57 protein-coding genes and 1 pseudogene are annotated in these 55,264 nt (G+C 68.4%); 32 read left to right on the top strand and 26 right to left on the bottom strand.

The genetic code is table 11. The features are described 5' to 3' along the window. Nucleotides 1-51 precede the first annotated feature (51 nt). Nucleotides 52-465 (top strand): FHA domain-containing protein, encoded by a 414-nt coding sequence (locus tag BLW84_RS34660; RefSeq protein ID WP_093274314.1) that lies wholly within the window; start codon nt 52-54, stop codon nt 463-465. Between the two features lie 341 nt (nt 466-806). Further along, nucleotides 807-1,574, top strand: coding sequence for an SDR family NAD(P)-dependent oxidoreductase (locus BLW84_RS34655; protein ID WP_093274311.1), 768 nt, complete (start codon nt 807-809; stop codon nt 1,572-1,574). Between the two features lie 206 nt (nt 1,575-1,780). On the opposite strand, the gene BLW84_RS34650 is transcribed toward BLW84_RS34655, so the two are convergent. The 3 genes from BLW84_RS34650 to BLW84_RS34640 are packed head-to-tail and all read right to left on the bottom strand — an operon-like array spanning nt 1,781 to nt 4,000. After that, a complete protein-coding gene (locus tag BLW84_RS34650; RefSeq protein WP_093274310.1) occupies nt 1,781-2,341 on the bottom strand; it encodes a thiamine pyrophosphate-dependent enzyme in 561 nt (186 codons plus the stop codon). After that, on the bottom strand, nt 2,338-2,880 hold the full coding sequence (locus BLW84_RS34645; RefSeq protein ID WP_093274307.1) for a thiamine pyrophosphate-binding protein: 543 nt from the start codon (nt 2,878-2,880) through the stop codon (nt 2,338-2,340). Before BLW84_RS34645 ends, BLW84_RS34650 begins: the two co-directional genes overlap by 4 nt. A 19-nt stretch (nt 2,881-2,899) precedes the next feature. Continuing rightward, nucleotides 2,900-4,000 carry an aminotransferase class V-fold PLP-dependent enzyme gene (locus BLW84_RS34640; RefSeq protein WP_093274305.1) on the bottom strand — a complete coding sequence of 367 codons (1,101 nt, stop codon included), beginning with the start codon at nt 3,998-4,000 and terminating at the stop codon, nt 2,900-2,902. Between the two features lie 91 nt (nt 4,001-4,091). Here BLW84_RS34640 and BLW84_RS34635 point away from each other — a divergent pair, with 91 nt between their 5' ends. The 14 genes from BLW84_RS34635 to BLW84_RS34585 all read left to right on the top strand — a co-directional run bounded on the left by BLW84_RS34635 (nt 4,092) and on the right by BLW84_RS34585 (nt 15,125). After that, complete coding sequence (locus tag BLW84_RS34635) at nt 4,092-4,979, top strand: LysR family transcriptional regulator (RefSeq protein WP_093274303.1); 888 nt, start codon at nt 4,092-4,094, stop codon at nt 4,977-4,979. Nucleotides 4,980-5,259: 280 nt separating this feature from the next. Then, nucleotides 5,260-6,792, top strand: coding sequence for a recombinase family protein (locus BLW84_RS34630; RefSeq protein ID WP_177226850.1), 1,533 nt, complete (start codon nt 5,260-5,262; stop codon nt 6,790-6,792). A gap of 599 nt (nt 6,793-7,391) precedes the next feature. Further along, nucleotides 7,392-7,643, top strand: coding sequence for a hypothetical protein (locus tag BLW84_RS34625; RefSeq protein WP_093274299.1), 252 nt, complete (start codon nt 7,392-7,394; stop codon nt 7,641-7,643). Next, nucleotides 7,640-7,951 carry an HNH endonuclease gene (locus BLW84_RS34620; RefSeq protein ID WP_093274296.1) on the top strand — a complete coding sequence of 104 codons (312 nt, stop codon included), beginning with the start codon at nt 7,640-7,642 and terminating at the stop codon, nt 7,949-7,951. Before BLW84_RS34625 ends, BLW84_RS34620 begins: the two co-directional genes overlap by 4 nt. Before the next feature lie 155 nt (nt 7,952-8,106). Then, a complete protein-coding gene (locus BLW84_RS34615) occupies nt 8,107-8,529 on the top strand; it encodes a helix-turn-helix domain-containing protein (RefSeq protein WP_093274295.1) in 423 nt (140 codons plus the stop codon). Nucleotides 8,530-9,652: 1,123 nt separating this feature from the next. Further along, nucleotides 9,653-9,811: a hypothetical protein gene (locus BLW84_RS47935; protein ID WP_177226847.1), complete on the top strand. Its 159-nt coding sequence runs from the start codon at nt 9,653-9,655 to the stop codon at nt 9,809-9,811. After that, a complete protein-coding gene (locus BLW84_RS46670) occupies nt 9,808-10,287 on the top strand; it encodes a hypothetical protein (RefSeq protein ID WP_143061200.1) in 480 nt (159 codons plus the stop codon). Before BLW84_RS47935 ends, BLW84_RS46670 begins: the two co-directional genes overlap by 4 nt. Before the next feature lie 227 nt (nt 10,288-10,514). Next, nucleotides 10,515-11,339 carry a phage major capsid protein gene (locus BLW84_RS34610; protein ID WP_093274291.1) on the top strand — a complete coding sequence of 275 codons (825 nt, stop codon included), beginning with the start codon at nt 10,515-10,517 and terminating at the stop codon, nt 11,337-11,339. A 98-nt stretch (nt 11,340-11,437) separates the two neighbouring features. After that, nucleotides 11,438-11,671 carry a helix-turn-helix domain-containing protein gene (locus BLW84_RS50500; protein WP_093274289.1) on the top strand — a complete coding sequence of 78 codons (234 nt, stop codon included), beginning with the start codon at nt 11,438-11,440 and terminating at the stop codon, nt 11,669-11,671. Between the two features lie 82 nt (nt 11,672-11,753). Then, complete coding sequence (locus BLW84_RS34600; RefSeq protein ID WP_093274287.1) at nt 11,754-12,137, top strand: Gp19/Gp15/Gp42 family protein; 384 nt, start codon at nt 11,754-11,756, stop codon at nt 12,135-12,137. Between the two features lie 3 nt (nt 12,138-12,140). Beyond that, nucleotides 12,141-12,491, top strand: coding sequence for a hypothetical protein (locus BLW84_RS34595; protein WP_093274285.1), 351 nt, complete (start codon nt 12,141-12,143; stop codon nt 12,489-12,491). A gap of 790 nt (nt 12,492-13,281) precedes the next feature. Then, nucleotides 13,282-13,650, top strand: a complete 369-nt coding sequence (locus BLW84_RS46665; protein WP_143061199.1) for a hypothetical protein — start codon at nt 13,282-13,284, stop codon at nt 13,648-13,650. Between the two features lie 122 nt (nt 13,651-13,772). After that, nucleotides 13,773-14,363, top strand: coding sequence for a hypothetical protein (locus BLW84_RS34590; RefSeq protein WP_093274283.1), 591 nt, complete (start codon nt 13,773-13,775; stop codon nt 14,361-14,363). A 567-nt stretch (nt 14,364-14,930) separates the two neighbouring features. After that, nucleotides 14,931-15,125 (top strand): helix-turn-helix domain-containing protein, encoded by a 195-nt coding sequence (locus BLW84_RS34585; RefSeq protein ID WP_093274281.1) that lies wholly within the window; start codon nt 14,931-14,933, stop codon nt 15,123-15,125. Nucleotides 15,126-15,265: 140 nt separating this feature from the next. Here the strand turns inward: BLW84_RS34585 and BLW84_RS34580 are convergent, their stop codons facing one another. The 3 genes from BLW84_RS34580 to BLW84_RS34570 form a co-directional block, all read right to left on the bottom strand. Then, entirely contained in the window at nt 15,266-16,588 is a 1,323-nt protein-coding gene (locus BLW84_RS34580) for an MFS transporter (protein ID WP_093274380.1), read from the bottom strand. Between the two features lie 121 nt (nt 16,589-16,709). After that, nucleotides 16,710-19,460: a sensor domain-containing protein gene (locus tag BLW84_RS34575; protein ID WP_093274278.1), complete on the bottom strand. Its 2,751-nt coding sequence runs from the start codon at nt 19,458-19,460 to the stop codon at nt 16,710-16,712. A 142-nt stretch (nt 19,461-19,602) separates the two neighbouring features. Continuing rightward, nucleotides 19,603-20,187, bottom strand: coding sequence for a DinB family protein (locus BLW84_RS34570; protein WP_093274276.1), 585 nt, complete (start codon nt 20,185-20,187; stop codon nt 19,603-19,605). A 161-nt stretch (nt 20,188-20,348) separates the two neighbouring features. On the opposite strand from BLW84_RS34570, the gene BLW84_RS34565 reads away from it, so the two are divergent. Further along, on the top strand, nt 20,349-20,747 hold the full coding sequence (locus tag BLW84_RS34565; protein ID WP_245761588.1) for a DUF6292 family protein: 399 nt from the start codon (nt 20,349-20,351) through the stop codon (nt 20,745-20,747). Between the two features lie 16 nt (nt 20,748-20,763). On the opposite strand, the gene BLW84_RS34560 is transcribed toward BLW84_RS34565, so the two are convergent. Next, nucleotides 20,764-21,027, bottom strand: coding sequence for a GlsB/YeaQ/YmgE family stress response membrane protein (locus BLW84_RS34560; RefSeq protein WP_093274271.1), 264 nt, complete (start codon nt 21,025-21,027; stop codon nt 20,764-20,766). Nucleotides 21,028-21,249: 222 nt separating this feature from the next. Between BLW84_RS34560 and BLW84_RS34555 the strand changes: the two genes are divergently transcribed. Then, nucleotides 21,250-22,533 (top strand): MFS transporter, encoded by a 1,284-nt coding sequence (locus BLW84_RS34555; protein WP_218157592.1) that lies wholly within the window; start codon nt 21,250-21,252, stop codon nt 22,531-22,533. A 321-nt stretch (nt 22,534-22,854) separates the two neighbouring features. Here the strand turns inward: BLW84_RS34555 and BLW84_RS34550 are convergent, their stop codons facing one another. From BLW84_RS34550 to BLW84_RS34530, 5 genes are all read right to left on the bottom strand, one after another. Next, a complete protein-coding gene (locus BLW84_RS34550; RefSeq protein ID WP_093274260.1) occupies nt 22,855-23,412 on the bottom strand; it encodes a hypothetical protein in 558 nt (185 codons plus the stop codon). Continuing rightward, nucleotides 23,402-24,067: a phosphoribosyltransferase gene (locus tag BLW84_RS34545; protein ID WP_245761587.1), complete on the bottom strand. Its 666-nt coding sequence runs from the start codon at nt 24,065-24,067 to the stop codon at nt 23,402-23,404. The genes BLW84_RS34550 and BLW84_RS34545 overlap by 11 nt, the downstream gene beginning before the upstream one ends. A gap of 132 nt (nt 24,068-24,199) precedes the next feature. Then, on the bottom strand, nt 24,200-24,796 hold the full coding sequence (locus BLW84_RS34540; protein ID WP_093274253.1) for a class F sortase: 597 nt from the start codon (nt 24,794-24,796) through the stop codon (nt 24,200-24,202). Between the two features lie 101 nt (nt 24,797-24,897). Further along, entirely contained in the window at nt 24,898-25,383 is a 486-nt protein-coding gene (locus tag BLW84_RS34535; protein WP_093274249.1) for a hypothetical protein, read from the bottom strand. Between the two features lie 559 nt (nt 25,384-25,942). Beyond that, a complete protein-coding gene (locus BLW84_RS34530) occupies nt 25,943-26,527 on the bottom strand; it encodes a GNAT family N-acetyltransferase (protein ID WP_218157591.1) in 585 nt (194 codons plus the stop codon). 112 nt (nt 26,528-26,639) lie between these two features. On the opposite strand from BLW84_RS34530, the gene BLW84_RS34525 reads away from it, so the two are divergent. Then, a complete protein-coding gene (locus tag BLW84_RS34525; protein WP_093274246.1) occupies nt 26,640-27,335 on the top strand; it encodes a TetR/AcrR family transcriptional regulator in 696 nt (231 codons plus the stop codon). Next, nucleotides 27,332-28,207 (top strand): alpha/beta fold hydrolase, encoded by an 876-nt coding sequence (locus BLW84_RS34520; protein ID WP_093274241.1) that lies wholly within the window; start codon nt 27,332-27,334, stop codon nt 28,205-28,207. The genes BLW84_RS34525 and BLW84_RS34520 overlap by 4 nt, the downstream gene beginning before the upstream one ends. A gap of 12 nt (nt 28,208-28,219) precedes the next feature. Here the strand turns inward: BLW84_RS34520 and BLW84_RS34515 are convergent, their stop codons facing one another. Continuing rightward, the gene (locus tag BLW84_RS34515; RefSeq protein ID WP_093274238.1) at nt 28,220-29,524 is read right to left on the bottom strand and encodes an MFS transporter; all 1,305 of its coding nucleotides are present in this window, start codon (nt 29,522-29,524) and stop codon (nt 28,220-28,222) included. Nucleotides 29,525-29,644: 120 nt separating this feature from the next. Next, nucleotides 29,645-30,835, bottom strand: a complete 1,191-nt coding sequence (locus BLW84_RS34510; protein WP_093274236.1) for an RtcB family protein — start codon at nt 30,833-30,835, stop codon at nt 29,645-29,647. Nucleotides 30,836-31,062: 227 nt separating this feature from the next. Between BLW84_RS34510 and BLW84_RS34505 the strand changes: the two genes are divergently transcribed. Further along, a complete protein-coding gene (locus BLW84_RS34505) occupies nt 31,063-31,569 on the top strand; it encodes a DUF2505 domain-containing protein (protein ID WP_093274233.1) in 507 nt (168 codons plus the stop codon). A gap of 231 nt (nt 31,570-31,800) precedes the next feature. After that, the gene (gene abc-f, locus BLW84_RS34500) at nt 31,801-33,444 is read left to right on the top strand and encodes a ribosomal protection-like ABC-F family protein (RefSeq protein WP_093274231.1); all 1,644 of its coding nucleotides are present in this window, start codon (nt 31,801-31,803) and stop codon (nt 33,442-33,444) included. Between the two features lie 11 nt (nt 33,445-33,455). On the opposite strand, the gene BLW84_RS34495 is transcribed toward abc-f, so the two are convergent. The 5 genes from BLW84_RS34495 to BLW84_RS34475 form a co-directional block, all read right to left on the bottom strand. Beyond that, nucleotides 33,456-33,980 carry an AAA family ATPase gene (locus BLW84_RS34495; RefSeq protein WP_093274228.1) on the bottom strand — a complete coding sequence of 175 codons (525 nt, stop codon included), beginning with the start codon at nt 33,978-33,980 and terminating at the stop codon, nt 33,456-33,458. A gap of 22 nt (nt 33,981-34,002) precedes the next feature. Next, nucleotides 34,003-34,665, bottom strand: a complete 663-nt coding sequence (locus BLW84_RS34490) for an enoyl-CoA hydratase-related protein (RefSeq protein ID WP_093274226.1) — start codon at nt 34,663-34,665, stop codon at nt 34,003-34,005. A gap of 2 nt (nt 34,666-34,667) precedes the next feature. Beyond that, nucleotides 34,668-35,342, bottom strand: coding sequence for a TetR/AcrR family transcriptional regulator (locus tag BLW84_RS34485; RefSeq protein ID WP_093274223.1), 675 nt, complete (start codon nt 35,340-35,342; stop codon nt 34,668-34,670). Between the two features lie 369 nt (nt 35,343-35,711). Beyond that, entirely contained in the window at nt 35,712-36,563 is an 852-nt protein-coding gene (locus BLW84_RS34480; RefSeq protein WP_245761586.1) for an SAM-dependent methyltransferase, read from the bottom strand. Between the two features lie 543 nt (nt 36,564-37,106). Then, on the bottom strand, nt 37,107-37,958 hold the full coding sequence (locus BLW84_RS34475; RefSeq protein WP_093274221.1) for an NAD(P)H-binding protein: 852 nt from the start codon (nt 37,956-37,958) through the stop codon (nt 37,107-37,109). 82 nt (nt 37,959-38,040) lie between these two features. On the opposite strand from BLW84_RS34475, the gene BLW84_RS34470 reads away from it, so the two are divergent. Then, nucleotides 38,041-39,003, top strand: a complete 963-nt coding sequence (locus tag BLW84_RS34470) for an AraC family transcriptional regulator (RefSeq protein WP_093274219.1) — start codon at nt 38,041-38,043, stop codon at nt 39,001-39,003. On the opposite strand, the gene BLW84_RS34465 is transcribed toward BLW84_RS34470, so the two are convergent. Then, nucleotides 38,993-39,862, bottom strand: a complete 870-nt coding sequence (locus tag BLW84_RS34465) for a LysR family transcriptional regulator (RefSeq protein ID WP_093274216.1) — start codon at nt 39,860-39,862, stop codon at nt 38,993-38,995. The genes BLW84_RS34470 and BLW84_RS34465 overlap by 11 nt on opposite strands. 99 nt (nt 39,863-39,961) lie before the next feature. Here BLW84_RS34465 and surE point away from each other — a divergent pair, with 99 nt between their 5' ends. Then, on the top strand, nt 39,962-40,864 hold the full coding sequence (gene surE, locus BLW84_RS34460) for a 5'/3'-nucleotidase SurE (RefSeq protein WP_093274214.1): 903 nt from the start codon (nt 39,962-39,964) through the stop codon (nt 40,862-40,864). 4 nt (nt 40,865-40,868) lie between these two features. On the opposite strand, the gene BLW84_RS34455 is transcribed toward surE, so the two are convergent. After that, entirely contained in the window at nt 40,869-41,888 is a 1,020-nt protein-coding gene (locus tag BLW84_RS34455; RefSeq protein WP_093274212.1) for an Lrp/AsnC family transcriptional regulator, read from the bottom strand. A 101-nt stretch (nt 41,889-41,989) separates the two neighbouring features. On the opposite strand from BLW84_RS34455, the gene BLW84_RS34450 reads away from it, so the two are divergent. The 4 genes from BLW84_RS34450 (at nt 41,990) to BLW84_RS47930 (ending at nt 46,884) form a co-directional block, all read left to right on the top strand. Next, entirely contained in the window at nt 41,990-43,204 is a 1,215-nt protein-coding gene (locus BLW84_RS34450; protein ID WP_245761585.1) for an amidohydrolase, read from the top strand. A gap of 46 nt (nt 43,205-43,250) precedes the next feature. Beyond that, nucleotides 43,251-44,552, top strand: coding sequence for a DUF3100 domain-containing protein (locus BLW84_RS34445; protein WP_218157590.1), 1,302 nt, complete (start codon nt 43,251-43,253; stop codon nt 44,550-44,552). A gap of 121 nt (nt 44,553-44,673) precedes the next feature. After that, on the top strand, nt 44,674-46,146 hold the full coding sequence (locus tag BLW84_RS34440; RefSeq protein WP_245761595.1) for an amidase family protein: 1,473 nt from the start codon (nt 44,674-44,676) through the stop codon (nt 46,144-46,146). 327 nt (nt 46,147-46,473) lie between these two features. Then, nucleotides 46,474-46,884 carry a cupin domain-containing protein gene (locus BLW84_RS47930; protein WP_177226849.1) on the top strand — a complete coding sequence of 137 codons (411 nt, stop codon included), beginning with the start codon at nt 46,474-46,476 and terminating at the stop codon, nt 46,882-46,884. Between the two features lie 9 nt (nt 46,885-46,893). Here BLW84_RS47930 and BLW84_RS34430 read toward each other — a convergent pair whose 3' ends face one another. Further along, entirely contained in the window at nt 46,894-47,796 is a 903-nt protein-coding gene (locus BLW84_RS34430) for a phosphotransferase enzyme family protein (protein ID WP_093274368.1), read from the bottom strand. 73 nt (nt 47,797-47,869) lie between these two features. After that, nucleotides 47,870-49,054 (bottom strand): fumarylacetoacetate hydrolase family protein, encoded by a 1,185-nt coding sequence (locus BLW84_RS34425; RefSeq protein WP_143061197.1) that lies wholly within the window; start codon nt 49,052-49,054, stop codon nt 47,870-47,872. Between the two features lie 325 nt (nt 49,055-49,379). On the opposite strand from BLW84_RS34425, the gene BLW84_RS34420 reads away from it, so the two are divergent. Continuing rightward, the gene (locus BLW84_RS34420; RefSeq protein WP_245761584.1) at nt 49,380-50,132 is read left to right on the top strand and encodes an SDR family NAD(P)-dependent oxidoreductase; all 753 of its coding nucleotides are present in this window, start codon (nt 49,380-49,382) and stop codon (nt 50,130-50,132) included. Nucleotides 50,133-50,177: 45 nt separating this feature from the next. Here BLW84_RS34420 and BLW84_RS34415 read toward each other — a convergent pair whose 3' ends face one another. Beyond that, a complete protein-coding gene (locus tag BLW84_RS34415; RefSeq protein ID WP_093274201.1) occupies nt 50,178-51,254 on the bottom strand; it encodes a MerR family transcriptional regulator in 1,077 nt (358 codons plus the stop codon). A 91-nt stretch (nt 51,255-51,345) separates the two neighbouring features. Continuing rightward, nucleotides 51,346-51,810, bottom strand: coding sequence for an NUDIX hydrolase (locus tag BLW84_RS34410; RefSeq protein ID WP_093274199.1), 465 nt, complete (start codon nt 51,808-51,810; stop codon nt 51,346-51,348). A gap of 357 nt (nt 51,811-52,167) precedes the next feature. Between BLW84_RS34410 and BLW84_RS34405 the strand changes: the two genes are divergently transcribed. Beyond that, entirely contained in the window at nt 52,168-53,166 is a 999-nt protein-coding gene (locus tag BLW84_RS34405; protein ID WP_093274363.1) for a DUF418 domain-containing protein, read from the top strand. Between the two features lie 157 nt (nt 53,167-53,323). Here BLW84_RS34405 and BLW84_RS49505 read toward each other — a convergent pair whose 3' ends face one another. Further along, the gene (locus BLW84_RS49505; protein ID WP_245761594.1) at nt 53,324-53,485 is read right to left on the bottom strand and encodes a phosphodiester glycosidase family protein; all 162 of its coding nucleotides are present in this window, start codon (nt 53,483-53,485) and stop codon (nt 53,324-53,326) included. Between the two features lie 384 nt (nt 53,486-53,869). On the opposite strand from BLW84_RS49505, the pseudogene BLW84_RS50495 reads away from it, so the two are divergent. Together BLW84_RS50495 and BLW84_RS34395 are read left to right on the top strand one after the other, a co-directional pair. Next, nucleotides 53,870-54,154, top strand: a pseudogene (locus BLW84_RS50495) (NACHT N-terminal Helical domain 1-containing protein); the annotation flags it as partial. A 94-nt stretch (nt 54,155-54,248) separates the two neighbouring features. Beyond that, the gene (locus tag BLW84_RS34395; RefSeq protein WP_245761583.1) at nt 54,249-55,088 is read left to right on the top strand and encodes a TIGR04222 domain-containing membrane protein; all 840 of its coding nucleotides are present in this window, start codon (nt 54,249-54,251) and stop codon (nt 55,086-55,088) included. Nucleotides 55,089-55,264: the final 176 nt, after the last annotated feature.

Below are 55,264 nucleotides of genomic sequence, written 5' to 3'. Positions count from 1 at the left end.
CCGGCAGCCGCCGCGTGCGCGACGGCGACTCGAATCCGTCAGGAGGACGTCATGAACCAGAGTCGATGCGGTGCGGCCGCCATGTCCGTCGGAACCTTCGGCGACGAGCCGCCCGCGATCCCGGCGCAGGCCGGGGCCGCCACGCCCGCACCACGCGCCGCAGCCGATCTCGCGGGAGGCGGCGCGGCACTGGTGGTCTGCCGCGGTCCCCACGCAGGCACCGTCATCCCGGTCGCCGACGCGGTGACCGTGGGGCGCGGCCGGGATTGCGACATCACGCTCGACGCGCCCACGGTCTCGCTCCGGCACGCCCTGATCCACCGCGTCGGCGACCGGTACGCGATCACCGATTCGGGTTCGCTGAACGGCACCTACCTCAACCGCAACCCGGTCGACCGGGCGGAGCTGTCCGACGGCGACGAGCTCTGGATCGGCACCTACCGGTTCACCTTCCGCGCGGCCTGAGCATTCCCATCACGGGGCGATCATCCACATCGGATGATCGCCCCGAACCTGGTGAGCGGGCCGCTAGGCAGGGGCTGCGGTGTCGCGGCGGCCGCCGCGGTGGGCGCCGCAGCGCCGAGGTCTTCCGGCGTCGCCTCGCCGGAAGCGGAAGGTGGACGCTCCGGCGCTGAAGTGGTTGAACGACAACCAGATCCGCGGCCTATGCGCTGGGACGCCGTGGAGTGCTCCTCGATGCGCGACCTGACGCCAACGTTGCGGTGTGCCGTGGTTTCCGGCCGCAGGCCTGGTGGATCGGTCGCGTCGGCGGCAGCATGGACCGGAATCCCGAGGGACGGAGGAACATGGCTGCTGTGGCATCGGGCCGGTTGTCGGGCCAGACGGCCATCGTGACCGGCGCGGCATCGGGCATCGGAGCGGCCACCGCGCGCCGGCTCGCGGCCGAGGGCGCCGGTGTGCTGGTGGCCGACGTGGACGCCGAAGGCGGCGGCGCGGTCGCCGCCGACATCAACTCGACCGGCGGGCGGGCGCTGTTCCAGCGTTGCGACGTCGCCGACCAGGCCGACTGGACCGCGGCGGTGAACTCCGCGCGGGAAGCGTTCGGGCCGGTCTCGGCGCTGGTCGGCAACGCCTACGCGGTCCGGGTGGCGCCCGCCGACGAGACCACCCGCGAATCGTGGGACCACCAGCTGGCGGTCAGCCTCACGGGAGCGTTCCTCGGGTTCAAGGCGTGCCTGGAAGACCTGGCCGAGATGGCGGGAGCGGCGGTGCTGACCTCGTCGGTGCACGCCCTGGTCGGCCTGCCGGGCCGCCCCGCCTACGCGGCGGCCAAAGCGGGACTGACGGGCCTGACCCGGCAACTGGCGGTCGAGTACGGCCCGCGCATCAGGGTGAACAGCGTCCTCCCGGGGCCGATCCTGACCAGAGCCTGGGACGAAGTCCCGGAAGAGGACCGCAAGCGAACGGCGGAGCAGACCGCGGCGGGAAGGATCGGAAACCCCGAAGAGATCGCGGCGCCAATAGCCTTCCTCCTCAGCGAAGAAGCGTCCTTCATAACGGGAGCAAGCCTCGTCGTAGACGGAGGCTGGAGCGTCTACAAAACCTCCGCCTGAGCTTCGGCGTCGACGCCTGCCGATTCGCCTGCCGCGCGACGTGGGAAGACGGCGCCCCGGAGCTGTTCGAGGTGCTCGACACCCAGCCGGTGTTCCTGTTCCTGCGGGCCAGGCGCGGGGCCTGAGGTCCCACTCGGTAGCGATGACTCTGCGGCCAAGAGTGTCTACATTGGATGATTGTGGGCGGCCGGACGATCGATTTCGCGCTACTCGATCCGGAGACTCTGGCGGAAGCGGGTGGCGATTGCTGCCGGGTCGTCCAGGAGCCAGGGGGTGTTCGCGGCGTTTCCGCCCGCTATTCGTGCCACCACCGCGTTCGGGCCGTCGGCAGACCGGGCGTTCAGCAGCGCTTCGCGGAGCTCGTCGGGGGCCGTTGCCACTGCGGTCTTCAGCCCCGCCGCGGCCGTGAGATCCGCGAGCCGGACGTGTTCGGCTTGCGTCGGCATCTTGTCGGCCGATGCGTGCTGGTGGTTGTCGAGCACGATCAGCGTGTACGTGGCGGGCGCGTTGGCGCCGAGCGTCGGGAGCGCGTTCAGGCCCATGAGCAGCGATCCGTCGCCTTCGATCGCCCACACCCGGTGATCGCCCGCCAGGGCGATGCCGAGGCCGACCGCCGCGGACAGGCCCATCGAATCGAGCAGGTACAGGTGGCTGTCGCGGCCGTGGTGGTGGGCGAGTTCCCGCGCCGTGGCACCGCAGGTGACGACCAATGGGTCGGTGCCGACGACGTCGTCGACGACCGCGAGGGCGGTGAGCCGGTCCATCATCGGGCGGCCTCCTCGGGGCGCAGTTCGATGGCGGGGTGCAGCAGGTCCAGCAGCGCGACCATGGGGCGGCGGGTCATCGCTGCGGTGCGGCACAGGTCTCGCGTGGTGACCCGCCAAGCTTCCGGCGAGACGTGCGGGCCCAGCGGCGTGTGGTGGATGCCCGCCGCGGTCAGCAGCGCCGGGACTGCGGCGGAGAACTCGTGGATCATCGCGTTGTACTCGCCGAGCCCGCCTCGGGTGTTCGCCAGGACCGGCAGGCCGACGTGGTAGGCCTTGGCGAACGTCGTCAACGCGGTCAGGGCGTTGCCGAAACCGTTGTCCTGCATGACGATGAGCGCTCGCCTGCCCGCCAGCGCTGCGCCGCCGGCGATGCCGACGGCCTCCTCTTCGCGGTTGGCCAGCACCGACGGTGTGCCGGCCTGCTCGAAGGCGCGGATCAGCGGGGCCGCGTGCGAGGACGGGACGTGGACGAGGAGTTCGGGTTCCCAGTCGAGGACGCCGGCGACCGCGGCGTCGGTGTACGCATTGGATCCGGCCATGGATCAGCTCCGTTGGGCGTCAGGCGGTGGATTCGAGGGCGGACAGGGTGCGCGAGACGTCGTCGGCCGTGTTGAAACCGTGCAGGCCGAACCTTAGGGCACCGGCCCGCGCCGTCGCACGCACATCGCGGGCCGCCAGCCGGTGCACCGCGGCGTCGGCATCCGGGACGGCGACGGTGACGACATGGCTTGGCCATTCGGTGGAGGAGCAGCGGAAACCCCGTTCCTGGGCGCCTTCCCTGAGCAGCCCGGCCAGTTCCAGGCAATGCCGTTCGAGCTCGGCGGCATCGAGCGCCAGCAGCAGGTCGAGCGCGGCGGCAGCACCGGCCCAGGAAGGCCAGCACGGCGACATGTCGAGCCTCCGTGCGCCGGGCGCGTAGGAAAGCGGACCGCCGTAGTAATCCTGTGGTTCGGGCGAAGTCTTGACGTTGGGCGCCAGCGGAGTGAGCGCGGCAAGCCGGTCGGGGCGCACGTAGAACCATGCGGCGCCACGCGGGCACAACAACCACTTGTAGCCGTGGATCGCGATGAAGTCGGGATCCACGTCCTCGGGCAGCGACAGCACGCCGGCGCTTTGCGTCGCGTCGACGAACAGCTGCGCACCCACTTCCCGGCACCGCGCCGCGACGGCCGTCAGATCGGTGCGCCAACCGGTTGCGGACTGCACGTCGCTCAGCACCACGAGAGTCGTGTCCTCGGCTATCGCTGCCACCAGCGATTCGCTGCGAAGGCAGCCGCCCGGCATCGGCACCTGCTCCACGTGCACGCCGCGTTGTTCTGCGGTGAGCAGGGGAAAGATGTTGCTGCGGAACTCCTCGGCGCCGACGACGACCCTGCTGCCGGCGGGCAGCGCCGCGGCCACCGTCGCGACCGCCTCCGCCACCGACTGGACGAGCGCGACGTGCTCGGGATCGACGCCGAGCAGTCCGGCGACCTGGCGACGGCTGTGCTGAGCCGCCTGATCGCGCTGCGGCCAGGAGAAGTCGCCGAGATCCCAGTTCGCGAGTTCGGTGTGGAGCGCGCGCAACACCGGCTCGGCGGCGGGCGCGCTGCTCGGGGTGGACAGCCACGCGATGCGGTTCAGGACGGCGAACTGCTCTCGGAACTTCGCCAGATCCACGGTGCCTCCTCAATCAGGGTTGTACCGAGAATCGGGAAGCTGGGAGCATGAGTCAACAAAATGGTTTTCATGCCTTCCATGAAGGCGGTTGATGGTGGAGCTGCAACAGCTGAGATGCCTGGTCGCGGTGCTCGACACCGGTTCGTTCACGAAGGCCGCCGCCACCCTGCACGTCACGCAGGGCGCGGTGAGCCACGCGGTGAACGGGCTGGAGCGCGAGCTCGGCGTGGGGCTCGTGCGCCGCGGACGAGGCGGGGCGAGCGCAACCGACGCGGGAGCGCGGGTCGCGGAGCACGCACGGGCGGTCCTCGCGCGCCTGCGGGCGGCCGAGGACGAAGTCCTCGCGATGCGCGGGCTGCGAGCGGGACGCCTGCGCGTCGGGAGCTTCACCAGCGCGTCGACGCGCCTGCTGCCCGGGCTCCTCGCTGCCTATCGACGGCAGCACCCCGACGTCGAGGTCACGCTGCGGGAAGGCAACGACCTGCAGACCAGGGACCTGCTCGCCGACGGCGAAGTCGACGTCGCGTTCGTCGTGCTGCCTGCGGACGGCCACGACGTCATCGCCCTGGCCGAGGACGAGCTCGTCCTGGTCGTCCCCGAGTCCCACCGCCTCGCGCGGCACCGCGTCGTCCCGCTGGCCGAGCTCGTGCCGGAACCGTTGATCGTGTCGTCCGGGGGCTGCGCGACGCTGGTCCAGAGCACGTTCCGCGAACACGGGCTGGAACCGTGGGAATCCGGTGCCGTGCAGGAAGGTTCCACGGCCCTGGCCATGGTCGATGGCGGGCTCGGCGTGACGCTCATGCCCGAGCTGGCGGTCCCGCCACTGCCCGGAACGCTCGTGACCCGCCCGGTGCGACCGACCGGCCACCGGCGCCTCGGACTCGCGGCGCGGAGCCAGGAAGCGCACAGCCCGGCGCTGCAAGCTTTCCTCGCGCTCGCGAAGCAGCAGGCGCCCGAGCTGGCCCGCCGGACGGCCTGAGAAGGCGTTCCAGAATGGCTCCACCAAGCGCATCCCAAAAGCGCCCGGTGCCTGACACCAGCGGCGATGTCGCGCTCCCACTTACAGGTTTTACACAGACCAGCGCCGGACCACCGGGCAGCCCGTTACCAGCGGCAATACCCCCGACCCGACGCCAGTAGGCCAGGAACCGAAGGTTCCCACCACGCCCGATGATCTGTGTAAGGCCACCGTGCAGGCCAGACCGGTAACGTCGGGTCAGACGTTGCCGATCAGGCCCCTGTAAGTGAGGGAGCTGCAAGTGGCAAGGTTGTTGGGCCGTATCCGGCTGAGCCGGTTTCAGGGGCTGGAAGACGTCACCACATCGCCGGAGCGTCAGAGGCTCGCGATCGAGAAGTGGGCTGACGCGAACGGTCACGAGATCGTTGGTTGGGCTGAGGATCTGGACCTTGGCCGGTCGGTTGACCCGTTGACTGCTCCGGAGCTGTCGAAGTGGTTCACCGAGCCTGAGCGGATCGATGCGTGGGACATCGTGGCCGCGTACCGCCTTGACCGTTTGGCTACGGGTTCGATCTACTTGAGCCGAGTCATGTCCTGGTGTCAGGATCACGGCAAGTCGATCGTCTCGACTTCTGAGACCTTCGATCTCAGTTCGGGTCCTGGGCGGATGGTCGCGTTCATCCTTGCTGAGGTTGCCGCTGGTGAGCTTGAGGCGATCCGGGAACGCAACACCAACACGTTCGATTACAACTACTCTCAGGGCAAGTACAAGGGCCGCATGACGCCGTACGGCTACAAAGCCGAGGGTGACAAGTACGTGGTGGATCACGATGCGAAAGCTGTCATCCTGGAAGCGGCGGAACGGATTATCAAGCTGGAATCGATTCGGTCAGTTCTGATGGATTTGAACAAGCGTGGTGTTCCTTCCCCGCGTGATCAGAACCGGGTCAACAACGGGAAAGAATCCAAGGGCGAACGCTGGTCAAACCAGAGTCTTACGCGGATTCTGTCGTCTGAGACCTTGCTTGGTTACACGCTGCGTCGTGAGGTTATTACGGGTCCTGATGGTAAGCCGATCCGTGACGCAAAGGGTCAGAAGCAGTTCGGCAAGGAATACGTCGTCAGAGATGAAGCAGGCGCACCCGTGGTGCGTGCCGAACCGTTGATGACCCGTACCCGGCTCGAGGAACTACAGGAAGCCCTGAGCAAGAAAACGAAGTCAGCGCCGAAACGCCGGACTACGGAAACCGCGTTGCTGCTGCGGGTGCTGTTTTGCTCGTGTGGTGAGCCGATGTACCGGGTTTTCAACGGGTCCAGGGCTTACTACCGTTGTGCCAGTTCTAACAAGGGCACACCGTGCGGGAACAAGGCGGTTCGCCTGGAATCGACCGATGAGAACTTCCTCGGAATTCTCATGGAGCACTATGGTAGCCACGCTATGCAGAAGCGGGTCTACGTCCCTGCGACCAACAACGCTGATGAACTCGCGTCGATCGAAGCAGAAATCGAGAACATTGCCGAGATGGTGATGTCCCCTGCGTTCCGAGGTAAGACCAAGGACAGGATGAACAGCCGCCTGCAAGCCCTGGACACTCGCAGGACTGAGCTTGAAGGGCAACCTGTCCAACCTGCCGGGTACCGAATGGAACCGACCGGAGAAACGTTCTCCGAGCACTGGAATGGGCTGGATGCTGACCAGCGGAACGCATTCCTCCGCAACGCCAAGGTTCAGACACAGTGGCACGGAGACCACTACCGCCTAGCACTGGGCAAGAACAGCATCCTTCAACTGATCAACCCCGGTGCGTTGCCGATGACACCGATGCAAGCCTGATTACCCTGGACACAAGAAAGCCCCGTAGCGGCCATCTCAGGGCCGTTTACGGGGCTTCTCTGTTGGGGCTCAGGTTCGCTCCGGCCGTTGCGGTAGCTGGTCTGCCTGTCCGAGGTACCAAGCAATGCACTCGCGTAGGACCGTGGAACGGTCGGTTCCCTGAGCTTCTGTGGCTTCACCGAAAAAGTCCCAGTCTTGATCAGAAACACCACGTAGACCCCGGAGCTTGTGAGCGTGCCTGTTCTCCCGGTGGCGTTCTGCGTTCCGCTTGATCTTTGCTTCGTGTTCTTGCTGGTCGTTCGGCATACGCGACAGGCTACCACGTGGTTAACCACCGCCCGATTTGACCGGTGGTTAACCACCGTGCTACCTTGATCCCGGTGGTTAACCACCTGGAGGTGCCCGGCAGGAATCACCAAGGTCAGAGACCGGACACGCGCAACTACGGCGGAAGTGCAACGGAATCGACCAACCGGATACCAATCCGACTTGCAATCGCCGTTAACAGCGGGAGCCGCGTAAGTCGGTGAGGTTACCAGGTCTAGCGGGAGCCATGACGACCGAATCCGGGTTAGTCAACCAATCAGCAAAGGAGAGACATGGAAGAGATTGTGAAGTTCGAAACCCTGATCATCCGACCCCACTACGTTCAGGCATGGGTGGAGAACGACAGACTGATAGTCGAATCGTCACCGTTAGTGCCGGACAATGATCCGGTCTACCGACCGGTTACTGAGTTTCTGGCAACCCAGCAAACCGAGGTTGTCAGCAGCGAAGTAATCGAAGACGACACCGAACAATGGATGTTCGGGGAGTATCGCCGGACCGTGTATCGGTTGGTGATTAGGTGACTTGGGAATCGGGAGATCCGAAGAAATCAGGTCGAAGGTTTCTACCGAAGAATTGGCCGTCATTGCGTCGGCAAGTCCTGAAACGTGACCCAACCTGCAAGCTAGCGACTCCTGGTATCTGCACAGGAACCAGCGAGGAAGTAGACCATATTGGCTCACGAGACAACCACGAACTAACCAACCTGCAAGGCGTCTGCCGACGCTGCCACGGGAGGAAAACCAGCCAACAAGGCAATGACGCTCAGGCGGCGAGGAAAGCCGCTAGGCGTAACCCGCGTTTGGGTGGCCATCCCGGTAGGCGGAAGTGAAATCGAGGAAGGCGGTTAAGAAATGGCCTGTCTAAACGGCCACTCAGAGACGTACACAGAGACACGGCCCAACGGTGCCCGTGTCTGTAGGAAGTGCACCAACTTGTATCGAACTGAACAAGCCGTCTACGGACGCAACCGAAAGGGTAAGAAGAATGTCCGCACCAACAGCTAACCGTCCGAGTAAGGAAGCTGACTTCCGTATTACCGTGTTCCACGATGCCAGATTGAAGCCGACTACCCGATTGCTGGGTGTGGCTATCGCCTATCGGTGTTGGCGAACATGGACTCTGTATGCGAGCTTGAACAAGCTCGCTGAGTGGGCAGGCATCGGGCGTAGCAGCGTCCAGCGCGGGTTACAGGAACTTGAATCTCTGGGCTACCTGGTAGCCAACGGCCAGAAAGTAGCGGCCAACGGGAACGCGACGAACGTCTATCTGATCAGGGTTCCACAGGATGCCCCAGAAGCACCGGAGAATCATGCGCTGAGCCCGGAGGAAGAAGCAGAGCTGATCAAGCAGACCAGCGAGCCACCGGCATACACACGGCCCAGCTTCGATGACGAACCGCCGTTCTAGGTGTCCCAAAATGAACATGGGGGTGTCCCAAACTGGGACAGTGTGTGTTCAAAATGGGACAACCTGTGTTCAAAATGAACACCAATGTAAAGGACTAACTAAAAAGAGCAAGTAGAAACTAATGAAGTAAAAGGACCAAGGTCAGCCGGAAGGCTGATCGAAGGTTGGTTGAGTTGAGGCCACCCGTAGGGGTGGCACAACCAAGGTTGTACAAGCCGCCGAGAAATCGGCGGCTGTTGGTGGGGTTATCTCCCATCCAAATGAAGCACACGGAGTGTGCGTAAGAAGAGTGTTGGTGTCCCAATTTGGGACACCCCTACCGCAAGGATTAGAACCGTGATTGAGGTTAAGGAGTGGACCACCGACAACGGTGGTCACGTCATCCAGTGGAAGTACAGGGCCGGTTATCCAACCGGCCATGACGTACCCGACCTGTGGGTAACCGGTGGGTGGTCCCACCGGTTGTACGTCAACTCCTGTGGAGATCCGGACTGTATGAACCTGGTAACCGCTGAGAGACGATTTCCGCAAGGTAAGAATCACCAGGTAGGCAGATGGCCCACCTACTGCGATTCGTGCCGCAGCGAGCGTTCTAGGGCCGATTCCGGGGCAGCAGCAGAACGGATGCGCAAGCACCGTGTCAAGCAGAACGCCAGACGAGACGAGAACTACCGCAAGCTAGGCAGACCAGTACCGGAACCGGGCAAGCGAGGCAGGCCCAAGGGAAGCAGGAACTTTCGCTGAGATCAGCCGCCCTACGGGGCGGCTTTTTTCATGCCCGTATACGGAGAGAACAAGTGTGGCGTTCGCCACATGCAGTCCACAGAATACGGCAACAAACTGTTCGTAACACCTAGATATTATTGAGAGGTGTTTTTGAGAGAGACACCTTTGTTAAGGCAGGGAAGGTAAGAGAGTGAGCGCCGCCGGTCGGAAATCGGCGGCCAGACGGTCTAGCCCCACTCTCGTCTTCCCCCCTTTTAGACTTCCCGTGGTCTGTAGCCATTCCACGGGAGACTCCGAATCAGGTCCTACTCCCTGATTCGGGTCGGCTAATAGAGAACCCCGGTTACCCTTGATGGGGCCGGGGTTTTTTCGTGTTCGGATACAGGAGATCCAAACCATGAATGAAGAAACCCCGTTTGCAGACCTTCCGTTGTATTGGCAAGGAGAGATCCGCAAGCTACGCGCGGAGTGCGCCAAGCTCCGGAACGAACGCAAGGTGATCCGGGCGGCTGTTGAGATGCTGACCAACGTCACCACGGGTGGTGATTCCAAGTGACCACCCCAGAGATGCCCGTAAACGGCCCTGAGATGGCCACTGGCGGACTTTCACCCATGATGGGCACGGAGTCCAGCCCTGAAACTGAGAACGATGCTCAGGCCGATTCAGACGTTAAGAACAAGTCCGCGCAGGAAGCCAAGCGTTACCGCTTGCAGCTCCGAGAGGCTGAGAGCCGTCTAGAGGCTCTGAGCACGCAGCTTGAGGGTTTCCAACGTGAGGCGATTTACCAGGCCGCTAGCGGAACGCTCAGCGTGCCGTCCGACTTGTTCGCTCTTACGGAGACCAACGTGGCTGACTACCTGAACACCGACGGAACCGTGAACCTTGACGCGGTTCGGGAAGCATCCGAACAGCTGATCAGTGACCGTCCCGGCCTGCGGAAAAACCCGACTCGATTCACCGATCGTTCACTGAACAAGGGCACCGAAGAACCAAGTAACGGTCCGTCCTGGTCTGGTCTTTTCGAGCGTTGATTACTGTGGACTGATCATAGTCCTCTGACCAGCGGAAACGTCGCCGCCGGCCTGGATCGTGAAGATCATAACCCCAGGTCAGAGGATTACAACAAACTTCCCTCTCGGAGTACTGCCCGTGGCGGTTCCTTGAGTGGGCTTTCTAGGCCCCGTGGGCCATTCCCCAAGCAACCCGTGGTTGCTCGGTTCACCCATTAATCTTTTTCTCCCAAAGGATGTAATTCATCATGGCTGTTGCCACTAGCACCACTGCGTTTTTCCCTGAGCAGTACGGACCGTTGCTTGACAACGTGGTTGAAGCCAAGTCGATTGCGGCTCAGGTTTCCTCGCGTCTCGGTATCGCGGGTACCACCGTTGCTTTCCCGCTGTTGACTGCCGACCCTGACACTGCGTGGACTGCGGAAGGTGCGCAGATCACTGCGGATGACCCTGGTCTGTCCGAGCTTGTTGTGACTCCCCGCAAGGTCGCTGGCCTGACTCAGCTTTCGAATGAGGCTGTGAACGACTCGAACCCGGATGTTGCCAACCTGGTTGGTAACTCGCTGGGCCGGTCGATTGCCAAGAAGGTGGACGCGGCTTTCTTCAGCTTGACTGCCGTCACCAACGGCCCGACGCCGATTGGTACTCAGGCGTACAGCACCGTTGACACCGGGGCGTCTCTGACTAACCTTGACACATTCGTGGATGCCGTGTTCGTTGGTCTTGAGAACGGCTCGGAGATCAGCCACTTTGTGGTTAGCCCCGATACCGCTCAGGCCGTGAGCAAGCTCAAGGAGCAGACCGGTTCTAACCGCAACCTGGTTGAAATCGTGGAAGGCGGAATGCGTATCTACGGCCGTCCGGTGCTGGTCTCTGCCGACGTGGATGCGGCTACCGTTGCGTGGGCTCTTGACCGCACTCAGATTCACTACGTGGTCCGCCAGGGTACGAGCGTGGTTGTCTCGGATCACGCCGTGTTCGATTACGACTCGGTTCAGGTGCGCGGCACCATGCGCGTTGGTTTCGGTTTCCAGCTGCCTGCCGGAATCGTGCGGCTGTACGACGCTGCGTAAGAACTGATTGAGACTCCCCGGATGCCCGTTCCCCAACGCGCGGATATCCGGGGTTTTTCTTTGTGCTTTCCCAACACACAAGGAGTGAAAATCACGCAATGTGGAATTCGTTTGGTCCGGGTGATCCGGACACCATCGCAGCTTTGCTGCGTAACTACCTCACAGACAACAACCTGACTCGCTCAGGATTCGCTGAGCATATGGGCTGGTCGAATTCGTCAGTGAACTACTACGCCAAAGGTGAACGAACACCAAGCCCCAGACGGCTTATCAAGCTCGCCCGTGTGCTTGGCGTGGAAGTCCGGGAACTAATCAGAGAGGAATTCCGCTAATGCCACGTAAGAATCGGAACGCAGGTTCAGAGCGACCCCGCAGGGTCGTATTGATTGCCAACAAAGACAAGGGGCGGAAATAATGAGTATCGCAACCTACGAAGATGTCCAGGTCCGTCTAGGACGTGAGCTTGACGAAACAGAGCAGGCAACGGTGACCACGCGTCTAGGCGACGCTGAGTTGCTGCTGAGCCAGCGTGTGAAAATCGAAGAAGCTGACCAAGACGCGTTGCGTCTGGTCGAATCGGAGATGGTTCTACGGCTTATCAAGAACCCTGAGGGCATCCGGCAAGAGACCGATGGAACGTATGGCTACTCGCTGAGCAATGAAGTTGCCTCCGGCAAGCTCGAAGTTCTTCCGCGTGAGTGGAACTTGCTGGGTTTCAGGGGCAGCATTTATTCGATCGCTCCGTACATCAACACATCGCATTTGACCACCCGTCTCCCGTTCTCTCACGGAGGTTAAGACATGAGTCTGCTCGATAAGTACAACGCCGTAGTGACCGTTCATCCCGAGGAAACTTGGGAAGACGAGGACGGGAACATCATGACCCGTCCGAGCCCTGTCGGTATCGAGACCCCGGCAATGGTCCAGCTGGCCGCTCAAAGCGGCACCAGCAGCCGTAACGCTGAGAATTTCGACATGGGTTACAACACCGAGGAAATCTATCGGCTCAGGCTTCCCAAAGACTTCCAGGAACTAGGACCGTCGTCTGTGATCGAGTGGGAAGGCCGTAGGCACAACATCTTCGGGCGTCCCCAACGTTTCCAGGGTTCGAAGCGAACCACCCGTATCGAATACCTAATGCGAAGGAACTAATGACGTGTGTAAATGGCCATGAAACCGAGGTAGAGAACACGGGAGGTTACGGAAATGATCGAGTGTAAGCGTGCGGGTTGCACCCGCGAGGTTTGGAAGAACACCGCGTATTGCTCGCAGGTCTGCTACGACCTGCACCGGCTAACCCGCAGACTAGAGACAATGCGGGACAACGCTACAGGAGACACGGCTAACGCATTACTCGCTGCGTGTGTGGCAGTGCACGAGGCTGCACAGTGGGTTAGCAGGGCTGAGTAATGGCTGTGCTTTCGGTTTGTGTGCTGGTTTGGGCTACCGCGTGGCTAGTGGCTGCTGCTTACTGGGTAGCGCGTGCAGCTTTACTGCACGCTGGGTTGCGGGATTTGCAGCGGCGTATTCGCCGGTTGGATTCTCGCATTCACTGGAGTGCATAACCACCCACGGGGGTATCCCCTCCCGTGGGCTAGCTAGAACGGGTCGTATAGAGCCTCCGCAGAATCATTCGACGCATAAAAGTCTGAGGGGGCTTTTCGACTCCCGAAGACTGCATAACTATCCATCGGAGAGGTATGGTTCAGTGAAAACCTGTCGTAAGTGTGAGCAATTGAAACCCGTTAGCGAGTTTGGCCGGAAGCGAGATAACGCCGATGGCTTGCACTCGTATTGCAAGCCGTGCAACCGTCAAGCTGCGTCTAAATGGGCCGCCGACAATCCGGAACGAAAGCGCGCTTATGACGAACGCAGGTATCCAGTACGCCTGGGGCGCGCACGAAACAAGGCCAAGGCTGAGCGTGTCCAGAAGAAATGCGAAATGCCCTACGTTGACCCTGCTAGCTGGGAAAACTACGTCGAGACAGGCCACAACAAGGGCATCTATCGGAAGGTAGACATTACCTATCAGCAGGCACACGTTCGTGTGCGGGAGCGGTTCGGCAAGGCATTCGAATACCCTTGCGTGTACTGCGGTCAGCAAGCACGGGAGTGGAGCTATTCCGGATGCTGCCCGGATGTAATGTACGGGGATAACGGCCACGGCGTGATGATGTACTACTCCCCCAACCCTGAGATGTACTACCCGCAGTGCCGGAAGTGCCATGCTGCGTACGACCGGAACATGGCGGATACCAGGGCTGCCTACGCTCTTTTGAAGCGGTTTTTAGGCACTGTGAAAGCCGCTTGAACGCATGAGAAGCCCCCTCGAATGGACTCTAACGCCTTCCGAGGGGCTTTCGTGTTTCCCGAGTAGTACTGAGCTCTTGATCACTGCGATAGAGTCAGGACTCCGGACTGGGAGGTGCTGGGGTGGTGCAAGACCTTGGTTTTTGGGAAGCCGTTGGACAGTGGTGGTCGGGGAAGAAGCTTGAGGACTTCACCATGTACGGCTGGCGGATGCTCTACTGGGCACGCTTTGGGAAGTACCTCCAGTTTGTAGGCGGTCTCGTCGTCGTGCTCGACTTAATTGGACCTGAACGAATGAGGAGGATCTCAACGAGAATTAAAATAGGCCCCGACCTTTTCTATACTTGGACTTACAAGGGGGGTGGCCTTAATTTTGTGGCAGCCCTAGCTCTTGACGTGTATCAGTTTAGTTTCGTCTTGTGCACCTTCTTCCTATCGGGCTCGTTAGGGCTGCAAGACGCTATAGCGTCTTCGCTTGCCGGTCTGGAAGTATTGCACTTCAAGATTATCTATGTCCCTGTAATTATAATCATTGCATTCGTGGCGTATGCGGCCCACGTTGCATTGGGGGCGTATGTAGCCCGTGCTGCTCTGAGGTTCGTCTTGTGGTGCGTTGCGAAAATATTCGAAGCAGATCAGCATGTGCACTTGGGGCGGTGGTGTGCATTTTTGCTCGTAGTCATCGGCTTCCACCTGGACCTACTCGGCTCGTGACCGTATCGGGCGACTCTTCTAACAGCGTTTCAGAGCCTAGAGTGCCGCTATGGCAGAAAACGAGATAACCGTGAAACTTCCCGATGAACCGCCACCATTGACGCCCGAAGTAGCCCGGATTCTATGGGAGATCCTGTCGGATTTTCACGAGAAGCAGAAAGCCGGGAAACTTCCACCACCGGGAGAGTCGGACGACTAACGGGGTTCGTGCTCGTTGTCGTCGGCTTCCACTTGGACCTGCTTGGGTCCTAGCTGAACAAGCTCCCTCCGGCCATCGAGAGGGGCTTTTCGTGTGTCAGGCAGCTTTACCGCAGCAAGGGCACGACGCAGTGACCGCGTGCGAGTACCGCACGTGCACCTCCATCGCATCGATAGCCATTTGCCCTGTGTCGGCAAGCGTCCGGCCACACGTCGGCCCGCCGATCGGGCACACGTACCAACGTCGGCCCTCGACTAGCACCACGTCGAACGGGTTGCCCGACTGGGCCAACTGAGACATGTGAGCCATGTTAGCGCGACTGAGCCAGGAACCGAGCCAACGAAGGACAACCGAGACACGATTGGCGTATGCCCAGGCCGAAGCTGCTCACGTCGTCTCAGCTCGCAGATGAGCTAGGACTCTCGCGACGTTCGATCACTCGCTACGTGCAGGCTGGGATCTTGGTCCCTGAGCTGTTCACGCCTGGCGGTCAAGCACGGTTTGACCTAGAGGACTCCAAGCGGCAGCTCCGGGAGCACGCCAAGCGGCAGAGGGAGAGCTGAGGGGGCTAGCTGGTCCACCTGGCGGTGAGTCAGCCCCCACCGGGCTTGCGTGTAAAACCGGTAACCGTGTACGCGAAATCGCCGCCCTGCGTCCCCGCCGGCCACGTCGCACACGTGCCTACGCGCCATCTGAAACGAGGTCACGGGGCGTCGGTGGTCGCCAGGTCGTCGGAGTTGCCGGAGTGATCGGGCGCCGCCACGGGCAGCATCGCCAGCAGCCCGATCAGCAGGATCAGGACGATGCCGCCCATCCCCGCGCGCTGGGTGCCGAAGAAGGAGATGAAGCCGCTGAACGCCAGCGGTCCGAGGAAGCTCACGGCCCGACCGGTGGTGGCGTAGAGGCCGAACACCTCGCCCTCCCGGCCCGGGGTGGCGATGCGCGCGAGGAAGGTCCGGCTGGCCGACTGGGTCGGCCCCAGGAAGATCGCCAGCAGCAGCCCGCCCACCCAGAAGGCCGGTTTGCCGGGCACCGCGACCAGCGCTCCGCCCACCACGACCAGCCCGATCAGCGACGCCATGATGACGGTCTTCGGGCCGAACCGGTCGTCCGCCCGACCGCCCAGGAACGCGCCGAGCCCGGCGACGAGGTTCGCCGTGATCGCGAAGACCACCACCTCGGTGGCGGTGAAGCCGAAGGTGCCCGCGGCGATCACGCCGCCGAAGGTGAAGATGGCGGCCAGGCCATCCCGGTAGAGCGCGCTGGCGACCAGGAAACCCAGCGTCCGCCGCTCGGTGCGCCACATCCGGGCCAGCCGCTTTCCCAGCACGACGTAACTGCTGAAGATCGCGCGGCGCAGCGGCTCGCCGGAGGATTCGGCCTCGGGCACGAAGAAGAACAGCGGCAGCGCGAACACCGCGAACCACGCGGCCGCGAACAGCGCCACGACGCGGATGTTCAGCCCGTCCAGTGCGGTCACGCCGAACAGCCCGACCTCGGGCTGCACGAAGCCGATCAGCACGATCACCAGCGCGATCAGCCCACCGAAGTAGCCCAGGCCCCAGCCGAAACCGGAGATGCGGCCGATCGTCGCGGGCGTCGAGACCTGGAGCAGCATCGCGTTGTAGTTCACCGTGGCGAACTCGGAGAACACGCTGCCCACCGAGATCAGCACGAGGCCCAGCAGCAGGTACCCCGGATCGTCCCGGACGAAGAACAGCCCGGCCGTGCTGGCCACCACGAGCGCGGTGTGCACCGCCAGCCACAGCTTGCGGCGCCCGCCGGCGTCGCTGCGCTGCCCCGTCACCGGCGCCACCAGCGCGATGCACACGCCCGAGATCGTGAGCGCGAGGCCGAGCGATTCCGAGCCGCTCTTCGGATCGGCGGCGACGCTCTCGGTCAGGTACACCGTGAACACGAACGTCAAGATCACGGTGTTGAACGCTGCGGAACCCCAGTCCCACAGCGCCCAGCTGATCACCCCGCGCACGTCCCGATGAGCTGCGGGCGGGGTATTCGCGGTCATGCCCACGGCACGATCAGACCAGCAGGCCCCGGCCGCAGCCAGTCGAAACCCGCTGGTCGCCCGGTACGCGCGACAACCGCGCCGAAAAGCATCCGGATGGTCGACCCCGGATCGCCGGTGCTCACCGCCGACCGGCCGTCCGCGGGAACAGCCAGTCCATCGGGGCGGGTTTGCCCAGGTAGTAGCCCTGTCCCTGGTCGCAGCCGAGGTCGCGGATGATGGCGAGCTGGGCGGCCGTCTCGATGCCCTCCGCCACCACGCCGAGGCCGATCGCGTGGGCCATGGCGACGATGCCCGCGACGATGACCTCCAGCTCGTCGGAGGAACCGAGGTCGGTGATGAACGTCCGGTCGATCTTGACGATGTCCAGCGGCAGCTGGCGCAGCTGTGCCAGCGAGGAGTAGCCGGTGCCGAAGTCGTCGATCGCCAGGCCGATGCCCAGTTCGCGCAACGCTGTCAGGACGCGCGTCGCGGCTTCGGGATCCTGCATGATCGCGTTCTCGGTGATCTCCAGGCACAGCGCGTGGGACGGCAGCCCGGATTCGGCGAGAGCCTGCTGCACGTGGTCCTGCAGCTCGGGATCTTCCAGCTGGCGCGGCGAAAGGTTCGCGTTGAGGTGCAGATCGAGGTCGTGGCGCTCGCGCGCCGCGGCGACCCGGCTGGTCGCCTCGCGCAGCATGTGCGCGCCGATGGGATTGATCAGGTCGCTCTCCTCGGCCAGCGGGATGAACTCGCCCGGCGAAACCGCCCCGTGCAGTGGATGCCACCACCGGAGCAGCCCCTCGACGGAGACCGTGCGTTCAGTGCGCAGGTCCACGACCGGTTGGTAGGCCACCCAGAGCTGCCCGCGCCGCACGGCGTGGCGCAGGTCCTGCTCCAGGACCATGTGCCGCTGCACGCGCTTGCGCAGGTCGACGTCGAAGAACGTGCAGCGCCCGCCGCCGTGCGCCTTGGCCTTGTACATCGCGACGTCGGCGTCGCGCAGGAGGTCCTGAGCGGACCGGGTGTCGTCCGGTCCGGCCAGCACCACGCCGATGCTGCCGTTGACGTGCAGCTGCCGGCCCTGCACGTGGATGGGCTCGGTGAGGGCGGCGAGCAGCCGCTCGCTGAGCCTGCGGAGCACGGCATGACTGCCCTCGCAGTGCACTAGGATCACGAACTCGTCGCCGCCGAGCCGGCCGACCAGCGCCTCCCCAGGCGTCGCGCGCACCAACCGGTTCCCGGCGATCCGCAGCACCTCGTCGCCGACGCCGTGGCCGAGGGAATCGTTGATCCGCTTGAAGTTGTCCAGGTCGATGAACAGCACGGCCATCGGGAGCGTTCGCCGCCGCGCGGCCCCGAGGTGGCGCAGCACCAGCGTCCGGTTGGCCAGACCGGTCAGCGGATCGTGAGTGGCCTCGTACTCCAGGCGCTCCCTGGCGGCCCGGCTCTCGGTGATGTCGCTGAAGGAGATGACGACCTTGTGCGGCGGGCTGTCCTGCGGGTTCAGCGACCGCGCGGTGACCGCCAACCACGTGTTGCGGCCGTCGGCGCGGGTGAAGCGGATCACCCGCGAGTTCTGCTGCTTGCCGGTTCGCCGCGTCACCATCGCCGGGTGTTCGTCCGGCCGCATCGGCGTCCCGGCCTCGTCGAACAGCGGCCAGGACCCGGGCGAGGTGCCGATGATTTCGGCCGCGCTCGAGGCGGCGATGCGCTCGGCGGCCGGGTTCACCGCCTCGATGGTGCCCGTCGAGCCCACCACGATGACGCCCTCGTCCAGCGCCGCGACGACGGTCGCGAAGTCCTGCTCGGCCTGCCGGCGCGCGGTCTCGTCGGCGCACACCAGCACGAAACCGGAGTCCATCTCCGCGGCCGAGATCCGGACCACGAGGGAGGTGCCGTCCCGGTGCCGGTGCACTGCCTCGGTGACCCCGCCCTCGGCGACCAGGGCCTCGGGCCGCAGCGGCGCGCCGACGAGCGCCTCGACGTGCCGCCCCAACGCCTGCTCTGCGGGCACGCCGTACACGGTTTCGGCGGCCGGGTTCCAGCTGGTGACCACGCCCTCGCGGCTGGTCGCGATGATGGCGTTGTTGACGTGCTGCACCAGCGCCGCCTGGTAGCGCAGCGCGGCTTCGGCGGTCTTCTGCGTGGTGATGTCGCGCCCGATGACCTGCACCGCCGGACGCCCGTCCCAAGTGGTGTGCACCGCCACCACCTCCACCGGGACTGCGGTGCCGTCCACGCGCTGCAGATGGGCGTGGGTTCGGGGCATCGCCGTGCCGTCCGCCGTCAGCATCTTCAGCCGCTTGCGCATCTCGACGACCGACTGCGGGGCCATGAAGTCCGTGACCCGCCGCCCGAGGAGCCACTCGCAGGATTCGGCGCCGAGGATGCTGCTCATCGCTGGGTTGGCGTACTTGATGATCCCGTCCTGGTGCACGCAGATCGCATCGGGGCTGAGCTCGGCGAGCAGCCGGTAGCGGCCGGCGAGGTCCTCCAGGGCCTGCCGGTCCCGGTGCAGGCCGGTCACCTCCCGCATCAGGCCGATGAGGCCGCCGGTGCGCCGGTCGCCGAACGCGCGGGCGCGCAGGTGCAGCAGCCGGGTCTCGCCCTGCGCGGTGATGATCGGCTGTTCCAGGTCGATGTCCTGCGGCCAGGCGGGCGGGTCGGCCGCCGCCGCCCACGGCTCGATGAGCTCGGTCAGCCGGTCGCGGACGGCCTCGTCGGTCGCGCCCGGCATGTCCAGCAGCACGTCCATACCGGGCATCCAGGTGATCTTGCGGTCGGCGAAGTCGAATCGCCAGCCGATCGCGCCGTGTGCGGACAGCGCGAGGTCCAGCAACTCGCCGCCAAGGCCCGCACTGCTCGGCCCGCCCCCAGGATCGATCGTCATGATCCGTCCAAAGAAGAGACCCGCCCACCCGCACACACGGCATGGGCTGCGCTTGTCGTGGCCGCACCCGACCTAGCAGTTCCCGGAACCGCCGACCACCAACCATCGCGGCGGCGGGGGAGCGCTTCGAAGGGGTGCGGTGTCAGGCCCGTCCCGCTTGCCGGGGCGAGCTTTCGACCCGGTTCCAGTGGGCCTGCCACCACGCCCGGTCGCCCGGCGCCATGTTGTCGTTGCCCAGGCGCAGCCCGGCGGATCCGTCGATGAGCTCCCGGACGATGTCGGCGTGACCGGCGTGCCGGTGGGTTTCGGCGATCATGTGCACCAGGACCTGGTGCAACGTCACCTGGTTCCGGTCGGCCGGCCAGTGCCGCACGGTGGCGCCCGCGTCCAGCGGCAGCTCGTCGATCGTGGCGTCGGAATGCGCGCACGCCCGCAGGTACAGCCCGATGATCTCCTCGCGCGATTCGTCCGGGGTCGCCCACATGTCCACGTTGGGATCCTCATCCTCGGTCAGCCAGCCGGGCGGATCGTCGAACGGCCGTCCGAAGGTGTCGCCGAAGTACCCCACCTCGCAGCCGGTCAGGTGTTTGACCAGTCCCAGCAGGTTGGTGCCGGTCGGCGTCAGCGGCCTGCGCACGTCGTACTCCGGCAGTCCGTCGAGCTTCCACAGCAGCGCTTCGCGCGCGTAGCGCAGGTAGGCGTGCGAATCCGCTTTCGGCCCGGCCATGCCGGAAAGAGTAGTGCCACAGCGGTAATGGACCGCCGCGCATCGCGTCGCTAGATCGACGCGGGTCGAATTCATGCCATCGGGCGGTCTGCGGCGTCGGCGGCCCGGTTACCCCAGGACAACAGCGGAGCGCTGTTCTGGTTCGGGGGGAAACCATGGAGATGACGAGTCCGGCGGCAGGTGGACTGATCAACTACGTCCGCACGGTGGCGGGCGACCTCGGCGACGACGTCTACGAGGTCGACGTGGACCTCGAGAGCGGGTTGGCCACGGCGATCATCCTCGTGCACTCGAAGGTGCCCACCCTCGTGGACTGCCCACTGCTGCTGACCTGGGACGAGGTCAGCGGCTGGGCACTGCGGGTGGAGACCGACGGCTGGGGGGACACCACGGCCATCGAGTTCATGGGCGAGGACATCCTGCCCGAGCCGGGGCTGGTGCGGGACTTCCTGCAGGAGGCGGTCGACGGCCGCAATCCCGGCATGCTCCAGCCGCCGTCGTTCCGCCTGCCCAACGCGGTCGACGACCTCGAAGACCGCCTCGCCCGGTTCGCCGCCTGACCTCGGCCGGGCGCGGTCAAGCGCGCGTGCGGTGGAAGACCAGCCGGTAGATCAGCAGGAGGATCACCGAGCCGATGACGGCCCAGACGAAGCTCATCAGGTTGAATCCGGTGACTCCCGCACCACCGGCAACACCGGTCGCGATCCACCCGCCGAGCAACCCACCGACGATTCCGATCACGATGGTCACGATGATCCCGCCGGGATCGCGGCCCGGGAGGATGAACTTGGCGATCGCCCCGGCGATCAGCCCGAACAGAATCCAGCTGAGAATACCCATGACGGCGTCCTCCTGAGCTCGGTCGACCGTCCGGCAGAGGAGTTCCCCGCGCGCGGGCATCGCATGCACGGGTCTTTCGGGTACGTCATCGAGCTCCGCCAGATCGTCCTATGAGGACGCATGCATACCCGTCGTGGCGGTCCGGGGGTACCGGTTGCACCGCGGCCGCTGCCAAGCGGTTTGATCGCTGCGGTCGGCACGCGGTTTTCGGAGGCGGCGGTGTTGCAGCGCGGTGCATCGTTGGGGCGGGATTTCGGCTGGTTGTGGGCGGCGTACGCGGTCAGCACGGCGGGGACGTGGCTCGCGCTCGACGCGTTCCCGCTCATCGCCGTCCTCGTGCTGCACAGCAGCACGACGCAGGTGTCCGCGCTGGCGGCCGCGGGCCTGGCGGTCGGCGCGGTCCTCGCGGTGCCGCTCGGTCCGTGGGTGGAGTTCCACCGGAAGCGGCCGGTCATGATCGCGATGGATCTGGTCCGGTTCGCGGTGCTGATGTCCGTGCCGGCGGCCCACGCGTTCGGCGTGCTGACCTTCGCGCAGCTGGTCGTCGTGTCCGTGCTGGTGGCGGCCGCCAACATCCTGTTCACCGCGGCGAGCGGCGCGTGCCTCAAGGCGCTGGTCCGGCCCGACGACCTGCTGGCCGCCAACGGCAGGTTCGAGTCCACGACGTGGACGGCGACCGCGATCGGCCCGCCGCTGGGCGGGTTCGCCATCGGCGCGTTCGGCCCCGTGACTACAGTCGTGCTCAACGCCGCCAGCTACCTGCTCTCCGCGCTCGGGATCCGCGCGATCAGCGGCCGCGAGCGACCGCCGGAGCGGCGCGCATCGAGGTTCCGCGTCGGCGACGTCGTCGAGGGCTGGCGCTGCATCTTCCGGCATCCCCCGTTGCGGCGGTTGTTCTTCAACCAAAGCCTGGTGAAGGGGCTGATCATGGCCCCAGTGCCGCTGCTCGCGGTTTTGCTCCTCCGCGACCTGGGCTACGCGCCGTGGCAGTACGGCCTGGCCTTCGGCGTGCCGTGCATCGGCGGCCTGGTCGGGTCGCGGCTGGCGAGGCCCCTGGTCGCGAGGTTCGGGCAGCACCGGGTCATGCTCGTCGCGGGCACGGTGGCCGTGTGCTGGCCGGTGGGCCTGGCGTTCGTGCCGCCCGGCCCGCCGGGCCTGCTGCTCATCATCGTGATCGAGTTCGGCCTGATCACGAGCATGGGCGTCTTCAACCCGGTGCTCGCCACCTTCCGCCTCGAGAACATCGATTCCGGCAGCGTCGCCCGGACCTTGGCGGCGTGGTCGATCGGCAGCGGCGCCGCCGTTTCGGCGCTGACGTTCCTCTGGGGGCTGCTCGCCGCCGCAACCGGACCCCGCATCGCCATCGCGATCGCCGGGGTGCTCATCCTCGGCACGCCGCTCCTGCTGCCGCGCCGGAACAGCGATTCGGCCCGCGGCCAACGGGTTCCGGCGGAAGCTGCTGCGCAGCAAGCGAACACGGCCCCCGGTGCGTCCCGGCAGCGATAGCTTCGCCGAGGACCAAGCGTTCGGCGACACGATGCACGCCTTCATGGCGCCGCGGGCGAACAGCCCGGAGAGCGGAATCCGGTACAACGAGCGCTCGGCCGAACGACCCTGGTCGAGCCTGAAGACGTTCCCGGCGGAGTGTTCGTAGGGTGATTCTCCCTATTCTGCAACAACATTCAGTGCGTCCGAATAGGACATTCCGCGGCGCCGAAACAGGCGGCGCGAGCCCGCGGAATCAGCGGGACTGAACGGCGAGTTCGCCTCGTCCATCGAGGTGAACAGGCCGCTCGCTCGACGTCGTCCCGGAAGGCGATCGGTTCGCTAGGCCGAGTAGCCGGGTGGCAGGGGAGTGGGGCGCAGGGCGCGCTCCACTCCCTCGGCGGCGAACTCCGACACCGCCGCCACCGCGTGCTGCCGGAGGAGCATGACCACCCGCGGATCCGACGACGTCTCCAGGACCCGCACGCCGTCGGGGAGGGGTTCGACCTGCAGGTCGATCTGCGCGTGGTGCTTGAAGAGCTCCGCGAACAGCGGGTCGAGCTGGCGGATCGCGTCGCCGCGCGCCAGTCGCCACCGCATCCGCTCGACGTGGGTGCGGAGGTTGGCGGCGACGTCCCGGTTCGCGCTGGTGGTCGTGGCCCGGACCCCGTAGGAGAAGTCGTCCACCGTCCGCGCGATCTCCTGGTGGTGGACCAAGAGCTCGTGGATGATCCGCACGTCCCGATCCAGGTCCGGGTCCGTCTTCGTGTCCGGGGTCAGCATCCACGGCGGCACCCCTCCTAGCTCGCCCTGCTGCGCGCATCCGGGCAGCGGCACCGCGATGGCGGCGGCCAGGACGAGGAATTCGCGTCGCGAGCATGCGTGGTGGTCACCGGTCATCGGTGGTCCCCCCGTCGCGCGGCCGGTCGGTTTCGTGGAGCAGCTCGACGACCTCGGCGTCGGAGGTCTGGGCGAAGTCCCGATACCACTGGCCGATCGCCATGAACCAGCCCGGTGTCTCCAGGCAGACCTGCTCGTCGGTCACCTCTTCCAGGCGCTCCAGCGCGTGCGGCGGCGCCACTGGCACGGCCAGCACCACGCGGGCCGCGCCCTGCTCGCGCGCGACGCGGCAGGCGGCGTGCGCGGTGGAACCGGTGGCGATTCCGTCGTCCACCACGATGGCCGTCCGCCCGACCACGTCCACGCGCCTGCGGTCGACGCGGAACAGCTTCGCGCGCCGGTCGAGCTCGACCCGCTCGCGCCGTTCCACCTCGTCGAGTTCCGTCGCGCTGACGCCGGTCTTCCACAGCACCTCGTCGTTGATGATGCGTACTTCGCCTTCACCGATGGCGCCCATGCCGAGCTCGGGATGGGTGGGGACGCCGAGCTTGCGGACCACGATCACGTCCAGCGGCGCCCGCAGCGCCCGCGCCACCTCGTAGGCCACCGGCACGCCACCGCGCGGCAACCCCAGCACGACGGCGTCCGCCTCGCGGAGGTGCAACAACTGCCCGGCGAGCCGGCGGCCGGCGTCCCTGCGGTTCTCGAACGGCACGGTGGTACCCCCTCCGCCCGAGCATGGCCCGGCAAGAGCCGGGGACATAGAGGCCATCGGTACTCGGCCGCGGCTCCAGTTCCGTCGAACAGAATCGCGACCGGATCGGTTCGGGTGCGCGCCGGTCGACGGTCAGACGAGGTGGCCGAACACGACCAGGTTGTCCTCGTAGCTGCGGCGCGTCTCGTCGAAACTCCCACCGCAGGTGATCAACCGGATCTCGGGGCGCGCCACGTCGCCGTACACGGCCTCGGTCGGGAACCGGTCCTTGGCGAACCGCTCGACGCGGTCGACGACGTAGGTGACCCGCGACCCGTCCCGGCGGTCGATCCGGATCTGGTCACCGGGACGGAGGTCGCGCAGCCGGTAGAACACGCCGGCTTCGGTGTAGGAGTCGACGTGGCCGAGCACGACGAAGGGGCCGACCTCGCCGGCGCCGGGCCCGCCGTCGTACCAGCCGGCCTGCGCGGGTTTCTCGATCGGGGGAACCTGCACCGTGCCGTCCGCGTTCAGGCCGAGCGGGACGAGTGTCGATGCGACCCGGATGGCCGGGATCGCGATCCCGATCGGGTGGGGATCGCCCGGGGCTGCCGTCGCCGGCCCGGGCTGGACCGGTCCGGCGACCGCGGTCGGCGGCGGCGTGGAATCCGCGTCCGCCGGGCCGAAAACCGCCGAGCCGATCGCGGAGACCAGCAAGATGCACCACGCGGCCAGCAATGCGGCCCTCATGCTCCCACCTCCGCCGATTCCGGTGCCCGCGCCGTTCGCGGGCCTTCGCGGGGAATGGTGGTGCGCGCTCCTCGAAGCGCGCACCACCATCCCGGTTCCGATCAGCGCCGGGACTCGGCGCTCCGGCGACGGAGGGCGTAAGCGCCACCGGCCGCCAGGGCGACGGCCGCCGCACCGCTGGCTGCCAGCAGCGGGCCGGCGGCACCGGACTCGTCATGTGCCGTGGCTCCGCCGCCCGCCGGCACGGCGCCCACCGGCTTTTGCTCGACCTGCGGCCGCATGTGCGGCTTGGCCGGAACGGCGGGCTTGGCCGTCGGCTTCGGCTTGGCCGAGGTCGGCGCCTGCTGCGCCGGTCGCTGCGCCGGCGGTGCTGCAGGCTGCTGGGCCGGCGGCGGAGGCGGCGGCGGAGGCGGCGGTGCCGCAGGCAGGCCAGGTTGCCCGACTGGCGGCGGGACCTCCTCCGGTGGGCAGTTCTCGAAGCAAGGCGGCGGCTTCAGGCAGTCCTCGGGTTTGCACTCCGGCGGCTGCATGCAGTCTTCCGAGTTTTCGCACCGGTCGTCGGCCGACACCAGCGGTGGCTTCGCCATATTTCCTTCGGCGTTCCCCACAGGTGTCAGGCCGATCGACGTACCCAACACAAAGGCGGCGATCCCGCCAAGGCGAACAAGCGTTGAGGACACTCGAGCCTCCCTTTGATCATTCGAGCGAGAATCCCGCATCCGAGATCTTTTCCCCGATCGCCCCGCTAGATCCGAAGGCGACTATTCGTAACGGTAAGCACCGTCATTCGGGTTGGCAGCGGCAACAATGCATGATCATACGATCGGGGTGCTGTTGATATGTCCAATGGAGAATACTCTTCACGCAAGGTGAGATCGACACCGATGTAGCGCTCCGATCACCCCGTTGGTCGTCGATCGACGCCGCGAAACTAGGGGGAGTCGTCACAGATCGTCACCATTGGATTGCGTCGCGAGGTGACGATCGTCCATTTAGCCAGATCGCCCGCAATTGTGATCTGGCCACTTTGGAGATCAATTCTTCGAGGTCATCGAGAAATGATTTTGAGAAAATGATCGAGGCTGTTGATCTGAGGTGATCGAATTTCTGCCGGATATTTGCGATCAATTTTCGATCAATTTTCGATCAATTTGTGCGGGGATGTTCCTGGGGGCGCCGAGAAAAGCCGGAAAGGTGCTGCTCGGACGGCGTGCGGCGCCGCCAGGTATCGGCCGTGATCAGGTAGCGGTGGTGGGGCCTGTCGTATTCGACGCATTCGCCGTGAAGCCGGAATCCGAGCTTGTCGAGCACGCGCGCCGATGCCGGGTTCCGCGGGTCGACGACCGCGGTCAGCTCCGGTAGGCGGAGCTGGTCGAACGCCGCGGCGAGGCAGAGGCGGCCGACCTCAGTGGCGAGGCCGTGTCCCCACCGCCGGCGCGCCAGCGTGTAGCCGAACTCCGCGCCGTCCCCGTGCGCCTCGAAGCCGGCGTCGCCGATGAGGTGACCCGTCGAGCGCTCGATCACGGCCCAGAACGCGTAGCCGTGCGAGCGTTGGTGCTGGATGTAGTCGTTCACCATCGTCGCGCTCTCCGCCGCCGAGGCCGCGTTCCCGTACGCGACGTAGCGCATCACCTCGGGATCGCCGTAGACCGCGTGGATCGCGGCGTGATCTTCGGCCCGGAACGGGCGGACCTGCAGGCGGGCGCTCATCAGCGGGAACCGGATAGCCACGCGGCAACCCTTTCGCGTTCGCGAGCCGGAAGGCAAGCCAATAACCGCGCCGTGCGACGCGCTATAGTGACTGAATAGCATTTTTCGGTCACTACGAGCTGGAGGTGGCCCCGTGCCGCGACCACTGATCCCCAACCGCGTGGGCGCGATCCTCGACGCCGCCGAGGATCTGGTGCTCCGCGACGGTTTCGACGGCGTGAGCGTCGAGCGGATCGCGCGCCAAGCGGGGATCGGCAAGGGTGCGATCTACCGCGAGTTCGACGGCAAGCACGAGCTGATGGACGCCCTGCTCGCCCGGTGCATGCGTCGCCTCGTCGAGCGGGTGCGCCAACGCGTCGTCGCGGCACCGGCGCCGGTCGGCCTGAGCGCCGTCTACCGGTTCGGGCTGGAGGCGTTGCTCGACGACGCGCTGATGACCGCCGCGTTCCTCGACGACGAGGCCGTTCTCGGCTCCCACGCCCGCGCGGTCGGCGGAGATCGGTACCGGCAGCGCTTCGCCTGGATCACCGACTACGTCGAAGCCCTCCACGAGGCCGGATCGCTGGTGACCGATGCCCGGCCCGAGGCGGTTTCCCTCGCGCTCTCGTCGTTCACCATCGGCCTGCTGTCGGCGAACTCCATGCTCGGGCCGCTGACACGCGATCAGCTCGCGGCGGCGGTGGATGTGGTGATCACCTTCGTCGAGCGGGGCCTGGAACGCCCGCCGGAATCCGCGGCAGCGGGAGAACCCGCCGCGACCGAGGCCCACTTGCTGTTCCTCGGTCGCCTGACCGAGCAGCTCGGCACCGTCCAGGAGGGACAGTCATGACCGGCTTCGCCAACGTCACCGATCTCGAACTCGCCGGCGGCCCGGTGCGGTTGTACGCCGCGGGTTCCGAGGAACGCGAACCGGTCCTGCTGCTGCACGGAGCGATGCTCGACACCGTCGAGCTGCTCTGGCATCGCGTCCTCCCGGCGCTGGCCAGCACGCACCGCGTCTACGCGATCGACCTGCCGAAGCACGGCGGCAGCCGGCCGTGGCACCGGACTGTCGACCAGGAGTTGTGCGAGCTCATCGTGGATCAGCTGCTCGACCACCTGGGCATCGAACGGGTCTCCCTCGTCGGGCATTCCATGGGCGGCGGCATCTCGCTCGGATTCAGCCTGCACCACCCGGAACGCGTTGCCCGCGCGGTCTTCTCGGCGCCCGGCGGGATCGGCGCCCGGCGCCCGGCGCAACTCGCCACCTGGTTGGCGCTGCGGACGCCCGGCCTGCTGAGCGCGTCGAGCCGCTACCTGGCCAACTCCGCCACCGTGATCCGCCGGTCGATGGTGCGCGGTCTCGCCGCCGGTGCGGCCACCGAGGATTTCGACCGGATCGTCGAACTCGCCCGCGCCGAGGCGCAGGCCAAGGCCCGCCATCGCGAAAAGGCGCTCGACGACTGGCAGATCCTCGCCTACGGGCCCTTCGGCATGCGGCTGGACTACCTGCCGGAGCTGGGGCGGCTTGCCGTGCCGAGCCTGTGGTTGCGCGGATCGGACGATGCTCTCGTCGGTGATCGGGAGGTCCGGCAGGCGGCCGCGGCGGCGCCGGGCGGCAGGTCGGCGGTGGTATCCGGTGCCGGGCACCTGCTGCCGCTGGACCGGCCCGTCGAATTCCACCGGCTCATCGCCGAATTCCTGGCCGAGGGCCAGCCGTGAGCGGTCTCCGCGTCAGGACCGGTCGGCGGTGGCTCCGGGCGCCCGGACCGGCAGCATGGCCAGTAGTCCGATCAGCAGGATGAGGACGATCCCGGCCATGCCCGCGCGTTGAGTGCCGAAGATCGCGATGAAGCCACTGAACGCCAGCGGTCCGAGGAAGCTCACGGCCCGTCCGGTCGTGGCGTAGAGGCCGAACGCTTCGCCTTCGCGGCCGGGGGTGGCGATGCGCGCGAGGAAGGTCCGGCTGGCCGATTCGGTCGGCCCCAGGAAGGCCGCGAGCAGCAGCCCGCACACCCAGAAAGCGGGTTCGCCGGGCAGCACCACCAGCGCCGATCCCACCACGACCAGGCCGGACAGCGCCGTGACGATGACGGGTTTCGGGCCGAACCGGTCGTCCGCGCGACCGCCGAGGAACGCGCTGGCCCCGGCGAGGAGGTTCGCCGCGATGGCGAATACCACGACCTCGCCGGGGCTGAAGCCGAAGGTGCCCGCGGCGATCACGCCGCCGAACGTGAAGATCGCGGCCAGGCCGTCCCGGTAGAGCGCGCTGGCAATCAGGAAACCCAGCGTCTGCCGGTCGCTGCGCCACATCCGCGCGATCCGCCGGCCCAGCTCCCGGTAACTGCCCAGGAACGACCGGTGCATCCGGCTCGCGGGGGCGGGTGCTTCCGGGACGACGAGGAGCACCGGCAGCGCGAACACCGCGAACCACGCGGCCGCGAACAGCGCCACGGCACGGATGTTCAGCCCGTCCTGCGAGGTCACGCCGAACAGCCCGACCTCGGGCTGCACGAAGCCGAACAGCACGACCGCCAGCGCGATCAGCCCGCCGAAATAGCCCATCGCCCAGCCGAAACCGGAGACCCGGCCGATCGTCGCCGGCGTCGAGACCTGGAGCAGCAGCGCGTTGTAGTTCACGCCCGCGAACTCCACGAAAACGCTGCCCGCGGCGACCAGGACCAGGCCGAGCAACAGGTACGCCGAGTCGTCCTGGACGAAGAACAACGCCGCGGTGCAGGCCACCACGAGCGCGGTGTGCGCCGCCAGCCACCTCTTGCGACGCCCGCCAGCGTCGCTTCGCAGCCCGGTCACCGGCGCCACCAGCGCGATGCACGCTCCGGCGATCGTGAGCGTGACACCGAGCGCCGCCGAGCCGCTTCGCGGGTCGTCGGCCACCGAGCCGGTCAGGTACACGGTGAACACGAACGTGAGGATCACGGTGTTGAACGCCGCCGAGCCCGAGCCCCACAACGCCCAGCAGAGCACCGAACGCCAGTCCCACCGGGTCGCAACGCCCGGATTCGCAGCCACGTCCATCACACGATCAGACCAGCCCGCCGCCGCCCGGGCCACTCGGCGGAATCCGGGCCACCGCCCGGTTCACCAGCGGATTCGGGGACGCCGGGTGCCTCGGCGACGCCGAGGCACCCGGTCGTTTCACCCCTTGACGCACACGACCTGCTTCAGGTGGGTGACCACCTCCACCAGGTCGGTCTGCGCGGCGACCACCGACTCGATGTCCTTGTAGGCGGCCGGGATCTCGTCCACCACGCCGTCGTCCTTGCGGCATTCCACGCCCGCGGTCTGCGCCTCCAGGTCCGCGGCGGTGAAGGTCTTGCGGGCCTTGGTCCGCGACATCCGCCGGCCCGCGCCGTGTGAGGCCGACTCGAACGACCGCTCGTTGCCGAGGCCTCGCACGATGTAGGACCCGGTGCCCATGCTGCCCGGGATGATGCCGAGATCACCCGCGCCCGCCCGGATCGCGCCCTTGCGCGTGACCAGCAGCTCGACGCCGTCGTAGTGCTCCTCCGCCACGTAGTTGTGGTGGCAGGAGATCGGCGTGTCGAACCTGGTGCCCGGCACCGTGTCCGCCACCGCGAGCTGCACCAGCGCCAGCATCGTGGCCCGGTTGCGGGCCGCGTAGTCCTGCGCCCAGAACAGGTCCCGGCGGTACGCCTGCATCTCCGGGGTGCCCGCGACGAACACCGCGAGGTCCGGGTCCGGCAGGTCCGCGTTGTGCGGGAGGCGCCGGGCAATGTCGATGTGCCGCTTCGCCAGCTCGTTGCCGATGCCGCGGGAACCGGAGTGCAGCATCAGCCACACCCGGTCGGCATCCGGCCCGCCCTGCTCGAGGCAGACCTCGATGAAGTGGTTGCCGCCGCCGAGGCTGCCGATCTGCGCCCGCGCCCGGTCCTGGAGGCCCTGCACGCCCGGGTGCAGGTCGCCGAAGGCGGACCAGAAATCCTGCCACCCGCCGGTGCCCGGCACGCGCGCCGGGTTCACCGGCGTGCGGTGCATGGCGAAGCCGACCGGCACGGCCGATTCGATCCGCCGCCGCAGGACGCCGAGGTCGTCCGGCAGGTCGGCGGCCGTCAGGGACGTGCGCACCGCGCTCATCCCGCAGCCGATGTCGACGCCGACCGCGGCAGGGGACACGGCGTTGCGCATGGCGATCACGCTGCCGACGGTGGCGCCCTTGCCGTAGTGCACGTCCGGCATCACGGCGAGGCCGTGCACCCACGGCAGGTTGGCGACGTTGTGCAACTGCCGCATGGCGGCGTCTTCCACGGACTGCGGGTCGGCCCACATCCGGATCGGTACCCTTGCGCCTTCGACTGCCGCGTACATCTTTCTTCCTGACTTCCGGTCGGCTTGACCCGGCAATGATCGCGGGTTTTCCCCAGCGGTGCCACCGAATTAACCGAACTCCTGCGAACTGCTCACGTTGGACAGCCGCGCGCAGGGCCCGGAACGTCCTCAGAGGACACCCCGTCCCGGAGTCGACGCGTGCCGGTCGCTCGCGCGACACCGGATCATCACCGCGGCGACGCGAAATCGGCAGTAACCTCCCCTGCATGACCCGCCGCATCGAGTACCGGAGCACCTACGAGTGGCCCGCCGCCCGGGTGTTCGCCGTGCTGATCGACCCCGACCACCTCCGCGAGCGGCTGCGCGTGGTCGGCGGCGACAACGAACTGCTGGAGCACGAGGCGACCGAGTCCGGTGCGCGGTTCCGGATCCGGCAGGGCGTGCGCGCCGAAGCGGTCCCGGCGATCGCCCGCGCCGTCGTCGGCGGTGATCTCGCGATCGACCGCGCCGAGGAGTGGCGGCGCGAGGCCGACGGCAGCTTCGCGGGCGAGGTGACGGCGGGCGCCCTGGCGATGCCGCGTGCGATCACGGCGGTGCAGCGGCTGCGCGCCCTGCCTGCGGGTGCGGCCTGCGAGTTCGTCGTCGAGGGCGAGGTGAAGGTGGCCATCCCGCTGCTCGGCGGCAAGCTGGAGGGCCTCTTCGCCGGGGAGGTGCGCGGCCTGCTCGAGTCCGAGCACGAGTTCACGACCGGGTGGCTGGCCGAGCACTGCTGAGGCCGCCGGAAAACCATTCGAGCGGGCCGGACGCCGTTTGCTACGGTGACTCCGATCGGAGCAGGGGAGACCAGACGTGGTTGGTGACGACGACATCTCCGGGTGATGCCCGGACGTGATCGGCCGCCGGTAGGCGCGCGGGAGCGCAGCCGCCGTGTGGCGGTCTTGTCGTCCCGTTTCTTCGCCACCGGGCGCCTCCAGGCACGCCCGCATCACCACGAGGTTTCTCGCATGTCCGATGCGTTCATCATCTGTTCCACCCTGTCTTTCTCCTGGCCCGACGACACCCCGGTGTTCCAGGACCTGTCGTTCACCGTCGGCGGCGGCCGCACCGGGCTGGTCGCGCCCAACGGCGCGGGGAAGAGCACGCTGCTCAAGCTGATCGCCGGCGAGTACCGGCCCGGCGCCGGGAGCGTGTCCGCCGAGGGCGTGCTCGGCTACCTGCCGCAGAGCCTGCCCCTGCTCGGCGATCCGACCGTGGCCGAGGTACTCGGGGTCGCTCCGGTGCTCCGGGCGTTGGCCGCGATCGAGTCCGGGGACGCCGACGAGGAGCACTTCACCACGATCGGCAACGACTGGGACATCGAGGAGCGCACCCGCGCCCAGCTGGACCGGCTGGGCCTCGGCGACGTCTCCCTCACCCGGCGCCTGCACACGCTCAGCGGCGGGCAGGTCATCTCCCTGGGCCTCGCCGCGCAACTGCTGAAGCGGCCCGACGTGCTGCTGCTCGACGAGCCGACCAACAACCTCGACCGCGACGCGCGCCGCAAGCTCTACGACGTGCTCGACGACTGGAACGGCTGCCTGCTGCTGGTCAGCCACGACCGGGCGCTGCTCGACCGGATGGACCGCATCGCCGAACTCGAACGGGGCGAGATCCGCTTCCACGGCGGGAACTTCACGTCGTACGAGGAATCGGTGCGTGCCGAGCGGGAGGTCGCGGAGAAGAACATCCGCAGCGCCGAGCAGGAGGTCAAGCGCGAGAAGCGGGAGATGCAGCAGGCCCGCGAGCGAGCGCAGCGCCGGGCGAGCAACGCCGCCCGGAACATCGAGAGCGCCGGTCTGCCGAAGATCATCGCCGGCGGGTTGAAGCGACGCGCTCAGGAATCGGCGGGCAAGGCGAACGACACGCACGCCGCGCGGCTCAGCGACGCCAAGACGAGGCTCGACGAGGCCGAGCGGTCCCTGCGCGACGAGCAGCGGATCACCCTGGAGCTGCCCGGGACGAACCTGCCGGCCGGGCGCACGGTCTTCCTCGGCGAGCGGCTGCAGGTGCAGCGCGGCGAGCGGGCCCTGTTCGCCGCCGACTGCGTCGACCTCGCGATCCGCGGACCCGAGCGGATCGCGCTGACCGGGCCGAACGGCGCCGGGAAGTCCAGCCTGCTGCGAGTCATCAACGGCGATCTGGCACCGTCCGGGGGGAACGCGAAGCGGGCCGACGGGCGCGTCGCCTACCTGTCCCAGCGGCTGGACCTGCTGGATCTCGACCGCACGGTGCTGGAGAACCTGGCGGCGTTCGCGCCGGGAATGCCGGAGGCGCAGCGGATGCACCTGCTCGCCCGGTTCCTGTTCCGGGGCTCCCGCATCCACCTGCCGGTCGGTGTTCTCTCCGGCGGCGAACGGCTGCGCGCCACCCTGGCGTGCGTCCTGTTCGCCGAGCCGGCGCCCCAGTTGCTGCTGCTCGACGAGCCGACCAACAACCTCGACCTGCTGAGCATCGGGCAGCTGGAAAGCGCGCTCACCGCGTATGAGGGCGCGTTCGTGGTGGTGAGCCACGACGAGCGGTTCCTCGCGAAGATCGGGGTGGACCGCTGGCTCCGGCTCGCCGACGGCCAGCTGCTGGAGACGGGGGCGCCGGACGGCGAATCCCTTTAGCCGCCGGGGAATCACCAGCAGGCGGCGGTCCGGACCTTCTCGGCGAGGACCGCCGGCGGCTCGTGCGAGGAGTCGAGGACGAGATCGTCGAGCCCGGCGGCGTCGATGATCCCGGCGAGCTCGGTCGTGCGATCCAGGTGCCAGCGCAGGCCGGGCTCGTCGTCGGCGTGCCGCCGCTGGAGGCGGCCGCGGGCGATGGCCGGTTCGACGACGAGCCGGACCAGCAAGATCGCGGTCGAACCCAGCGCCTCCTGGTAACGGGCGACGGCCGGGCGTTCCTCGATCACTCCCGCGACGATCAGGTGCCGCGCGCCGGCCTGCCTGTAGTTGGCTGCCAGGTCGCGCAGGTTCCGCAGTTCGAGCGCGTGGTTGAACGGGTCGTCGGCGGGACTCGGCCAGCATCGGCGGACGTGGTCGAGGTCGAGCACCGCGTGGGGCTGGCCCGCCCGCACCTCCAGCTCGCCGATCGCCTCGGCGAGGGTGGATTTGCCCGCGCCGACGGTTCCGTTGATGAAGACGACGTCGAATCCGGTCATGGCTTCGTCGGGGTCGTCGCCGCTACTGCGCGGGCGCGCGCAGGGCGGCGACCGCGGTGGCGAACATCGTGGACTTGATGGCGCTCAGGGTGGCCTGGTCCTTGCCCGCCAGCGGGCGGACGATCTCCGCGGCGTTGCGGACGACGTCGGCCTCGGGCGCGGTCTCGTCGACCAGGCCGAGGTCGCGGGCCTGGTCTCCGCCGAAGCGCCGGCCGGTCGTCATCGACGCGATAGCCGCGGCCGGGGTGATCTTGCCCTGGATGAGCGCGGCCATCCCCGGTGTGAACGGGATGTTGATGTCGGCCTCGGGGAAGCAGAAGTAGCCGCGGTCGGCGCGCATGACCCGGAAGTCGTGCGCCAGGGCCAGCATCGCCCCGGCGCCGAAGGCGTGGCCGTTGATCGCGGCGACGGTGGGCACCGGCAGGGTCAGCACGCGGGCCAGCAGTTCGTGGATCTCCGTGCGGTAGGAGTCGAGCTGGTCGTAGTTGTTCAGCAGCCAGTCCAGGTCGAGCCCGTTCGAGTAGAACTTGCCTTGCCCGGTGGTCACAAGGGCACCGGGGGATGGGGCGTCGACGACGGTGTCCAGCAGCGAGTGCACCGTCTTCAGCCAGTCCGGGGAGAAGCGGTTCTCGTCGTCGCCGAGGTCGAGGATGTAGACGTCGTCCGCTTCGCGAAGCTCGGGCATGGTCAGTCCCTTCCGGAGGATGTGCGTGGTCTTTCGCGCCGGTCGGGCGGCGGGAAGGCGAGGACCGCGCGGACGGCCGCGTCGAGGCGGCGTCGCGCGTCGGCACTGATCTGGGTGGTGCCGTCCGTGGTGGGAGCGGTCAACTCCCGGCGGAACAGCGCGGTCGGCAGGTCGACCACGCAGGTGGTGATCACGTCGACGCCGGCGCCGTCGCGCCGGTTCCAGAGCGCTTGCGCGAGACGGCGCATCAGCGACACCAGGCGCCGGTCGAGGCCGATGAGCTCGTCGGCGAGTTCCGTCGGGAGCTCCGGACCGAGCAGCTGGTCCCGGCGCACGGTCATCAGCATCCGGGCTGCGGCCGGCCGCCGGTTCGCGAACGCCGCCGGGGTGTCGGCTGCGGCGGCAACCGCGTTCACCGCCGCGTCCAGGCCGGGCAGCTCGCCGAGAGCCTCGTCGACGAGTTCCTTCTGCAGCTCGAGGAATTCGGTCGCGGCGCGCAGCCACAGCCTGCCCCGCAGCGTCGCGAGCGAGCCGAAGGCGTGGTAGATCGCGCCGTTGGACACCCCGGATTCGGTGGCGAGCCGCCGAATCGTGAGCCGCTCGGGGCCACCGTCGGCGATGAGCCGTTCCGCGGTGTCGAGCAGTCGGTCCAGGTCATGCGTGCGTGGGCGGGGCACGCCGCCAACATAACAGAGCACGCGCTCTGGAACTTTGATGGTGACGCGCACCACTCGACGGAGGAGCTTGAGTGCGGTCTTCGGAAGAGGCGTCCGGTCATCGCCGAACGCGCACGATTCCCATGGCACGTAGGCGATTCAGGTCGAACTCGGGCCGGCGCGGACGGCCTAACGACGCTCGGGCGGTGTCCAGTTTCAGAGGCCATTCCAGAATGGCTACGCCCGGCTCATCCCGAAGGTGCCCGCCGTCTGACGCCGATGCGATTTCGCGCGAAATCGCCGTCTCGCCCTCACGCGGAGCACTGGTTTCGCGCGAAATCGCCACGCAATCTCGCGAGAGATCGCGCCATGGCCGGATGAGTCTGGTGATCAGGCTTTGCGGGCGAGGCCGCCGATGTGCATCGCGTGCGCCGGGTTCTGCGGGTCTGGGACGTCGTCGCCGGGGCGCCACCGGTTGTTCGGCACGAGGCCCGGTTCGATCAGTTCGAGGCCGTCGAAGTAGCGGATCTGCTCGTCCCAGGTGCGGAAGCAGCGGGTTCCCATGCCGCTCTCGGCGAACACGCGGCCCAGTTCCTGGGCGCGCGCCTCGCCGGTGTCGCAGGTGTTCGACACCAGCAGGTAGCCGCCGCTGGGCAGCCGGTCGCGGATGCTGGCCGCGACGCCCTCCGGGTCTTCCTCGTCCTCGAGGTGCATGAGGATTCCGCCCAGCAGCACCGCGAACGGCTCGGTGGCGTCGATCAGCCGTTCCGCCTCGGGGTGCTCGAAGATCATGTCCGGGTGGCGCAGGTCCGCGTTGATCACCGTGGTGGTGGTTTCGTTCGCCAGCAGCGCCCGGCCGTGGGCGAGCACGATCGGGTCGTTGTCGACGTAGAGCACGCGGGTCTCGGGCGCGATCTCCTGCGCTACTTCGTGCACGTTGCCCGCGGTGGGCAGGCCCGAGCCGATGTCCACGATCTGCCGGATGCCCGCCTCGGCCACCAGGTACGTGACGGCCTGGCGGAGGAAGCAGCGGTTGGCCTGCGCCAGCAGCGGCGTCTCCGGGACCACTTCCATCATGGCCGCGCACGCCGCGCGGTCCACCGCGAAGTTGTCCTTGCCGCCGAGGCAGTAGTCGTAGACCCGCGCGATCGAGACTTCCTCGGTGTTGACGTCGACGAGTTCCGGTGGCGGCTCCTGCCCGGTGTCGAGCAGTCGTTCCAGCGGCCCCCTGGGATCAGTCACTCCGCCTCATCCATCCTCGTCGCGGTAAATGCGTCACAGACGGTACAACATCGACTCCGTCCGTCCAGCACTTCCGCGGAGATCGCGGACCGCGTTTCGCCCGATCCGCCACGAATTGCGTCGAACGGAGCAGAACCAGTTCGCCCCGTGGTTCGGTGCTGCGTGCAGCCGCAGGAGCAGTACGGGCGAGCTGGACGAGTGGACGAGCACGACTGGTACTACGACAACGCCGCCGAACCGCCGCCCCCGGGCGGGGCGGCGGTGGACCGCGCGTGCGTGGCGCGGATCTACTGCCTGGCCTGGCCGAGGTTCACCGACTCGGACTGGGCGAACCTGGGGCGGATCTACCAGGTCCTCCCCGGCTGGCAGGCCGATTCGCCCGACGTGGCCAGGTGGTTCTCCACGACCGAGGACGGTGATGCGCACCTGCGGGCCTCGTCGAGCCCTCGGGGTTGCAGGTCGGCGGCGTGCTGCCCGCCGAAACCTGGCAGGAGTGGGACATCCGGTTCCGCCAGGCAGCCGCCGCTGCGCGCCTGCCCCGGTTCAGCTGACGCCCTGCCAGGAGCCCGCGGCCGCTGCGGCCTTCGCGTACTCGCTGAAGTCACGCGGTTCCCGGCCGAGCGCGCGCCGCACGCCATCGGAGACGTGGCTGTCCAGGTCCCGGCGGAGCGGTGCCATCGCCTCGGCGAAGTCGGCCGCGTCTCCCGGCGACCAGCCCGAGACCGTCAGCTCGGCGAGGAAATCCTCCGGCGACAGCGGGACGTAGCGGATCTCGCGGCCGGTGGCGGCGGAGATCTCGGCGGCGGCTTCGGCGATGGTCACCGCCCGGGGGCCCGACAGCTCGTAGACCTGCCTGTCGTGGCCGTCCTCGGTGAGGGCCGCCACCGCCACCGCCGCGATGTCCTCGGCGTCGACGAACGTCGCCGCGCCGTCGCCCGCCGGTAGCCGCAGCTCACCGGCGAGGACCGCGTCCCGGAAGAAGCCCTCGTCGAAGTTCTGCGCGAACCACCCGGGCCGCACGATCGTCCACTCGATGTCGAGGTCCCGGACCGCGGCTTCGCCGTCGATGTGCGTCTGCGCCGCCGGGTTTCGCGTGTCGACGTAGCCCGGCACGTCCACGCCGCGCCCGGAGAGCAGGACGAGCCGTTGGACGCCGAGTTCCACGGCGCGTTCGACGAACGGGCGGGTGAGTTGCTCGCCGTCGAACGGCACGAGGTAGACCGCGCGCACGCCTTCGAGCGCGGTGTCCCAGGTGTCGCGGTCGGTCCAGTCGAAGCGCCGGTCGCCCGAGCGCGACGCGACGAGGGCGGGCAACCCCGCCGCGCGGAGTCGGGAAACGATGCGGCGGCCGGATTTGCCGGTGCCGCCGATTACCAGGATCTGCTGTCCAGTCACGGGATCGAGTCAACCGCCGGTCGGGGCGGCCGACCATGTCCGAGCGGCTCGCCCGCATGTTCCCGCGTCTATCGTGGCGGCCATGGACGGGGTTGCCGAACTGCTGGGCGGAGTCCGGGCGCGGGGCGCGCTGTTCCGCCGGGCGATCATGAATCCGCCGTGGTCGCTGCGGTTCGACAGCGGCGCGCAGCTGACGCTCGCCGCGATGCTGCGCGGCCGGGCGTGGCTCGTCCCGGCCCGGGGCGAGCCGGTGCAGATCGGCCCCGGCGACATCGCGATCATCCGCGGCCCCGCGCCGCACCTGGTCGCCGACGACCCGAGCACCCGGCCGCAGGCCGTGATCACCAGCGACTACTACTGCACCCCGACCGGCGGTGAGCCCGTCGCGGACACCGAGCTGGGCGTGCGCTCCTGCGGCGTCGGGCCCGACGGTTCGGCCCTGCTGCTCAGCGGCGCCTACGACGATCAGAGCGGGATGAGCGCGCGGCTGCTCCAGGCGTTGCCCGACGTGCTGGTGGTCGCCGACGAGGACTGCCCCAGTCCGATGCTGGACCTGGTGGCCGCGGAGGTCGCGGTCGACCGGCCCGGGCAGCAGGTGGTCCTCGACCGGCTGCTGGACCTGCTGCTGGCCTCCGCGCTGCGCGGCTGGTCCGACCAGGGGCGCGCGCCCGCGTGGTTGCGGGCGATGGCGGATCCGGTCACCGGGCGCGCCCTGGCGCTGCTGCACGACGATCCCGCCTACCCGTGGACCCTGGCGGACCTGGCCGCCAAGGCCGGTGTCTCCCGCGCCGCGCTCGGTCGCCGCTTCGCCGCCGAGGTGGGGGAGCCGCCGATGACGTACCTCGCCGGGTGGCGCACCGCCTTCGCGGCCGACCTGCTGCGCGACACGGACGCAACGCTGGGCGCGATCGCGCGGAAGGTCGGCTACGGCAACGCTTTCGCGCTCAGCGTCGCCTTCAAGCGCATCCGCGGCACCACCCCGAGCGAGCACCGCACCGCATCGCGCGACGGCCGGGCAACCGCTGCCGGCAGCCCTACGACATGATCGGCTGCTCGAGCCCGGCGAGCAGGGCTTGGAGGGTCCGGCTGGGATTGTCCTTGCGGTACAACAGCTCGACGTTCGTGTGCAGCGGAGGGGCGAAGTGCACGATGCGCGTGCCGGGCACCGGCGCGCGCTCGGCGTGCCACCGGTCGGTGAACGCGCACCCGAGGCCGGATCTGGCCATCTGCTCCCAGACGAGGCGCTCGTCGGTCTGGCAGACGATGCGCGGGCGCAGGCCGAGCGAGCTGAACCAGGCGTCGAACTGGCTGCGCCGGTAGCCGCTCGCGGGCACGATCAGCGGCAGCCGGGCCAGGTCCTGGTGCGGCAGGGGTGCGGTCACCGCAATCCCATCCGGGCACAGCAGCACGATCTCGCGACGCCCCAGCGACAGGGTGGCGAGCCCATCGGCGGTGGAGAACTGGTGCGGTGACGGGACTTCGACGATCCCGGCCGTCGCCTGGCCGTTGCGCACGACGGCGGCGACCTCGGCCGGCCCGTCGAGCCGTTCCAGCAGCACCGTCGCCGTCGGGCACCGCTCGGCCAGCACCCGGAGCAGTCGTGGTGCCGCGCCGGCGCCGAGCGTGGGCGTCGCGGCCAGCACGAGTTCGCGCTCGTCGCCCAACGACAGGATGTCCGCGACGTGGCCGAAGATCGCTCTCGCGTGGGAGGTGACCGCGAGCCCGGCCGGCGTCGGGTACAGGCGTTTTCCTTCGGAGGCCAGCAGCGGGGTGCCCACCTCCCGCTCCAGCGCGCGCACCGCGCGGCCGAGCGCCGGCTGCGAGACGTGCAGCGCGCGGGCGGCAGCCGTCATCGTGCCGTGCTCGACGACGGCGGCGAGGTAGTGGAGCTGCTGCAGGTTCATGCCGATAGAGCATGAAAGCAAGCCCAACCGGACTTGGACAAGTGCTTGGTTGGGTCGATCCAATGGGCGAGCCGGTTTTCCCAGCGAAGGGGCGAATCCATGAGACGGATCTTCAGATCGGCGGCGGCTTCGGCGGTCGCCGTCGCGTTCTTGACCACGACGGCGTCCGCCGCACCGCAGCAGGAACCGCTCGACGTCCTGCTGACCGACGACGACGGGCACGCGGCGCCCACCTTGGCGGCGCTGAAGCAGGCGTTGACCGCGGCCGGGCACCGGGTCACGGTGGTGGCCCCGTGCGACGACCAGTCCGGTAGCGGCACCCAGCTGGCCTCGAACTACGCGTCCGGGGAGCCGGGGCCGGAGAACACCATCACCGCCGAGCAGCTGGCGCCCGACGTCTGGTCGGTGTGCGGATCTCCCGGCGACGCGGTGCTGTTCGGGCTGCAGCACGTCTTCACCTCGGGACCGCCGGACGTCGTGATCTCCGGCGCCAATCCGGGCCAGAACGCCGGTGTCGTGGCGAACCACTCCGGCACGGTCGGTGCCACGATCGCGGCCGGTGAGCTGTCGATCCCGGCCATCGCGATCAGCGTCGAGATCGACCTCACCGCGAACCCGCCGCAGCTCGGGAACGTGGCCGCCGCGGCCGAGTACACCGCGCGCGTCCTCGATCGGTTGCAGAGCACGTCCGGCGGCGCGGGGCTGCTGCCCGAGCACGTGAGCCTCAACATCAACTACCCGGTGGCACCCGCGGTCAAGGGCACGCGGATCACCAAGACCGGTCGCAACGCGTTCGTCCGGCCGAAGTACGAGCCCACCGACCTGTGCGAGAACTGCTACGTGATCCGGCCCCAGGTGGACCTGTCCCGGGACCCGGTGGCCGACTCGGACAACAACGCGTTGGCGGACGACTACGTCTCGATCACTCCGCTGGACGGCGACTGGACGGCCTCCGACGGCGTCCGCTCCTCGATCCGCGGACGGCTCGGCACCCTGCGCTGAGCCGTCAGGGGCAGCGCCGGGTGTCCAGCGACACGGTTCCCGTCGCGTAGCCGTGCTCGTCGAGGAGCCTGCCGACGAGCTTCACGGGCCGGACGACGATGCTGCGGTCGACGATGTCCAGGTGCGGCAGGCGCCGCGCCATGTGGATCTCGAGCTCCTGCACGTCGATCAGGGAACGCAGCCACACCGCGATGATCAGGTTGTACGGGCCCGCGGTGGACGTGACGGCGCGAACCTCCGGGATCCGGGCCAGCGCGCGGGCGGTCTCCTCCAGGTGCGCCGGCGACACCCGGGCGAAGAACCAGGCGTAGACCGGCCAGCCGGACAGCTTCCGCGCGAGCTCGCAGCGCAGCCGGAGCTGCTGGTTGGCGATCAGCCTGGCGAGTCGCCGGCGCACCGTGCTGGTGCTCGTCGCCGCCGCTTCGGCCAGAGTGCCGACCGGTGTCCGCCCGTCGGCGGCCAGGGCCACGGCGATCGTCCAGTCCGCGTCGCTCAGCGGCCCCGGGGCCCGGTCGCCTCCCTCGTCGGCCTCCCGGCGCATCCGGGCGACCTGGTCGTGGTCGAGGGTGCGCAGCCGCCACCGGCTGGCCTCCGTGTACGCCCGGACCACCAGGTGGCTGCGCACCTGCCGCAGGTGCTCGACGCGGGTCATCCGGTCCAGCAGGTAGCCGGACAGGACCTCCGGGCTGGGCGTGTTGACCGTGACCAGGACGTCGCGGCCGCCCGCGGTGACATCGACGGTCATCGCCTGCGGATCGGTCGCCAGCTCCCGGGCCACGGTCAGCCCGCGGCCCGGCTCGCACTCGATCTCGACGAACGCGTTGGCCTGGGTGGGGGAGATCGGCGGGTAACCGGAGATCCAGGCCAGGCCGGACCGCTCCAGCCGCGCCCACCGGCGCGCGGCGGTGACCGGGTCGATCCCGAGCACGGCGCCCACCTGCGCCCAGGCGGCGCGGGGCGCGATCTGCAAGGCGTTGACGAGTTGGAGGTCCAGCTCGTCGAGAGCGGTGGCTTGATCCTGCATCTGGGCCGTGATTCTGCTGCGTTCCTGCGTTTGGGCTAGTGGAAGCGTCTCATCGCGCACCCTTCGTGTCCAGGTTGGCGGCAGACACGGAGGAGCGTGCAGTGGGCGGTCAGGGCATCGAGGACGACATCACGGCCTACCGGGGGCTGGTGCGGGCCGAGCAGGAGGCGTGGCGGGAGCGGCTGCTCCGGCTCAGCCACGACCTGCACGCCGAGCCGGAGCTGTCGTTCGCCGAGCACCGGTCGGTGACCAAGGTGACCGACGTGCTCCGCGAGGCCGGCTTCACCGTCGAGCCCGGCCCGGCGGACGTGCCCACCGCGTTCACGGCCGAGTACGGCGCGGGCGAGTTCACCGTCGGCATCTGCGCCGAGTACGACGCCCTGCCCGACATCGGGCACGCGTGCGGGCACAACATCATCGCCTCCGCCGCGGTCGGCGCGGCGATCGGGCTCGCCGCCGTGGCCGACGAGCTCGGCGTCCGGGTGAAGGTGGTCGGCACCCCGGCCGAGGAGCACGGCGGCGGCAAGGTGCTGCTGCTGGAGCGGGGCGTCTTCGACGACGTCACGGTCGCGATGATGGTGCACCCGGCCCAGCACGACACCCATCCCGGGCACTTCTCCAGCCAGGCGGTGAGCCGGTTCGCCGTGACCTACGGCGGCCGGGCCTCGCACGCCGCCGCGGCTCCGCACCTGGGCGTCAACGCCGCCGACGCCGCCGTCGTGGCCCAGGTGGCGATCGGGTTGCTGCGCCAGCAGATCACCGCGGACTGCCGGATCGGCCTGTTCGTGCGCGAAGGCGGCGCGGTCACCAACATCATCCCCGAACGGTCCGTCGTGGACTGCGAGGTGCGCGCGTTCGAATTCGACGAGATGTCGGAGCTGAAGCAGCGGGTGCTGGCGTGCTTCGAGGCCGGGGCGCTGGCGACCGGGACGACGATGGCCGTCGAACCGACCGAGCCGGACTACGCCGAGCTGGTGCAGGAGCCGGAGATGTCGGAGCTCTTCGCCGCGCACATCGAGTCGCTGGGCCGGGAGCTCCGCGACACCCGCGGCACCCGGGGCGGCTCGACGGACATGGGCAACGTCTCCAAGGTGCTGCCCAGCATCCACCCGAGCATCGCGATCACCGGCTGCGAGCACCCGCCGCACACGCACGGCTTCGCCGCCGCGGCGGCCACTCCCGCCGCCGACGACGCGGTCTTCGACGGAGCCGTCGCGATGGCGCTGACCGCGGTCGACGTGGCGATCGATCCGGTGCTGCGGCAGAAGTTCCTGGCCGAACAGGCCACTCGCGGCACGGCCGCGACGCGCATCTGACCGCCCCCGCTATTTCTCACCACTCCTGGCGACCACGGAGGAAGCCATGTCCGGCATGACGGTTGACCGGAAGCTGTCGCGTTCGGCCCGCGGTTCGCGCGGGCGACTGGCCCTGTTCGCGCTGCTCGCGCTCGTCCTGGCCGCGGCCGCCGAGGCCATCGGCAGCCACAAGGTCGCCATCGGGCCCGGTGCGATCACCCTATTCCCGATCATCTGGGGCCTGCTGCTCGGGGCCGCGGTGAGCATCCAGCGGTTCCGCCCGGTGCCCGTCGGCATGCAGCGCGCCGCCACCTACGTGGTGGAGATGGGCGTGCTGCTGCTCGGGGTGCGGCTGGCGTTCGTGGTCGGCCACGAGCTGCCGGTGCTGCGGCAGGCGAGTTTCGCACTGCTGTTCCAGGAGATCGGCCACCTGTTCGGCACCGTGGCGTTGTCGCTGCCGCTCGCCGTGCTTCTGCGGATGGGGCGCTCCGCGGTGGGCGCGTGCTTCTCCATCGACCGCGAGGGCTCGTTCGCGATGGTGTCCGAGCGGTTCGGGCCGGACTCCGAGGAATACCGCGGCGTGCTCGGGATGTACATCTTCGGCAGCGTCGTCGGCGCGCTGTACGTGACGCTGCTCGCGAGCCTGCTGGCCGGCAGCGGGATCCTCAGCCCGCTGGCGCTGGCGATGGGCACCGGCGTGGGGTCCGGCTCGGTGATGGCCGCCTCGTCGGCCGCGATCGCCGCGCAGTACCCCGAGCTGGCGAACCAGATCGTCGCCCTGGCCACCGTGAGCAACCTCGTGACCAGCCTCGCCGGTGTCTACATCGGCATGTTCGTCGCGCTCCCGCTGGCCGACCGCTTCTACAAGCTGCTCACCCGCGGCCGCAAGATCGAGCCCGCGGCCGCCCCGGACCTGTCGGCGGCGGAGCTCGAAAGCGGCAGCCAGAGCCGGGTCCGGCCGCTGCCGGCGATCCTCATCGCACTGGTGACCATGTTCGTCTCCAACGCCGTGCATGCGGGCGGCGTCGATCCCCGCGCGCTGCTCGGCTTCGCGCTGGTGGCGGCCGTCGTCTTCGCCGGGCTGGGGATCAAGCGGCTGACCAAGCTGCCCGCCGTCGCCGGGACCTCCGCGCTGGCCATCCTGCTCACCTCGCCGATCTCCCCGGTCGCCGACGCGGTGATGTCGCTGGTGAAGCCGGTCGAGTTCCTCGCGATGGCGACGCCGATCCTGGTCTTCGCGGGCCTCAGCATCGGCAAGGACCTGCCCGCGCTCAAGCGGATCGGGTGGCGGATCGTCCCGGTGGGGCTGATGTCCTTCGCCGCGTCGTTCCTCGTCTCCGCGCTGATCGCGCAGGTGTTCCTCGGCTGACCGGGCGAGCGGTGGCTGCGGCGAAGAGATCTTGCGGTGATCGGCTCCGGCGTTGTCTGATGGCGTCATGCGCAGGACTGGCGCTATCGCGCTGATCTCGGCACTGGCCGCAGGCTCGCTGATGCTGGGCAATCCCGGGGCGACCGGGCGCGGGGCGCTGGGCGTCGACCTCGACACGGTGACGATTCCCGAGCTCCAGGCAAGGATGTCGCGCGGATCGCTCACGTCGTCGGAGCTGACCGCCGCCTACCTGGAGCGGATCCGCACCATCGACCCGAAGATCGGGGCGGTGCTGCGCACCGATCCGGCGGCGATGGCCCAGGCGGCCGCGAGCGATGCCCGGCACCGCCGCGGCACCGTCCTCGGCCCGCTCGACGGAATTCCCGTGCTGCTCAAGGACAACGTGAACACCCGCGATCTGCCGACCACGGCGGGCTCGCTGGCGCTGGCCGGGAGCCCGCCCGGCTCGGACGCGGTCCTGGTGACCCGGCTGCGGGACGCGGGCGCGGTCGTCCTCGGGAAGGCGAACCTGTCCGAGTGGGCGAACTTCCGCGCCGAGAAGCCCACCTCCGGGTGGTCGGCGGTGGGTGGGCAGACCCGCAACCCGTACGTGCTGGACCGCAATCCGTGCGGTTCGTCGGCGGGTTCCGCCGCCGCGCTCGCCGCGTCGCTCGCCCAGGTGGCCATCGGCACGGAGACCGACGGCTCCATCGTGTGCCCGGCGGGGATGAACGGGGTGGTCGGCCACAAGCCGAGCCTCGGCCTCGTCAGCCAGTCCGGCGTGGTGCCGATCTCGGCGGAGCAGGACACCGCGGGCCCCATGGCGCGCAACGTCGTCGACACGGCGCTGACCTTCGCGGTGCTGCAGGGCGAGGAGAGCTCGTTCTCGCCGCTGGGTGACCTGCGCGGCAAGCGGATCGGCCTGTGGCGGCTGCCGTCGCTGGGGCCGGACGTCGACGCCGTGATGACCGCCGCGGCGCAGCGGCTCACCGCGGCGGGTGCCGGGGTGGTGGAGGTGACCCCGCCCTACCAGGACCGGCTTGGCGAGCTGGAGTTCCCGGCGCTGCTGAGCGAGTTCCACCGCGACATCGACGCCTACCTCGCGACCCGGCAAGGCCCCCGCGACCTCGCCGAGCTGATCGAGTTCAACCGCCGCACCCCGGCGGAGCGGACCTGCTTCGCCGGCCAGGAGCTATTCGAACAGGCGCTCGCCGCGCCGCCGACGACCGATCCGCGGTACCAGGCGATGCGCGCCGAGCTGGCGGACCTCTCCCGGCGCTCGATCGACGAGACCATGGCCGCGCACGACCTGGACGCCATCGCCGCGCCGACGAACCCGCCGGCGTGGACCACCGACTGCGAGCGCGGCGACGACGACGTGATCCCGTCCTCGACGCCGGCCGCGGTGGCGGGCTACCCGTCGGTCTCGGTACCCGCGGGTTCCGTCGGGGAGCTCCCGGTCGGGTTGCTCCTCATGGCAGGCGACCGGCAGGACGGCGAGCTGCTGACGCTGGCGGCAGCCGCCGAGCGCGAGCTGAAGGCATGGCGGGCGCCGCGCTACCTGCCGACGATCGGGCCCGGCCCCATCGGCTGACGCGGCTTCCACGTGCCGGATGAATCGTTCCGCCTGCACCGCGCCGGTGGGCGGACTTCCTTGTCGTTCATGGGAATCACGCGCCACCTGTCCTCCGATCCGGTAGCGGGGCGCTGCGTGCCCTGGGCGGCCGCGCGGGCCCGGAGTTATGGTGCGCAGGTCCGCGGTGTTCGGATCGAACGCCGCGTGCTTGGGGGAACTGATGCGGGATTGTGCGCCACACCTCGGAAGGTCCGCGGATGTGCTTTCACCGGCCGTCCGCAGGCGCTGCGCCGTTGCCTGGTGCGCGCGCCGAGGGGGCGCTCCGCACGGGAAGGATGGATCGTCGTGACCGATGTCGCAGAGTTCGCGCTGTCCAGTCTCGCAACGGTGGTTCGGATCGAAAAGCCCTGGGGCTACGAGGAGATCTTCGCCGTGGTGGCCGGCCACTACGTCGGCAAGGTGCTGCACATCTGGGCGGGCGAGTCGATTTCGCTGCAATACCACGAGAAGAAGGAGGAGACGATCGCCGTGCAGTCCGGCATCGTGCTCCTCGACCTGGGGCCGAACCGCGATTCGCTGGTCCGGATGGAGCTCGACCCCGGGCAGACGGCGAGCATTCCGTCCGGTGTCGTGCACCGGGTCACGGCGGTGTCCGACGCGGTCCTGCTGGAGGCGTCCACGGCGGATCCGGGCTGGCAGCTGGACGTCGTCCGCCTGGAGGACCGTTACGGCCGCGCCACGACCGCGACCCGGTGACCTGCGGCGTCACGGGCGGAGTTCGGAGAAGACCTCGAGACGGCGCGCGTGGTAGGCGAAGTCTTCCATGTCGTGCACGACGCCGAGCCGCCGCTGCTCGTGGAAGTACACCGCCTCGCGGCGCAGCCGGTGCCGGATGAGCTGCGCCAGGGTTTCCTCGTCGAGGAGCCCGGCGGGCCCGCCGGCCGCGGCGTAAGCCTGCAGGAACGAGTGCATCGCCGCGATGTCGATCGCGGACTCCTGCTCAGCCCATTCCAGGGCGGCGTAGGCGACCTCGACCGCGGGCGGGACCACGCACGCCTCGTCCCAGTCCACCACGGCCGTGAGGACGCCTCCGTCGGTCAGCGTGTTGCCCGGGTAGAAGTCGCCGTGCACGGCCTGGTGGTTCCGGTGGGTGCGGTGGAATTCCGCCAGCCACGAATCGAGTTCCGGGTCCGCGAGAGCAGGTTCCGCCGACGGCTCGGATCCGTCCAGGCCCGGTTCCAAGCCGGACGGGACGGGCCTCGGCGGCGGCTGCATCCCGGCCAAGGCGCGGTGCAACCGCGCGAGCAGCGAGGCGGCCTGCGCCAGGACGCCGGGCGTTTCGCGGGTGGGCCACCTGCCCGGGACCAGCGGCCAGACCGACATCGGGCGGCCGTCGACCCGGACCGCCGCGCGCCCTTCGGTCGTCGCGACCGGCGCGGCCACTTCCGGCACCTCGGTCGAAGCGTGCGAGGCGATGGCGTAGCACCACTCGGCTTCTTCCGTGCTGCGCCATTCCGGCCCCACCCGGACGACGTGGTCGTCGACGGCGAACGCGGCGGACTCCTCGCCGCCGCGCAGCCGGACGGGATCGCCCGAGAACCGCAGTCCCCATCGGACATCGAGCGCCCGCCGCGCGGTTTCGGTGAACGGGATGTCTGTGAACGGCACGGAATTCGGCTCCTTCACCGGTCGTGCTGGTCGCGAACAGCCGGTGCTCGATGCGGTCGGTGGGCGGTTTCGGTCACGTCGCGGTGCCCTGGAGGAGGCCGCGGGCGGCGAGGTTGGTCATCAGCGCGCGGATGCCGAAGGTCCAGTCGGGCGCGTCCTCCGCGGTGTTCACGACGTTGATCAGGCTACCGAGCGCGGGGGAGGAGATGCGCACGACGTCGCCGGGCTTGTGGGTGAAGCCCTGGCCGGGGACGTCGCGGTCTTCGGTGGGGGCGAACATCGTGCCGGTGAACAGCACGAACCCGTCCGGGTACTGGTGGTGGCGGCCGTGGGCGTGCCCGATCAGCTCCCGCACGTCGCGGCTGATCTCGCGGACCGGGTTGACGCCGTCCAGCCGGTAGCCGTCGGTCCCGGCGATGGCCAGGCCGATCTCCAGGTCCTGCGCGTCGTCGAGGGTGAACTCGTCGTCGAAGAGCCGGAGGAACGGGCCGATGGCGCACGACGCGTTGTTGTCCTTGGCCTCGGTGAGCAGCAGCGCGCTGCGCCCCTCGAAGTCGCGGAGGTTGACGTCGTTGCCCAGCGCCGCCGCCACCGGGACGCCGCGGGAGGTCGCCGCGATGACCAGTTCGGGCTCTGGGTTGTTCCACGTCGAGCGTTCGAGCACGCCGATCTCCGCGCCCGTGCCGACCGCGGACAGCACCGGTGCCTTGGTGAAGATCTCCGGGTCCGGGCCGATGCCGACCTCCAGGTACTGCGACCAGAGTCCTTCCCGGACGAGCACCTCCTTGATCCGCTGCGCCTCCGCGGAGCCCGGCCGCACCGAGGAGATCCGGCCTTCGATGACGTCGCCGAGCTTCGCGCGGATCTCCTCGGCCCGGCGGAGATCACCCTCGGCGCGCTCTTCGATCACCCGCTCCAGCATGCTCCGCACGAAGGTCACGCCCGCCGCCTTGATGACCTGCAGGTCGACCGGCGCCAGGAAGTGCGGCCGGGCGCGGTCGCCGGACAGCGTGGCCTGCAGGAGGTCGGCGAGCCGCCAGCTCCGGCCGCCCTCGTGCGTCCGAACGACCTCCCCGGCATCGGCCCGTTCGAGCAGCCCGGCGACCGTCGGCTCGACACAGGTCAGGTCGACGACCGCCGCGCCGCGCACCGCGGCGACGCACGGGCCGCCGCAGTCCGGGTCGAAGATGCGGGCGACGAGCGTCGCCCGGGCCGCGTCAGCGGGCAGGACGTGATCGGCGTAGGCGGAGAGGTTCACGGTGCCTGCCTTCCTCGGGATGCGGTGCGGTCCTCGGGGCTTGGTGGGGCGATCCGAAGCGGATTGCGACCAGCGCTTCCCGCCGGGGATCTGAACGCGGCCCGGGCGATCGCGCGAACTCCGGCGTGCCGCGGCTGCGGGTGGTTGCGGCGGCTGCATGGCCGAACTATGGTCCGAACATCATACGAAGTCAACCGGATTCCAGGTCCAGCGAAGGCCGGCGCACACGCCCGCGCGCATCGGTGTCCGATGTGGACGCAATGAGGTTCCCGCCAGGCGAGATGATCACCGGCTTCGTGCCTCGGCCACTTCCCGGGAGGGGAACTTGAGCGAGCTCTTCGCACTCAACGGCAAGAACGCGGTCGTCACCGGCGGCGCGCAGGGCATCGGTGAGGCGATCGTGCTGGGCCTGCGCGATGCCGGGGCGCGGGTGTTCATCTGCGACATCAACCCGGAGGTCGGCAACGCGACCGCCGAGCGGCACGGCGTCGAGTTCGTGGCCGCGGACGTCACCGACTCGGCCAGCGTGGAGGCGGCGTTCGAGCACGTGGCGACGACGGCCGGATCGCTCGACGTCGCGGTCAACAACGCCGGGATCGTGCACAACCACCCCAGCGAGGACCTCGCGGACGAGGACTGGCGGCGGGTGTTGTCGGTGAACCTAGACGGCGTCTTCTACTGCTGCCGGGCGGCGGGCAGGCGGATGCTCGGGCAGGGTTCGGGGAGCATCATCAACACCGGCAGCATGAGCGGCCACATCTCCAACCACCCGCAGCCGCAATCCGCCTACAACACGGCGAAAGCCGGCGTCATCCACCTGACGAAGTCGCTGGCCGGGGAGTGGGCCGACCGCGGCGTGCGGGTCAATTCCGTGTCGCCCGGCTACGTCGGCACCGAGATGACCAAGCGGGGCATGAGCAACGAGGAGTGGCGCCGGGTCTGGCTCGGCGACACCCCGATGAAGCGGGTCGCCGAGCCGCGGGAGATCGCCCCGGCGGTCGTGTTCCTGGCCTCCGACGCCAGCAGCTACTGCACCGGCACGGACCTCGTCGTCGACGGCGGCTACACCGTCTGGTGATGGCGTCCGTCCCCGACCGGTCGGCGAGGACGGACGCGTCGGTCGCTACGCGCGTGCGAGCGCGTCGACGACCACGAAGGCGAAGTTGTCCGGTGCGCCTGCGTCGCGGATGAGTTCGGTGAAGCGCTCCACCGCTTCCTCGGGATCGCCTGCCGCACCCAGGGTGTCGCGTAGTTGCTGTTCGGGCACCGCGGCGTGGAGGCCGTCGGAGCAGAGCAGATAGCGGTCGCCGCTGCGCGCTTCGCGCAGGTGGAGGTCCGGTTCCACGGCCCCGCCGCGTTGCAGGGCGCGGAGCAGCGTTGCCCGGTTCGGGTGCGTCGCCGCCTCTTCCGGGGTCAACTTGCCCTCGTCGACCAGCGACTGCACGAAGGTGTGGTCGTGGGTGATCTGGGTGAGCTCCCCGTCGCGCAGGAGGTACGCCCTGGTGTCCCCGACGTGCGCCAGGGCGAACTGGGCGCCCGACCACAGCATCGCGGTCAGCGTTGTACCGACGTGCTCGCGTGCCGGGTCGGCTGCGAAGTCGTGGACGGCCTGCCGTGCGCCGTTCGCGGCCGCGCCGAGAGCCTTCAGCAGGTTCCCGGCGGGCACCTCGGCGTCGAGCGCCCCGAGCGCGTCGACCGCCGCGACGCTGGCCACGCGGTCCATGCCCTGCGCGCCGAATCCGTCGGCGACGGCGAACAGATTCCTGCCCTCGTACACCGCGTCTTGATTCTCATCCCGCACGAATCCGCGGTCATCTCGAGCCGCAGAGCGCAGTTCCCATTCCGCTGGTACATCAGTCATTTCGGCATTCCTCCTCGACAGGTGGTCGACGAGGAAGGCAGCCAACTCCCCGCGGGCCGCGGTGTCGGCCTCGACCTGGCGCCAGTACGAGCCGACCTCGGCTGCCGCGGCGAGCGGGGGGAGGTCGCAGACCACCCTGATCCGGGCCAGCGGCATGCCGAGGCCGCGCAACCACGCGACCAGCCGGGCGTGTTCGAGCTGGCACCGGTCGTAGGAGCGGTAGCCCGAACGGGGATCGACGTCGGCCGGTGGCAGCAGCCCCAGCTCGTCGTAGAGCCGCAACGCTTTCGGAGTCAGCCCCGAAGCCTGCGCGAACTCCCCGATGCTCAGCCTGGACATGGCTCCCTCCTCGTCCCGGGCGCCTCGCCCGGTGACCCGACCCTGCGGGTTGTCCCTGGGTGAAGGTCAAACCCCCGTCGACGACGAGCGGTCAGAAGCCGAACGTCGTGACCTGGGGGAGGGTGCCGGCGCGCAGGTGCCGGAGGACGTACTGCTCGTGGGGCACGGCCGGACTGGGCGGTGCGTCCAGTGGAAACCACCGCAGGTCGGCGGTCTTCTCGGGCTCGGCCCGCCTGGGCCGACCGGTCCAGCGGCGGCATTCGAAGAAGAAGTCCACCCGTTCGTTGATCGCCCGGTGGTCGCCCTGCGTTCGGTGCATGACCGACAGCGGCACGAGGTCTTCGGCGGAGATGTCGACGCCGAGTTCTTCGGCGGCTTCCCGGCGCGCGGCGTCGATGACGGATTCACCGGATTCGACGTGACCCGCCGCGGCCAACGCCCAATGCCCGTCCATGTACCCGGTGTTGTGGCGCAGCTGCAGCAGCACCTCCTCCTGGGCGTCCGACCTGCGAAGCGCGATGTAGACGGAAGGAACGACCTGAAACCGATCAACCATGGAACCGACCCTAGCCCCAAGTTTTCGGGACTGGTGGGCGATGTCGGACTCTCCGGGGACGGGCGGAAGATCTCGCGGAGGTGCTTTCCGGTCATCCGGGCCGAATGGCTTGTTTTTCATGGCCGATCGGCTGATCGATGTGGGGGTGGACTCGGCCTTGCGGATGATCCGCGATGCGGGTTCTCGCGGCGATCCTGATCACGGTCGAACTCGGCGATGGGCCGGGTGGGCTGCGTTGAAAGGAGGAACTCGTGTCAAGCTCAGCGGCCGGTGCCGGGGTTGCCGTGGATCTGCAGCGCAGGCAAGCGGTTCTGCGCGTGGCGGGCTCGCGCCGTGTGGATCGCGGGGGTGTGGTCGATGACGACTGCCGTGGCGGCACAACCGGTGCGGCGGCGCATCGGTGATCTCGACTCGCTGCGCGGGTTCGCGCTGTGCGGGATCCTGTTCGTCAACATCCCGGACATCGTGCACATGGGCTGGGGGCCCGCGATCGGGGTGGCGGATCCGGTCCGCTCGGCGCTGAACATGTTCGTGCAGCAGCGGTTCCACCCGATCTTCGCGTTCCTGTTCGGCGTGGGATTCGCGTTGTTCCTGGACCGAGCGACCGGGCGAGCGGCCCGGCCTCGGGTGCTGTTGCTGCGGAGGCTGCTGGCGCTGCTGGTCATCGGGGTCGGGCACCAGTTCCTGCTGCCGGGCGAGCCGCTGCTGATCTACGCGATCGTCGGTCTGATCGTGCTGCTGCCGACGTCGGTGCTGCCGCGGTGGGTCGCGCTCTGGGGCGGTGTCGGGCTGCTCGCAGTGGGGCTGTTCGGGCTGAACGGCGGAGTCGGCTTGGTACCCGGCCTGTTCCTGCTCGGCGCGGCCGCCGTCCGGTACGGCGTGATCGACACGCTCGACCGCCGGGCGGGGCAGCTCGCGATCACCTTCGGGCTCGCCGTCGTGCTGGCCGGTCTCGGTCTCTGGTTGCAGGTCAACAGCAAGGGCTCGTCGTCGTTCTTCACGATCTGGGCGGCGGCGGGGCTGCTCGGTGGGCTCGCCTACGCGTCGGGTTTCCTGCTGCTGTGCCGGACTCGCGCCGGTGGCGCGCTTTCCGCGGCGTTCGCGCCGCTGGGGCGGATGGCGCTGACGAACTTCATCACCGCCACGCTGCTGACCTTGGCGGTCGCGCCGCTGATCGGCCTGGAGCGGGACTCCATCCGGTACGACCTGATGCTGCTGCTGGCCGTCGGGATCCTGGCGGTGCAGTGGGGGTTCTCGCGCTGGTGGCTGAGCAGATTCGCGTACGGGCCGCTGGAGTGGGCTTGGCGGTGCGTGACGTGGTGGAACCGGGTTCCGCTGCGCGGACGGGCCGTCTGAAGCCGGCGTCACCTGGGATCGGTCCGCTGGATTTCAGCTCGGCACGCGTGGGAATTCCCGGAGCGAGGCCGAAATGCTCCCAGAACGCGAGGTTGGGCAGGAAAGGGGGAGGCATCGCGGGGTGACCAGCGAGCAGGTGCCGGGATCCGGCGGGTTGTCAGCGGGAGAAGATGCCGATCCCGTTCGCCACGGCGCGGGGAACGCCGTCGGAGGGAACGTTCTTGACCACCGCCCGGGGCTGGCCGGGATCGAGCACTGCCATGGTCGACGAGCCGCCGCCGTCGAGGTTGACGGCATCGGTGGCCCCGAACGACCGGATCAGGTCGGCCAGCTCGCGGACGCTCAGCCCGGTGCTGGCGGCGGAGCGCCCGTCTCGCTCAGGTGGAAGAAGTCGCCGTTGACGCCCGCGACCGCCCGCTGCGCGTTCGTCATGTCGTCGATCTCGTCCCGGGCCGCCACCGCGGGCGGGTGCAGCAGGTCGAGTTCGACTTTGGGATTGCGCAGGTCCGCGGTCAGCAGGTATCCGACGACCGGCCCGTGCTCGGTGGAGAGCTCGTCCGCCTCTCCGCAAGATCGAACCGGCGGCAGCGTAGCGCCCGCACAGCGGACGGCGGATCATCCGGCGATGAACGCCCGATGATCCGCGAACGAATTCCTCGTACCCGCGGACGGCGGAGGAACAACGCGGAAAACGGCCGTTTTTCCGCGGGCCGTGAAGTCGTGGCTGGAGGAGCGGCGCAAGTCGAAGGAGCGGACCGCGTCGCTGGCGGAACTCGCCGCGACCGAGCTGTCGACATTGCGGCAGCGTAAGCGGTTGGAGCACCTCGCTGAAGGCATCGGGCACCAGGTCGGCGACCAGCTGGAACCGTTGCTGGAGGCGAAGTTCTCGGCGTTGCCGGACAACGAGGTCCGGGCGGCGCTCAATGCGGTGGTGAATGCGATCGACGACGTGGATCTGTCCGACGAGGCGATCTTGGACGCCGACGCCGACGCCGACGCCGACGCCGACCCAGGGCAGGCTCGGAGTCAACCTCGACGGGTGCGGGACGTCTACCGAGGAGCGGATCGATCGAGGAGGGCATGTGGACGTCGCCTGGGGGATGAGCAACTCCGAGTTCGCCTTCCTGCTCTTCGTCCTGGCGGTCCTGTTGCGCGGCGGCATCGCGCTGGTCAACCTGCTGGCCAGGGTTGGGCCCAAGGGCGGCTACTTCGAGCCCGACCAGTACCAGCTCGCCTATCTCAGCGGCGGCGTCGACCGGGTGGCCGACAGCGTCGTCGCCGAGCTCGTCGCGGCCGGGGCGCTGCGCGTCGATGCCGACGGGAAGCTCCGCGCCACCGGCATTCGCGTGCAGCACGAGTACCAGCAGCGGGTGCTGGAATGGGCAGGCGACGGCATCGCGATGGCGGAGCTGCGGCGCGCTTTCCGCCGGTCCGGGATCACCCGTGCGCTGGTAGCGTGGCTGAGCGTTCACGGCCTGATCAGCGGGTCCGGCCGGTTGCAGGCGCTGCGCGTGCTGATCTGGCTGCTCGGGGCCATCGCCGCGGTCGGGTTGATCCGCGTCGCCGATTCGCTGATCCGTGGCTACTTCTCGGCGGAGTGCCTCATCGTGCCGCTCGTCGTGGTCATGTGGGTGGGGACGCCGTACTTGGGGTGGGAGCCGAAGCGCACGTTCAAGGGTGACCGAGTGGTGCGCCAGGCCCGGACGGCCTCGGAGGTGCCGACCGGAAACGCTCGACGGACGTTCAGCGATCCCGTCGAGGTGGCCACGGCGGTGGCGATCCACGGGATGGAGCAGTACCCCGACGAGCGCGTGGTCGCGCACCTGAACATCCCGCTGCCGTGGTGGAAGCGTGCTCTCCTCGGTGGTCGCAGCGGCGGCGATGGGGGAGACGGAGACGGCGGCGACGGTGGCGGGGAGTGACGCGGCCGGCAGAAGATGATCGTCCTAATCGGACGTTCCCGGCACGCGCGCGTGCGTGGTCGCCGCGGGGCGCGAGGCGTTACTTAATGATCTTTTGGTTATAGGGTGTGTCGTTGTGCTTGGTTTGTGTTGCCCGGTGGGATGATTGTGGCGTGGCGAGGTCTTCACGATCGACG

This window comes from Saccharopolyspora shandongensis, from assembly GCF_900106995.1.
Taxonomy (GTDB): domain Bacteria; phylum Actinomycetota; class Actinomycetes; order Mycobacteriales; family Pseudonocardiaceae; genus Saccharopolyspora; species Saccharopolyspora shandongensis.
This window is presented reverse-complemented; position numbering and strand designations above follow the sequence as displayed.

Bases quoted from the DNA above. Each gene is read 5' to 3' on its own strand.
- abc-f (WP_093274231.1), top strand. From the start codon at position 31,801: ATGTCCGATGCGTTCATCATCTGTTCCACCCTGTCTTTCTCCTGGCCC.
- BLW84_RS34650 (WP_093274310.1), bottom strand. From the start codon at position 2,341: ATGATGGACCGGCTCACCGCCCTCGCGGTCGTCGACGACGTCGTCGGC.
- BLW84_RS34625 (WP_093274299.1), top strand. From the start codon at position 7,392: ATGGAAGAGATTGTGAAGTTCGAAACCCTGATCATCCGACCCCACTAC.
- BLW84_RS34580 (WP_093274380.1), bottom strand. From the start codon at position 16,588: ATGACCGCGAATACCCCGCCCGCAGCTCATCGGGACGTGCGCGGGGTG.
- BLW84_RS34535 (WP_093274249.1), bottom strand. From the start codon at position 25,383: ATGGCGAAGCCACCGCTGGTGTCGGCCGACGACCGGTGCGAAAACTCG.
- BLW84_RS34440 (WP_245761595.1), top strand. From the start codon at position 44,674: ATGCTGGGCAATCCCGGGGCGACCGGGCGCGGGGCGCTGGGCGTCGAC.
- BLW84_RS34520 (WP_093274241.1), top strand. From the start codon at position 27,332: ATGACCGGCTTCGCCAACGTCACCGATCTCGAACTCGCCGGCGGCCCG.
- BLW84_RS46665 (WP_143061199.1), top strand. From the start codon at position 13,282: ATGCCCTACGTTGACCCTGCTAGCTGGGAAAACTACGTCGAGACAGGC.
- BLW84_RS34470 (WP_093274219.1), top strand. From the start codon at position 38,041: ATGGACGGGGTTGCCGAACTGCTGGGCGGAGTCCGGGCGCGGGGCGCG.
- BLW84_RS34560 (WP_093274271.1), bottom strand. From the start codon at position 21,027: ATGGGTATTCTCAGCTGGATTCTGTTCGGGCTGATCGCCGGGGCGATC.
- BLW84_RS34415 (WP_093274201.1), bottom strand. From the start codon at position 51,254: ATGTCCAGGCTGAGCATCGGGGAGTTCGCGCAGGCTTCGGGGCTGACT.
- BLW84_RS34455 (WP_093274212.1), bottom strand. From the start codon at position 41,888: ATGCAGGATCAAGCCACCGCTCTCGACGAGCTGGACCTCCAACTCGTC.
- BLW84_RS34565 (WP_245761588.1), top strand. From the start codon at position 20,349: ATGACGAGTCCGGCGGCAGGTGGACTGATCAACTACGTCCGCACGGTG.
- BLW84_RS34505 (WP_093274233.1), top strand. From the start codon at position 31,063: ATGACCCGCCGCATCGAGTACCGGAGCACCTACGAGTGGCCCGCCGCC.
- BLW84_RS34445 (WP_218157590.1), top strand. From the start codon at position 43,251: ATGTCCGGCATGACGGTTGACCGGAAGCTGTCGCGTTCGGCCCGCGGT.
- BLW84_RS34510 (WP_093274236.1), bottom strand. From the start codon at position 30,835: ATGTACGCGGCAGTCGAAGGCGCAAGGGTACCGATCCGGATGTGGGCC.
- BLW84_RS34615 (WP_093274295.1), top strand. From the start codon at position 8,107: ATGTCCGCACCAACAGCTAACCGTCCGAGTAAGGAAGCTGACTTCCGT.
- BLW84_RS34570 (WP_093274276.1), bottom strand. From the start codon at position 20,187: ATGGCCGGGCCGAAAGCGGATTCGCACGCCTACCTGCGCTACGCGCGC.
- BLW84_RS34595 (WP_093274285.1), top strand. From the start codon at position 12,141: ATGAGTCTGCTCGATAAGTACAACGCCGTAGTGACCGTTCATCCCGAG.
- BLW84_RS34645 (WP_093274307.1), bottom strand. From the start codon at position 2,880: ATGGCCGGATCCAATGCGTACACCGACGCCGCGGTCGCCGGCGTCCTC.
- BLW84_RS34660 (WP_093274314.1), top strand. From the start codon at position 52: ATGAACCAGAGTCGATGCGGTGCGGCCGCCATGTCCGTCGGAACCTTC.
- BLW84_RS47935 (WP_177226847.1), top strand. From the start codon at position 9,653: ATGAATGAAGAAACCCCGTTTGCAGACCTTCCGTTGTATTGGCAAGGA.
- BLW84_RS34490 (WP_093274226.1), bottom strand. From the start codon at position 34,665: ATGCCCGAGCTTCGCGAAGCGGACGACGTCTACATCCTCGACCTCGGC.
- BLW84_RS34495 (WP_093274228.1), bottom strand. From the start codon at position 33,980: ATGACCGGATTCGACGTCGTCTTCATCAACGGAACCGTCGGCGCGGGC.
- BLW84_RS34575 (WP_093274278.1), bottom strand. From the start codon at position 19,460: ATGACGATCGATCCTGGGGGCGGGCCGAGCAGTGCGGGCCTTGGCGGC.
- BLW84_RS34405 (WP_093274363.1), top strand. From the start codon at position 52,168: ATGACGACTGCCGTGGCGGCACAACCGGTGCGGCGGCGCATCGGTGAT.
- BLW84_RS34635 (WP_093274303.1), top strand. From the start codon at position 4,092: ATGGTGGAGCTGCAACAGCTGAGATGCCTGGTCGCGGTGCTCGACACC.
- BLW84_RS34610 (WP_093274291.1), top strand. From the start codon at position 10,515: ATGGCTGTTGCCACTAGCACCACTGCGTTTTTCCCTGAGCAGTACGGA.
- surE (WP_093274214.1), top strand. From the start codon at position 39,962: ATGAGACGGATCTTCAGATCGGCGGCGGCTTCGGCGGTCGCCGTCGCG.
- BLW84_RS34550 (WP_093274260.1), bottom strand. From the start codon at position 23,412: ATGACCGGTGACCACCACGCATGCTCGCGACGCGAATTCCTCGTCCTG.
- BLW84_RS34515 (WP_093274238.1), bottom strand. From the start codon at position 29,524: ATGGACGTGGCTGCGAATCCGGGCGTTGCGACCCGGTGGGACTGGCGT.
- BLW84_RS34600 (WP_093274287.1), top strand. From the start codon at position 11,754: ATGAGTATCGCAACCTACGAAGATGTCCAGGTCCGTCTAGGACGTGAG.
- BLW84_RS50500 (WP_093274289.1), top strand. From the start codon at position 11,438: ATGTGGAATTCGTTTGGTCCGGGTGATCCGGACACCATCGCAGCTTTG.
- BLW84_RS34655 (WP_093274311.1), top strand. From the start codon at position 807: ATGGCTGCTGTGGCATCGGGCCGGTTGTCGGGCCAGACGGCCATCGTG.
- BLW84_RS34540 (WP_093274253.1), bottom strand. From the start codon at position 24,796: ATGAGGGCCGCATTGCTGGCCGCGTGGTGCATCTTGCTGGTCTCCGCG.
- BLW84_RS34585 (WP_093274281.1), top strand. From the start codon at position 14,931: ATGCCCAGGCCGAAGCTGCTCACGTCGTCTCAGCTCGCAGATGAGCTA.
- BLW84_RS34465 (WP_093274216.1), bottom strand. From the start codon at position 39,862: ATGAACCTGCAGCAGCTCCACTACCTCGCCGCCGTCGTCGAGCACGGC.
- BLW84_RS34410 (WP_093274199.1), bottom strand. From the start codon at position 51,810: ATGGTTGATCGGTTTCAGGTCGTTCCTTCCGTCTACATCGCGCTTCGC.